This is a genomic window from Ruminococcoides bili, assembly GCF_040093295.1.
Taxonomy (GTDB): Bacteria; Bacillota; Clostridia; order Oscillospirales; family Acutalibacteraceae; genus Ruminococcoides; species Ruminococcoides intestinale_A.
This window is the reverse complement of record NZ_JBBNJY010000002.1, coordinates 57,672-115,342: the sequence shown is the minus strand read 5'-3', so window position 1 is coordinate 115,342 and position 57,671 is coordinate 57,672. Positions and strand designations below refer to the sequence as shown.

General features: G+C 38.1%; 55 protein-coding genes and 1 riboswitch (2 of these 56 cut by a window edge). Of the genes, 10 read left to right on the top strand and 45 right to left on the bottom strand.

Annotated features, from left to right (window positions below; translation table 11 throughout):
* Positions 1-656, top strand: the end of a protein-coding gene (locus AAAY30_RS01265; protein ID WP_303248633.1) for a sensor histidine kinase. The gene continues 1,129 nt to the left of window position 1, outside the view; 656 of the gene's 1,785 nt are visible here — the last part of the coding sequence; the start codon falls outside the window, past its left edge; it ends in the stop codon at positions 654-656.
* A 200-nt stretch (positions 657-856) separates the two neighbouring features.
* On the opposite strand, the gene AAAY30_RS01260 is transcribed toward AAAY30_RS01265, so the two are convergent.
* From AAAY30_RS01260 to AAAY30_RS01160, 21 genes are all read right to left on the bottom strand, one after another.
* Complete coding sequence (locus AAAY30_RS01260) at positions 857-2,974, bottom strand: heavy metal translocating P-type ATPase (protein WP_499215676.1); 2,118 nt, start codon at positions 2,972-2,974, stop codon at positions 857-859.
* Positions 2,974-3,228, bottom strand: coding sequence for a hypothetical protein (locus AAAY30_RS01255; RefSeq protein ID WP_022235274.1), 255 nt, complete (start codon positions 3,226-3,228; stop codon positions 2,974-2,976). The genes AAAY30_RS01260 and AAAY30_RS01255 overlap by 1 nt, the downstream gene beginning before the upstream one ends.
* 92 nt (positions 3,229-3,320) lie before the next feature.
* Positions 3,321-4,103 (bottom strand): ZIP family metal transporter, encoded by a 783-nt coding sequence (locus AAAY30_RS01250; RefSeq protein WP_252560139.1) that lies wholly within the window; start codon positions 4,101-4,103, stop codon positions 3,321-3,323.
* A gap of 72 nt (positions 4,104-4,175) precedes the next feature.
* Positions 4,176-5,915, bottom strand: a complete 1,740-nt coding sequence (locus AAAY30_RS01245) for an ABC transporter ATP-binding protein (protein ID WP_295053838.1) — start codon at positions 5,913-5,915, stop codon at positions 4,176-4,178.
* A complete protein-coding gene (locus AAAY30_RS01240; RefSeq protein ID WP_295053836.1) occupies positions 5,908-7,662 on the bottom strand; it encodes an ABC transporter ATP-binding protein in 1,755 nt (584 codons plus the stop codon). Before AAAY30_RS01240 ends, AAAY30_RS01245 begins: the two co-directional genes overlap by 8 nt.
* A 97-nt stretch (positions 7,663-7,759) precedes the next feature.
* On the bottom strand, positions 7,760-8,380 hold the full coding sequence (locus AAAY30_RS01235) for a TetR/AcrR family transcriptional regulator (RefSeq protein WP_295053833.1): 621 nt from the start codon (positions 8,378-8,380) through the stop codon (positions 7,760-7,762).
* Positions 8,381-8,543: 163 nt separating this feature from the next.
* Entirely contained in the window at positions 8,544-9,731 is a 1,188-nt protein-coding gene (locus AAAY30_RS01230) for an ABC transporter permease (RefSeq protein WP_302196826.1), read from the bottom strand.
* A gap of 1 nt (position 9,732) precedes the next feature.
* Entirely contained in the window at positions 9,733-10,401 is a 669-nt protein-coding gene (locus AAAY30_RS01225) for an ABC transporter ATP-binding protein (RefSeq protein ID WP_499215677.1), read from the bottom strand.
* Positions 10,402-10,419: 18 nt separating this feature from the next.
* On the bottom strand, positions 10,420-11,790 hold the full coding sequence (locus tag AAAY30_RS01220) for an ABC transporter permease (RefSeq protein WP_303248674.1): 1,371 nt from the start codon (positions 11,788-11,790) through the stop codon (positions 10,420-10,422).
* Positions 11,791-12,155: 365 nt separating this feature from the next.
* Complete coding sequence (locus AAAY30_RS01215) at positions 12,156-13,847, bottom strand: sulfate adenylyltransferase subunit 1 (RefSeq protein WP_499215678.1); 1,692 nt, start codon at positions 13,845-13,847, stop codon at positions 12,156-12,158.
* Positions 13,847-14,746: a sulfate adenylyltransferase subunit CysD gene (gene cysD / locus AAAY30_RS01210; protein WP_252560146.1), complete on the bottom strand. Its 900-nt coding sequence runs from the start codon at positions 14,744-14,746 to the stop codon at positions 13,847-13,849. The genes AAAY30_RS01215 and cysD overlap by 1 nt, the downstream gene beginning before the upstream one ends.
* Positions 14,747-14,758: 12 nt before the next feature.
* Entirely contained in the window at positions 14,759-15,073 is a 315-nt protein-coding gene (locus AAAY30_RS01205) for a 4Fe-4S dicluster domain-containing protein (RefSeq protein WP_022235260.1), read from the bottom strand.
* Entirely contained in the window at positions 15,057-16,739 is a 1,683-nt protein-coding gene (locus AAAY30_RS01200) for an adenylyl-sulfate reductase subunit alpha (RefSeq protein ID WP_302333473.1), read from the bottom strand. Before AAAY30_RS01200 ends, AAAY30_RS01205 begins: the two co-directional genes overlap by 17 nt.
* A 38-nt stretch (positions 16,740-16,777) precedes the next feature.
* On the bottom strand, positions 16,778-17,689 hold the full coding sequence (gene trxB, locus AAAY30_RS01195) for a thioredoxin-disulfide reductase (protein WP_337781565.1): 912 nt from the start codon (positions 17,687-17,689) through the stop codon (positions 16,778-16,780).
* Between the two features lie 15 nt (positions 17,690-17,704).
* Complete coding sequence (locus tag AAAY30_RS01190) at positions 17,705-18,115, bottom strand: M67 family metallopeptidase (RefSeq protein WP_178586222.1); 411 nt, start codon at positions 18,113-18,115, stop codon at positions 17,705-17,707.
* Positions 18,112-18,924: a thiazole biosynthesis adenylyltransferase ThiF gene (gene thiF, locus AAAY30_RS01185; protein ID WP_022235257.1), complete on the bottom strand. Its 813-nt coding sequence runs from the start codon at positions 18,922-18,924 to the stop codon at positions 18,112-18,114. The genes AAAY30_RS01190 and thiF overlap by 4 nt, the downstream gene beginning before the upstream one ends.
* Complete coding sequence (thiS, locus tag AAAY30_RS01180) at positions 18,924-19,130, bottom strand: sulfur carrier protein ThiS (protein ID WP_337781564.1); 207 nt, start codon at positions 19,128-19,130, stop codon at positions 18,924-18,926. Before thiS ends, thiF begins: the two co-directional genes overlap by 1 nt.
* 13 nt (positions 19,131-19,143) lie before the next feature.
* On the bottom strand, positions 19,144-19,461 hold the full coding sequence (gene trxA, locus AAAY30_RS01175) for a thioredoxin (RefSeq protein WP_117704918.1): 318 nt from the start codon (positions 19,459-19,461) through the stop codon (positions 19,144-19,146).
* Positions 19,462-19,707: a sulfurtransferase TusA family protein gene (locus AAAY30_RS01170; RefSeq protein WP_249376662.1), complete on the bottom strand. Its 246-nt coding sequence runs from the start codon at positions 19,705-19,707 to the stop codon at positions 19,462-19,464.
* The gene (locus AAAY30_RS01165) at positions 19,700-20,560 is read right to left on the bottom strand and encodes a ferredoxin-like domain-containing protein (protein ID WP_337781563.1); all 861 of its coding nucleotides are present in this window, start codon (positions 20,558-20,560) and stop codon (positions 19,700-19,702) included. Before AAAY30_RS01165 ends, AAAY30_RS01170 begins: the two co-directional genes overlap by 8 nt.
* A 16-nt stretch (positions 20,561-20,576) precedes the next feature.
* Positions 20,577-21,809, bottom strand: a complete 1,233-nt coding sequence (locus tag AAAY30_RS01160; protein WP_302191002.1) for an O-acetylhomoserine aminocarboxypropyltransferase/cysteine synthase family protein — start codon at positions 21,807-21,809, stop codon at positions 20,577-20,579.
* A gap of 305 nt (positions 21,810-22,114) precedes the next feature.
* Between AAAY30_RS01160 and AAAY30_RS01155 the strand changes: the two genes are divergently transcribed.
* Positions 22,115-22,558 carry an RrF2 family transcriptional regulator gene (locus tag AAAY30_RS01155; RefSeq protein WP_252560152.1) on the top strand — a complete coding sequence of 148 codons (444 nt, stop codon included), beginning with the start codon at positions 22,115-22,117 and terminating at the stop codon, positions 22,556-22,558.
* Positions 22,559-22,613: 55 nt separating this feature from the next.
* Here the strand turns inward: AAAY30_RS01155 and hemL are convergent, their stop codons facing one another.
* The 6 genes from hemL to hemA are packed head-to-tail and all read right to left on the bottom strand — an operon-like array spanning position 22,614 to position 28,947.
* Entirely contained in the window at positions 22,614-23,876 is a 1,263-nt protein-coding gene (hemL, locus tag AAAY30_RS01150; protein ID WP_499222338.1) for a glutamate-1-semialdehyde 2,1-aminomutase, read from the bottom strand.
* Between the two features lie 12 nt (positions 23,877-23,888).
* A complete protein-coding gene (gene hemB / locus AAAY30_RS01145; protein WP_337401802.1) occupies positions 23,889-24,860 on the bottom strand; it encodes a porphobilinogen synthase in 972 nt (323 codons plus the stop codon).
* Positions 24,860-26,344, bottom strand: a complete 1,485-nt coding sequence (gene cobA / locus AAAY30_RS01140; RefSeq protein WP_337781562.1) for a uroporphyrinogen-III C-methyltransferase — start codon at positions 26,342-26,344, stop codon at positions 24,860-24,862. Before cobA ends, hemB begins: the two co-directional genes overlap by 1 nt.
* On the bottom strand, positions 26,341-27,204 hold the full coding sequence (hemC, locus tag AAAY30_RS01135; RefSeq protein ID WP_337781561.1) for a hydroxymethylbilane synthase: 864 nt from the start codon (positions 27,202-27,204) through the stop codon (positions 26,341-26,343). The genes cobA and hemC overlap by 4 nt, the downstream gene beginning before the upstream one ends.
* A 1-nt stretch (position 27,205) precedes the next feature.
* Positions 27,206-27,811 carry a precorrin-2 dehydrogenase/sirohydrochlorin ferrochelatase family protein gene (locus AAAY30_RS01130; protein ID WP_295025941.1) on the bottom strand — a complete coding sequence of 202 codons (606 nt, stop codon included), beginning with the start codon at positions 27,809-27,811 and terminating at the stop codon, positions 27,206-27,208.
* Positions 27,811-28,947, bottom strand: coding sequence for a glutamyl-tRNA reductase (gene hemA, locus AAAY30_RS01125; RefSeq protein WP_295025940.1), 1,137 nt, complete (start codon positions 28,945-28,947; stop codon positions 27,811-27,813). Before hemA ends, AAAY30_RS01130 begins: the two co-directional genes overlap by 1 nt.
* 263 nt (positions 28,948-29,210) lie before the next feature.
* On the opposite strand from hemA, the gene AAAY30_RS01120 reads away from it, so the two are divergent.
* Positions 29,211-29,441: an RDAC family protein gene (locus AAAY30_RS01120; protein ID WP_337781560.1), complete on the top strand. Its 231-nt coding sequence runs from the start codon at positions 29,211-29,213 to the stop codon at positions 29,439-29,441.
* Complete coding sequence (locus AAAY30_RS01115) at positions 29,434-30,186, top strand: tRNA threonylcarbamoyladenosine dehydratase (RefSeq protein ID WP_337781559.1); 753 nt, start codon at positions 29,434-29,436, stop codon at positions 30,184-30,186. The genes AAAY30_RS01120 and AAAY30_RS01115 overlap by 8 nt, the downstream gene beginning before the upstream one ends.
* A gap of 58 nt (positions 30,187-30,244) precedes the next feature.
* On the opposite strand, the gene AAAY30_RS01110 is transcribed toward AAAY30_RS01115, so the two are convergent.
* The 6 genes from AAAY30_RS01110 to AAAY30_RS01085 all read right to left on the bottom strand — a co-directional run bounded on the left by AAAY30_RS01110 (position 30,245) and on the right by AAAY30_RS01085 (position 36,271).
* Positions 30,245-31,303 (bottom strand): sulfate/molybdate ABC transporter ATP-binding protein, encoded by a 1,059-nt coding sequence (locus AAAY30_RS01110; RefSeq protein WP_337781558.1) that lies wholly within the window; start codon positions 31,301-31,303, stop codon positions 30,245-30,247.
* On the bottom strand, positions 31,303-32,124 hold the full coding sequence (cysW, locus tag AAAY30_RS01105; RefSeq protein WP_022233926.1) for a sulfate ABC transporter permease subunit CysW: 822 nt from the start codon (positions 32,122-32,124) through the stop codon (positions 31,303-31,305). The genes AAAY30_RS01110 and cysW overlap by 1 nt, the downstream gene beginning before the upstream one ends.
* 1 nt (position 32,125) lies before the next feature.
* Positions 32,126-32,965, bottom strand: a complete 840-nt coding sequence (cysT, locus tag AAAY30_RS01100) for a sulfate ABC transporter permease subunit CysT (RefSeq protein ID WP_252560159.1) — start codon at positions 32,963-32,965, stop codon at positions 32,126-32,128.
* 76 nt (positions 32,966-33,041) lie between these two features.
* Complete coding sequence (locus tag AAAY30_RS01095; protein ID WP_337781557.1) at positions 33,042-34,088, bottom strand: sulfate ABC transporter substrate-binding protein; 1,047 nt, start codon at positions 34,086-34,088, stop codon at positions 33,042-33,044.
* 434 nt (positions 34,089-34,522) lie between these two features.
* Positions 34,523-35,659: a PP-loop family protein gene (locus AAAY30_RS01090; RefSeq protein ID WP_337613139.1), complete on the bottom strand. Its 1,137-nt coding sequence runs from the start codon at positions 35,657-35,659 to the stop codon at positions 34,523-34,525.
* Between the two features lie 240 nt (positions 35,660-35,899).
* On the bottom strand, positions 35,900-36,271 hold the full coding sequence (locus AAAY30_RS01085) for a helix-turn-helix domain-containing protein (protein WP_337613140.1): 372 nt from the start codon (positions 36,269-36,271) through the stop codon (positions 35,900-35,902).
* 169 nt (positions 36,272-36,440) lie between these two features.
* On the opposite strand from AAAY30_RS01085, the gene AAAY30_RS01080 reads away from it, so the two are divergent.
* Both AAAY30_RS01080 and AAAY30_RS01075 read left to right on the top strand, forming a co-directional pair.
* Positions 36,441-37,220 (top strand): sporulation initiation factor Spo0A C-terminal domain-containing protein, encoded by a 780-nt coding sequence (locus tag AAAY30_RS01080; RefSeq protein ID WP_499222337.1) that lies wholly within the window; start codon positions 36,441-36,443, stop codon positions 37,218-37,220.
* Positions 37,221-37,993: 773 nt separating this feature from the next.
* Positions 37,994-39,037, top strand: a complete 1,044-nt coding sequence (locus AAAY30_RS01075) for a hypothetical protein (protein WP_484309505.1) — start codon at positions 37,994-37,996, stop codon at positions 39,035-39,037.
* An 88-nt stretch (positions 39,038-39,125) separates the two neighbouring features.
* On the opposite strand, the gene mnmA is transcribed toward AAAY30_RS01075, so the two are convergent.
* Positions 39,126-40,199, bottom strand: coding sequence for a tRNA 2-thiouridine(34) synthase MnmA (gene mnmA, locus AAAY30_RS01070; RefSeq protein ID WP_022233919.1), 1,074 nt, complete (start codon positions 40,197-40,199; stop codon positions 39,126-39,128).
* A gap of 10 nt (positions 40,200-40,209) precedes the next feature.
* Positions 40,210-41,127 (bottom strand): quinolinate synthase NadA, encoded by a 918-nt coding sequence (gene nadA / locus AAAY30_RS01065; protein ID WP_499215680.1) that lies wholly within the window; start codon positions 41,125-41,127, stop codon positions 40,210-40,212.
* Between the two features lie 256 nt (positions 41,128-41,383).
* Between nadA and AAAY30_RS01060 the strand changes: the two genes are divergently transcribed.
* From AAAY30_RS01060 to AAAY30_RS01050, 3 genes are all read left to right on the top strand, one after another.
* On the top strand, positions 41,384-41,866 hold the full coding sequence (locus AAAY30_RS01060) for an LPXTG cell wall anchor domain-containing protein (RefSeq protein WP_022233917.1): 483 nt from the start codon (positions 41,384-41,386) through the stop codon (positions 41,864-41,866).
* Positions 41,867-41,989: 123 nt separating this feature from the next.
* On the top strand, positions 41,990-42,787 hold the full coding sequence (srtB, locus tag AAAY30_RS01055; protein WP_499215681.1) for a class B sortase: 798 nt from the start codon (positions 41,990-41,992) through the stop codon (positions 42,785-42,787).
* Entirely contained in the window at positions 42,771-44,231 is a 1,461-nt protein-coding gene (locus tag AAAY30_RS01050) for an LCP family protein (protein ID WP_499215682.1), read from the top strand. Before srtB ends, AAAY30_RS01050 begins: the two co-directional genes overlap by 17 nt.
* 322 nt (positions 44,232-44,553) lie before the next feature.
* Here the strand turns inward: AAAY30_RS01050 and groL are convergent, their stop codons facing one another.
* The 6 genes from groL to AAAY30_RS01020 all read right to left on the bottom strand — a co-directional run bounded on the left by groL (position 44,554) and on the right by AAAY30_RS01020 (position 51,374).
* Complete coding sequence (groL, locus tag AAAY30_RS01045) at positions 44,554-46,182, bottom strand: chaperonin GroEL (protein WP_186934638.1); 1,629 nt, start codon at positions 46,180-46,182, stop codon at positions 44,554-44,556.
* Between the two features lie 36 nt (positions 46,183-46,218).
* Entirely contained in the window at positions 46,219-46,503 is a 285-nt protein-coding gene (locus AAAY30_RS01040) for a co-chaperone GroES (protein WP_022235482.1), read from the bottom strand.
* A 190-nt stretch (positions 46,504-46,693) separates the two neighbouring features.
* Positions 46,694-47,848: an Mbeg1-like protein gene (locus AAAY30_RS01035; RefSeq protein WP_295053501.1), complete on the bottom strand. Its 1,155-nt coding sequence runs from the start codon at positions 47,846-47,848 to the stop codon at positions 46,694-46,696.
* A gap of 400 nt (positions 47,849-48,248) precedes the next feature.
* The gene (gene metK / locus AAAY30_RS01030) at positions 48,249-49,433 is read right to left on the bottom strand and encodes a methionine adenosyltransferase (RefSeq protein ID WP_252559888.1); all 1,185 of its coding nucleotides are present in this window, start codon (positions 49,431-49,433) and stop codon (positions 48,249-48,251) included.
* Positions 49,434-49,486: 53 nt separating this feature from the next.
* Positions 49,487-49,583: riboswitch (SAM riboswitch) on the bottom strand.
* 98 nt (positions 49,584-49,681) lie between these two features.
* On the bottom strand, positions 49,682-49,981 hold the full coding sequence (gene nrdD, locus AAAY30_RS01025; protein ID WP_022235485.1) for an anaerobic ribonucleoside-triphosphate reductase: 300 nt from the start codon (positions 49,979-49,981) through the stop codon (positions 49,682-49,684).
* A 334-nt stretch (positions 49,982-50,315) separates the two neighbouring features.
* On the bottom strand, positions 50,316-51,374 hold the full coding sequence (locus AAAY30_RS01020) for a glycoside hydrolase family 25 protein (RefSeq protein WP_412287499.1): 1,059 nt from the start codon (positions 51,372-51,374) through the stop codon (positions 50,316-50,318).
* A 182-nt stretch (positions 51,375-51,556) separates the two neighbouring features.
* On the opposite strand from AAAY30_RS01020, the gene AAAY30_RS01015 reads away from it, so the two are divergent.
* Entirely contained in the window at positions 51,557-52,087 is a 531-nt protein-coding gene (locus tag AAAY30_RS01015; protein WP_294655755.1) for a nitroreductase family protein, read from the top strand.
* An 87-nt stretch (positions 52,088-52,174) separates the two neighbouring features.
* Here the strand turns inward: AAAY30_RS01015 and AAAY30_RS01010 are convergent, their stop codons facing one another.
* The 4 genes from AAAY30_RS01010 to ybaK form a co-directional block, all read right to left on the bottom strand.
* A complete protein-coding gene (locus AAAY30_RS01010; protein ID WP_022235488.1) occupies positions 52,175-52,486 on the bottom strand; it encodes a YbjQ family protein in 312 nt (103 codons plus the stop codon).
* Between the two features lie 15 nt (positions 52,487-52,501).
* Complete coding sequence (locus AAAY30_RS01005) at positions 52,502-56,545, bottom strand: efflux RND transporter permease subunit (RefSeq protein ID WP_499215657.1); 4,044 nt, start codon at positions 56,543-56,545, stop codon at positions 52,502-52,504.
* Positions 56,546-56,618: 73 nt separating this feature from the next.
* Positions 56,619-57,230, bottom strand: a complete 612-nt coding sequence (locus AAAY30_RS01000) for a TetR/AcrR family transcriptional regulator (RefSeq protein ID WP_022235490.1) — start codon at positions 57,228-57,230, stop codon at positions 56,619-56,621.
* A 112-nt stretch (positions 57,231-57,342) separates the two neighbouring features.
* On the bottom strand, positions 57,343-57,671 hold the 3' portion of the coding sequence (gene ybaK / locus AAAY30_RS00995) for a Cys-tRNA(Pro) deacylase (RefSeq protein WP_022235491.1). 148 nt of this gene lie beyond the right edge of the window; 329 of the gene's 477 nt are visible here — the last part of the coding sequence; its start codon lies beyond the right edge, outside the window; it ends in the stop codon at positions 57,343-57,345.

Genomic DNA, 57,671 nt, shown 5'->3' with positions numbered 1-57,671 from the left:
ACTTTAAAAACAGGGCAATCCGAGAACAACACAGAATAGAAATGACAAACGCAGTTGCCCACAATCTTAAAACACCTCTATGCATAATAAACGGTTTTTCCGAAAATCTGCGAGAAGAAAGCGGCTATCTTACAAAGCAACATTACATAAATGTTATTCAGGAACAAGCAAATGAAATGGATATACTCGTACATAAAATGCTTGATTTCTCAAAACTTGAAACAGACTCTGCAAAACTTAATATAAAATCGTTCAATATTAAAACAGAACTTGAAAATATTGCGAAGAAATACAATGATATTTCAAGTAAAAATATTATCGTAACTGCAGATGACAAGGAAATTTTTGCAGACAAAGAACTTATGGAGCTTGTGTTTGAAAATCTGATTGAGAATGCTGTTAAATACTCAAAAGATAATTCCGATATTAAAATATCCTTTGCAAATAATAATTTTAATATTTCAAACGAATGTGATGAAATTTCTAAAAAAGATTTAAAAAAGATATGGAAACCGTATAACCGTTTGGAAAAAGACGAAGAGGTGCGTGGCACAGGTATAGGACTTTCCATAGTAAAGCATATTCTTAAACTGCATAGAATAAAGCCGTATACCGAATATTCGGGCGGCAGATTGATTATCGGATTTTATATTTAAGGTTATGTCTTGAATTTGCCGATAATCTTAATAAATTATGGTTTAACGCACAAGTTAAGCGGAATAATTAAAAAATTCAGTTTTAAAGGTTGACCAAACTTTTATAATTGATTGGCAAATCAATTTGCTAAACCATAATTACTCAATTTTCATATAAAAGCCGCTCTGCACATAAAATACAGAGCGGTTAATTTTATAAGTTAATTATTCTCTTTTGGTTTTCTTCTTTTATGCTTTTTCTCTGTGAGCGGAGTCATACTCTTGGCACAAATAAGCATAGTGGAAGAATTATGCAATAATGCAGACATAGACGGAGAAATAAGACCTAAAAATCCCGAAGCCATCAGTGCTGAATTAAAACCTACAATAAATCTGTAATTGCGGTTAATTCTATCCATTAATGTCTGACTTATTGTTCTTATTCTCGCTAGTTCGGTAAGGTCGGAGCTTTTGATTGTAATATCTGCGGTTTCTCTTGCAATATCAGACGCATCTCGCATAGCAACAGATACATTTGCAGCCGCAAGCGCCGGTGTATCGTTAATACCGTCACCAACCATAATTACGCCCTTGCTGCTCTTCTTGAGTTCTTCAACATATTTATGTTTATCCTCGGGAAGTACCTGACATTTATATTCGGTAATGCCAAGCATTTCTGCGGTCATTTGAGCCGCTTTCTGACTGTCGCCGGTAAGCATTACAACTCTTTCAATACCCTGATTTCTAAGCATTTGAATAGCTCTCGCAGCCTCTTCTCGTGGTGGGTCACTTATACATAACGCACCGACAAGCACACCGCCGATAGCAAGATAAAGCACAGAGCAAGCGCCTGATTTTTCATCAATAGTTTTCTGCTGTTCTTCGGTTACAGAAATCTGCTCGTCCTCCACTACAAAATGCTTACTGCCTATTACAGCCTTTTTGCCGTGCAGTGTGGTTGCAATTCCGTGTGCAACAATATACTGAACATCAGAGTGCTCCTCTATGTGAGATAATCCTCTTTCATTCGCTGCATTTACAACGGCATTCGCAACGCTGTGAGGGAAATGCTCCTCAAGACAAGCTGCAATTTTGAGTATTTCTTCCTCTGAATAATCACTGAAAGAAATTACTTTTTCAAGCTTCGGCTCGGCATTTGTCAGTGTACCTGTTTTATCAAATACAATGGTATCTGCGTGAGCATATGCCTCAAGATACTTACCGCCTTTAACGGTAATATCGTGGTCGGCCGCCTCCTTGATTGCGGAAATAACCGCAATCGGAGTAGAAAGTTTGATAGCACAGGAATAGTCAACCATAAGCAAAGAAACAGCTTTGGTAATATTCCTTGTAAGAACCAAAGTAGCCAAGAAACCTAAAAAGCTGAACGGTACAATTCTGTCTGCCAAGGTTTCGGCACGGCTTTGTACTCCTGCCTTAAGATTTTCCGAATTATCAATAAGGTCAATAATTTTACTTATTTTTGTGTTTGAAGAAAGAGCCTTTACATTAACTACAATGTTTCCCTCTTCCACAACAGTACCGGCAAATACGGTTATACCCTCACGCTTTGCAACAGGGAGCGGCTCACCTGTCATAGACGACTCGTTTACTGTTGCCTCACCCGATACAACAACACCGTCAACAGGAATAACATTGCCTGTCTGTACTCTGATGTTATCACCCTCTGTCAATTCAGACATAGGAATAAGTACTTCTGAATTATCATCGGTTACAAGCCATACCTTGTCCGCCTTAACAGCAAGGCTGTCCGTAAGCACAGCTTTTGTACGGGCATGAGTATAATCCTCGAGCATACCGGATACGGTAAGCAAGAACATTATTGTTCCTGCGGTTTTAAAGTTTCTCTGTAACAAGCAGGTTGCAATTGACGCACCGTCAAGCACATCAACATTAAGTTTGCAGTTCCAAAGTGCCTTTAAAGCCTTTTTTATGTATTTTATACTTGTGTAAATTGTAACTACCATTCTGATAGGTGCGGGCAAAAGCCATTTTTGCAAAAGTCTTTTTGCCACGCAAGAAATCAGATTATGTTTAAAATTATTATCAATATCTTGAACGCTGACAGTTTTCTTTGCCTCAACTTTTACAAGAGAACTGCGCTCTATTGACGCTATAACATCAATTACATTCTGACGATAACCTTTGTCATACATAACAAGGATACCGCCGTTTTCGGAATTCACTTCAACCTTTTTTACATAATTTTTCTCTATAAGAAAATTATAAATACAACCCTCATACGCCTTATCAAAAGCATATGTGCCGCAGCGGAATCTGATTCGCTGCGGCTTATCATATACAATAGAATATTTCATTATTCTTCAACTTCTGTTTCAGTTTCTGTTTCAATGCCGGCTTCTGCCTTTGCATCGTAGCAAAGATCTGCCGCATCGTCTTTCATGCTCTGGAATTTAGCCTTAGCATCTTTCTGAAGCTTCATACCTTTTGCAAGACCGGTTACTGCAACGCTGCGAGTCTTTGGTGAAGTAAATACTTTTTTACCTACAATAACTGCTGCTGCACCTGCAACAACGCACCATAATTTTTCATTTTTTAAAAAATTCTTCATAACTGTTCCTCCTAAGATTTATGATAATTATATTATACTCATTTGTCACAATTTGTCAATACTGTAAGAAAAGCCTAACCGAAATTTGTAGGTTATCCCAAACCAACATCTAAAATCATCATAATTACGAACCCAATTGCAACTCCGATTGTACCGATATTTGAGTGTTTTCCGCTCTGCGATTCGGGTATTAATTCTTCCGTTACAACATAAATCATAGCACCTGCCGCAAAAGACAACAGATACGGCAGAATTTGTGTTACTATTCCCGCAAAAATCAAAGTAATCATTGCACCTATCGGTTCAACCACACCCGAAATCACGCCGTAATAAAATGATTTTAACTTTGAACAGCCGCCGTCTTTGAGCGGCAGAGATATTATTGCTCCCTCCGGGAAATTCTGAATTGCAATTCCGACTGCAAGTGAAATCGCACCTGCCACGGTTATACCCGTATTTTCTGTAATTGCACCTGCCAAAGTTACGCCTACAGCCATACCTTCCGGAATATTATGCAATGTAACCGCAAGCACAAGCATAGTATTTTTTGAAAGTCTTGACTTTACACCCTCAGGTTTGTCACTGTTAAGATGCAAATGAGGGATTACACTGTCAAGCAAGAGCAAAAATCCTATTCCGAGCAAAAATCCCACCGCAGCAGGCAGCCATTCGATTACATTTTGTTTAGCGGACATTTCAACAGACGGAATTATCAGCGACCACACCGATGCGGCTATCATTACTCCCGAGGCAAAACCGAGTAAAAATTTCTGGAATTTTTCGTTGATTTTATTTTTTGTAAAGAAAACCATTGCAGAACCCAAAGAAGTTCCTAAAAACGGTATTAAAAGTATTGCTGTTTGTTGATAAAGCATCTTCCACCACCTTATATTATTGTTTTATAATATGCAAAGAAAGTCTGTAAAAAGCAGTCTTTCTTTACATGTTTATGCATTAATTTTCCAACCTGCCGCTTGCTGTCGGGCATTAACAAAGTTCTTGTAAATTCCGCCCTCCTGCATAAGCTGCGTATGTGTTCCGAGCTGTGCTATTTTGCCGTTTTCCACAACAACAATCTGATCTGCATTGCGCACCGTCTTTAATCTGTGCGCAATCATAATTATTGTTTTTTCCTTTGTAAGAGCGTCAATCGCTTCAACAAGCTCTTTTTCGTTTTCGGGGTCAACATTTGCGGTAGCTTCGTCCAAAATAATTATAGGTGCATTTTTCATAATTGCTCTTGCTATTGAAATTCTCTGTTTTTCACCGCCTGAAATACTTGCACCACCCTCACCTATCACTGTATCGTAACCATCGGGCAAACTCATAATAAAATCGTGGCAGCAAGCCTTTTTTGCGGCAGTTACAATTTCTTCTCTTGTAGCGTTTTCTCTGCCAAAAGCAATGTTATTTGCTATGGTATCCGCAAAAAGATAAACATTCTGGAACACAAAGCTAAAGTTTTTCATAAGGCTGTCCATACTGTATTCCCGTACATCAATACCGCCCAGTCGGATATTACCTCCGTCAACATCCCAAAACCTTGAAATAAGATTGCAAAGGGTTGATTTGCCTCCGCCTGACGGGCCGACAACTGCGGTTGTGGTCTTTTGCGGGATATGCAATGAAATGCCGTCAATAATTTTTCGTTTGTCATATGAAAATTCAATATTATTAACATCTATATCGTAGTTTTGCGGAATAATATCTTTTCCGTCAATATCCATTGTATCAAGGTCAAGAATTTTCTGCGCTTTGTCAATACAAATATCAATCGTACGCAAAAGTGCCGAGTAACTTCCTGCCTGTTCAAGACTTGAGTAAAGCATAAATGCGCAAATTGTCATACCAATGCAGATCATAAGGCTCATAGAACCGTTAAGATAAAGCAAAACCGAAACAAACATCATAACCGCACCCGTAAGTTTTGTTATAATATTCTGAATTGTCATATACGGAATAAATGCAAATTCCATTTCGGTGTTTACTTTTACATTGTTATCAATAGCTTTATTCAGTTTTTTAGTTTGCTTGCCGAAAAGGTTGTATGATTTAACTTCCGCTATGCCTTGCACATACTCCATTATTTCACTTACAAGTTTTTGGTCCGATTCAACTTTTTCGGCAGAAAGTTTATCGCCTGCTTTTTGTAGAAGAGAATTAACAACAAAAAACAAAATTACACCTGCGGCGGCAATAAGACCTATTCTGAAATCAAAACATAACAGCATTACAATTATAAGCGCTGTATTTAAAATCCCCTGTGTGCTCATCATTACAACTCGGGTTGCAACATCTCCGAGATTTTCCATTGTATTGGTTGCTACGGAGGTAATTGAACCAAGGCTGTTCTTATTAAAATAGCCCATTGGGAGATAACGCAAATGCTGTGCAATTTCAATTCTCTTGTTTGCCGCCGCATTATAACCTGCTTCTGTCTGCAGCATAGCTGATTTTTTCCTTACAAAGAAATCAACCGTAATTGAAACAAACATTATAGCAAGCGACAAAAATACAGTTTTTGAACTAAGTGTATTATCGGTTATATCCATAAGAACAATCATAATCGCAGGGATTTTCATAGCCTCGCAAACAGCCTGAATAACTCCGAGCACGATTGAAATTTGAAACTTCTTTTTATTTACACTTCCGCAAAAATCAAAAAACTTATTTAAAATTTTAAGCATTAATATCACCTCCGTTATCTTTAACAGAAATATGAGCCTGCCACATTTGCTTGTATAATCCGTTATCCTCAAGCAATTCCTTGTGAGTTCCCTGTTCGCAAACTCTGCCGTCGTCAATAACAAAAATTTTGTCTGCGTCTGTAATTGTAGAAAGTCTGTGTGCAATTACAATTAAAGTTTTGCCTGCCACAAGTTTTGCAACAGACGACTGTATTACCGCTTCATTTTCAGGGTCGGTATATGCAGTAGCCTCGTCAAGAATAACTATAGGAGCATTTTTAAGCATTGCTCTTGCAATTGATATACGCTGTCTTTCGCCTCCCGAAAGGTGTCCGCCCGCACCGCCTGCTACGGTGTCAAAGCCGTTTTCAAGCGACATTATAAAGTCATAACAGCCGCTGAGCCTTGCCGCCTGCTCAACCTCTTTGTCAGTCGCATTCAGATTGCCCTGTCTGATGTTTTCCCTTACTGTTTCGTTAAAAAGGTAATTGTCTTGTGCAACATAAGCTACGCTCTTATTGTATTCTTCAAGCGACAAATCTCTGATATTTACACCGCCGATTTCAATACTTCCGCTGTCTGTATCCCACAGAGAAGCTATGAGTTTTGCAATTGTTGATTTACCGCTGCCCGAAGGACCTACAATAGCGTTTACACTGCCCGAATCCATACACATATTTATGTTGTGCAGGACTTCTTCATCGTGATAACCAAAGCATATATCTTTAAGTCTTATAGAATAATCATAAGGCTTTTTCTTTGATTTTTCGGGTCTGTCAAGTTCCTTTTGGGTGAGAATACCTGCCACTTCGCCCACAACAGTGCCTATTTTGCCGAGGTCATCGGTGTAGCTCATAACGGTAATGAGCGGTCCTACAATGCTCAGTGCAAGAATAATGCACATTACAAAATTTGCAACAGAAAGACTGCCGTTTAAAATAAACATTGCGCCAAACGGCAAAACGGTGAGAAGTGTGTACGGGGTAAGAACAAGCGAAATGCTATGGTAAATACAGCATTTGCGCATCCAGCCGATATACGCCTCTGCTCCCTCTTTAGCGGCTTTTGTGAATTTTTCGTAAGAGGAGTCCGCCTTGCCGAATACCTTTATAACCTCAATGCCGTTTATGTATTCCACTGCCGCATTGTTAAGCGCCTTGGTTTTTTCGACCGCATTTTTAAAGTTTTCTTCATAGCCGATAAACATTCCAAAGGTTGAGCAAAAGCCGAGCACAACGGTTACAAGCGAAAGCAGTGCCATTCGCCAGTCAATTACAAACAAATATACAAGCACTGCAACGGGCGGAATCAGATTGGAAGTAAATTCGGGCAGAATATGCGCAAGCGTGGTTTCTATGCTGTCAATCCGCTCCACCATAATGTTTTTAAGAGTACCCGATGAGGTGTCTTTAACATATCCTAGCGGCACTCTTGAAAGTTTGTCGCAGGTTTCCTTGCGGATTTGTCCGAGCACGCTGAAAGTAGCCTTGTGCGAAAATGCCGTTGAAACTGAATGAAAAATCTCAGCTATAACAAACGAGCCTGCAATCATTGCAATTTCAATCAGATACACCGAAAAGCTTTTCTCTCCGTTTAACAGTTTGTTGATAACATCACCTATAATGAAAAACGGTATCAGCTTGAACAATACATTCAAAACCGCAAGCACTACGCTTACTGAGTAAAGAGATTTTTGCCTGCCTGCCCACTGCATAATCCATGCCGCAGAGGATTTTTCTTTTTTCATTATTCCACTCTCCTTTGATAAAATAGTTAGTTTATGCTAACTATTATTTAAAAATTTTCGTATCTGCCTATACAGATACGAAAAAATTATACTGATTTTAAAATGATATACCAAAAAGTTTTTCCCAGCCTCCGGTATAAAACATTTTCAGCTTTTTGACACGCTCAATCGCAACGCTCTTTTCCATATCATGAACCACAATTTCAAACATTGCCGAAAACATACCGCTCGACACCATATGAATAAAGTCCTTGTCAAGCTGCGGAATTTCCGTTCCGCTTTTTCGCATATCTTCAATAAATGTAAGGGTTGACTGCGTTTCTCTTTCAACAAGATTATGTATAAAAGAAGTAAACTCCGTGCCGTCAGCCTTACAAAGCAGCAATTTAAAATTATCGTAATGTTCGTAAATATAGTTGAGCATTTGCGTGATGGAATCCGTTGAAACTCCGGTCATGGCATTTTGCTGTTCACTGCTCGACAAAGTCTGAAAATTATGCAAAGTAACATCATAAATAGAATATATTTTATTTGCATACGGTTCAACCAGCGAAGCAAATAAATCTTCTTTAGTAGGAAAATATTTGTAAAACGCACCTGTGGTAAGTCCTGCATTTTTTACTATTTGTCTTAATGAGGCATTGGCAAAACCTTTTTCCATAAATTCATCAAGAGCCGCTTTTTCGATTTTTGCCTTTGTTTCTTCATTACCTGTCATTCAAATTACCTCACAAAAGATAACAGTGTTATATAACACTGTTATCTTATCATTAATTTATCTCTTTGTCAAGAGAGTTTTTAATTGTATAACATATTAATAAACCTGCATTATAAAAATCCCTCAACAGCAAATTATGAAATTTACCGTTGAGGGATTGTCTTTATCTTTCTCTAAGTAAGACGGTTAAGTCTGTTTTTTCAGACCGTTTTACCGCTGTTTTACAAACTATAAAGAGGAGCAATATAATCATCAGTATTACCGTTGAAATTTCACCAATCGTTATTTTTACGGTCATTTCCATAATTGTATTGCCAAGCAATGAATATATATAAGGATTTATAAGCAGATTTCCTAACAAGAAAGCGAAAATTATACCTATAAATATCGAAATCAAAGCGAGTATTATATGCTCTGTAAAAATTATATAAAATATATGCTTTGTTTTGTAGCCGAGAGCACGGTACAAAGCAAGCTCGTTTGTACGGTTGCTTATATTGTTTTTTAAAAAAATAAAAAATCCGACTATAATAAAAGCAATAAATAAAACCGCTGTCGCAATAGAAATATACATTGCTGTATTATAAGTCTGTACATTTATAACATCCGTTCTTTTATAAACATTACATATATCAGACAACTCCTGCAGCGCCGTTTCGGTATTTTCGGGTTTATCTACAACAATCATATAACTTTTATCGCCCGAATATTCACCCGATACCGCCGCATCGTATTTAAACAAATCATTCTTCGGCACAAGTATTTCTTTATTTTCAAATATAGGATCCGATGTACTGTAAGCGCCGATTATTTTTATTTTAAATACCGTATCCTCTCTTACATTTAATTCAAGAGTTTTTCCGATTAAATCTTCACCGTTTATCTCACTGAATTTGCGTTCGTTTTCATTGTAATCTTTTATTTTTTCGGGAACAAGCGCTACTCCGGTTTCGCTTTCGTCAAAAGTTCTGCCCGAAGTAATTAAAGGAGAGCTTTCGTTATGAACAAACGCCAATGTGTATTGTGACGACAAAGTTTTAGAACTATCGGAAAAAGTCAGTTTTGACGGAATTTTATAAACATCGGTTACATATTGATTTTCTTTCAGCTTTGTGATTTTACTTTCTATATAGTCGTCCGGTATATTATCCGTAAAATCAGTTTCAAGTTCTCGTCTTGAAATATGATTATTAATTTTATTTACCACATTGTCAGTCATAGGTAAAATCAAACCAATCGACAAAAGCATAAGAACTGTTGATAATATCACAAATATACAGAAAAATGCGGAAGACAGCTTTCTGGTTTTTACCGATGATTTTATCAGAATATTTAGTTTTGCAAGTTTCATTTTACTTTTCTCCCAATACTCCGTCTTTCATAGTATATATTTTATCCGCAAAATCAATAACGGCGTCATTATGACTTACAACAAGCACACCTTTGCCAAGATAACACAACTTTTTTAATTCTTCAAAAACCATAAGTTCGTTTTTACTGTCAAGATTTCCTGTCGGTTCGTCGGCGAGAATAAAATCGGGGTCATTGGCAAGCGCTCTTGCAATGGCAACTCTCTGCTGTTCACCGCCAGAAAGTTCGAAAGGATAATGTTCTTTGCGGTTAGTAAGACCTACCGAATCTATCAGCCGCATTGCCTGTTCTTTCATATCATTCATTGAGGTGAATTTATCGTTTATCAGCATAGGTACCATAACATTTTCGTAGAGTTTTAAATGTGAATTAAGATGAAAGGCTTGAAACACAAAGCCTAAATTTTCCATACGAACATCTGCAAGCGCATTTTTGTCAAGGGTCGATATATCATTGCCGTTAATAATTACCTGCCCCGATGTGCAAGTATCAAGTAAACCCGCAATTTGAAGCAAAGTGCTTTTTCCGCTGCCCGACTGTCCCATAACGGCAATAAATTCACCTTGATTTACCGTAAGCGAAACATTGTCCACGGCAATTACACTGTTGTTATATATTTTTGAAATTTCTTTTAATTCTATTGCGTTCATAACAGTACCTCGTTTAATTTAATTCATAGCGTCCTTTGGCTGTATTTTATTAATTTTGCAGAGTGAAATAAGCTGACATATAAGCGGAACAACAACTGCCAAAGCCAATGAAACGGCAAGGAAAATCAGGTAATCAGTCCAATTTACAACATACAAACGATTTATATATGTATCATGATTAAACATAAAATTCATAACCGCAATTACCAATGCTGAAATAACCGCACCTATAGCACAGCCCCTTATTGTAAGAATCAACTGTTCAAAATACATACATTTAAATATCTGACTGTTTTTATAACCTATAGCTTTCAGCAAACCGATTTCACCCTTTCTGTTAAACAGAGAAAGCACCGTCGATTGTATAAGAATAACAACACACAGTATAAGCGATGCCGAAATCATAAAAACACTTAATATTTTGAAAACTTTTGATAATTTAACCGTTTCCTCCTGTATTCCGAGTTCGGGGTCGGAAAATACAAAATACCCTGCCTCATTAAGTTCATTACACAACGGTACTATGTTATCGTAATCATCAACGACTATAAAGTGATCGTGCAAAGACGGGGTCTTGTACCAATGCACGGCATTTGACCTTTCATCATTCAAATCTATTATTGAAGCGTCAAAAGCGTCTTGAATTATCTGCACCCCCGTATCCTCCGAAACAAATATATGGTTATAATAGCCCTTAGTTGTAGGCTCTGAATAATACACACCCACAACTTTCAACTTATATTCAATTGCAGGCAAATACATAGTTTTATTTTCATACATTGCCAATTCAGGGTCGATATTATAAAAAACTTCAAGTCCGTCACCATTCGAAGGCGTTACTGTAATTGTTTTTCCGATAAGACTTTCGCCGTCTATATAATTAAGGTCAGAATCAGTGTTTTCATATTCAAAAGGATAAAAAAGACTTGGTATTATACAACTGTACACGGGACTTTCATCAAGACTTTTTCCTGCCATTACATCCATTTTTTCATCGCCTATCAACGGATATAAATTTAAACTGCAGTTTAAATCTTCGTTGCCTTTATAAAAATCTTTATATTCGCCGTTTTCGTCACTTACATCAACTACATCCATATACTGATTTATTATTCCCTTAAGTTCGTATATATCTTCCACATGGTCAAAAGACATTAACTTGCTCTTTAATTCGTCGGTAACTGCACCGTTGTCTATCGGACTGAAAGTAATCATTCTCGCACGAATATCATTTTTATAATCAGTTACGGCTCTGTTAATTGTTACGGCATAACTTGAAATCAATGTAAGGGAAATAACAAGTATAACCATAAAAGCTGTAATAAATATACTCTTTCGATTACCTTTGATATTTGCTTTTGCCAAGAAATTAATATTTTTTATCTTCATTACTTTTCACCCGTAAATAAATCTGTGTAATATTTGCATATAAAATATAAAGTTAATACAATTTTATAATATCATTAACGATTATTTTTGTCAATTAATTTTTAACATATATACATCCATTTTACAAAAAACGACAGTGTATGAAATAAAAATCACACACTGTCGTATATTTTTCTTTTTGATTTATTCTGCAATTGTTTTCACAAAGAATATAAAATAAATCAGGTGACAAAGCCATACTATCGCTAAAATTATGCACGGTACGATTATACATTTTATCATCATTACAAAGCCGAATGTCATCAGCACAGTAACGGACGCAAAACTCAAATTCGTTTTACATCTGTTTTTATGTATTGTGGTTATTATAGCTTTTGAATTACAATTTTTCTGTATGTATTAAACTTTACCCATTTCGCAAAGAATTTTGAATCGTTAATATCTTCAAGATTTTTGTATTCGTCAAGCATTGTTTTGATTTTCTCGTCACTGTCGGCAAGAATCTCAAAACCCCTGCCGTTGATAACAGGCACAGCGCTGTATTTGTAATCATCTGCAGGAGTAATTGCAGTAACCACCTTATTACGAACGCTTACCGCAACAAGATCACGAAGTACAATAATATCAAAGCTGTCAGGATATGAGTAGCTGTCGCCGCTTGTCGGAATTTCGTCACCGACAGTGTAAGTTTCTCTTACAGGCTGATATTTAAGTACATTAAGGCTTGTGGTATCATAGTAGAATTCTTCAAAAATATCTCCTCTTGCCTCAAGCTCGCCGTTTTTGAACGAAGCTTTTTCAGAACCCGATACGCCTTTCTGACTTACCTTTTCAACCACACCGCATGCCGAAGTCATATTCGTTACACGGTTTATAAGTATAAGTTCACCCAAAGTTTTGTGAGCAGAGAACAAGTCGGCAATAATTGGCTCGGTAAGTAAAAGATTACATACCGCAATACCGTTTTTATTTAAAGTATCTGCCTTGATATGCTCGCCTGTATTTACATCAACAGCATATTCAATACCTGTAATAATACCGCTGATGGTCTTTGTACCGAGTTTTACAAGATAATCTGTACCGACCGCAAGAGGTTCGTCGTCCATCCAAAGAATTGATACATTAAGTTTCTGATAAGACGCAAGTTTTGTGTCCTTTGCAATTACACAGCCTCTTGACACATCAACTTCTTTATCAAGTGTAATTGTAACAGGCTGACCCTTAAATGCGGTTTTTACATCTTTGCCTGCCGCAAGCAACTGCTTAACCTTAGCTTTTTCATTGCTTGGCAATGCAATGATTTCATCGCCTACATTTATACTGCCCGACTCAATCTGTCCCTGAAAACCTCTGAATGTGTGATCGGGACGGCAAACTCTTTGAACAGGCATATAAAAGCCCTCTTCCTCTTCCGAGGCAGATACATCAACCTTTTCGAGGTATTCAAGGAGCGGCACTCCGTTATACCAGGGAATATTCTTTGACTTTACAGTTACATTGTCGCCCTCTGTGGCAGAAAGCGGAATAATGTAGATATTTTCAAGAGAAAGCTCTTTTTTAAGCTCGTCAATCTGACTGACAATTTCGTTAAAACGCTCTTCACTGTAATTTACAAGGTCCATTTTGTTTACCGCAAAAACAAAATGTCTTATACCCATAAGTTTGCAGATCCTTGCGTGTCTTCTTGTCTGCACAAGTACACCCTGAGATGCGTCTATAAGAATTACGGCAAGGTCTGCAAAAGACGCTCCTACCGCCATATTTCTTGTATATTCCTCATGGCCGGGGGTATCGGCTACAATAAAACTTCTGTTATCGGTTGTAAAATAACGGTAAGCAACATCTATTGTGATGCCCTGTTCACGCTCTGCCATAAGACCGTCAAGCAAAAGCGAATAGTCAATGTCACCGTTACGGCTGCCTACCTTACTGTCAAGCTCAAGAGCTTTTTCCTGGTCGGCGTAAATTAACTTTGCATCATACAGAATATGACCTATAAGTGTAGATTTACCGTCATCCACACTTCCGCAGGTAATAAACTTCAATAAACCTTTCATTAGAAATAGCCCTCCCTTTTTCTGCGTTCCATACTGCCTGCCGCCTCGTTGTCAATAACTCTTGAGGTACGCTCGGAAGACACAGAGCTTAAAGTTTCGTCAATGATTTCGTCAAGGGTAGTTGCGGTTGATTCAATACCGCCTGTAAGAGGATAACAGCCGAGTGTTCTGAAACGAACCGACTTGTACTCCGGTACTTCACCCTCTTTGAGCGGGAATCTGTCATCGTCAACCATTATAATATTGCCGTCACGATATACAACAGGTCTTTTCGCCGCAAAATAAAGCGGAACAATATCTATATTTTCTCTCTTTATGTACTGCCAGATGTCTTTTTCTGTCCAGTTTGAAATCGGGAAAACTCTTATGCTTTCGCCCTTGTTGATTTTAGTGTTGTAAAGTTTCCACATCTCGGGGCGCTGATTTTTAGGGTCCCAAGCCTGCGCCTGATTTCTGAAAGAGAAAATTCTCTCTTTTGCTCTTGACTTTTCTTCATCTCGTCTGCCGCCGCCGAATGCCGCTGTAAAACCATACTTTGTAAGTGCCTGCTTTAAAGCCTGTGTTTTCATAATATCCGTATAAGCAGCACCGTGGTCAAACGGATTGATTCCCTGCTTTATTCCCTCTTCGTTGGAATAAACAATCATCTCAATGCCAAGTTTTTTTGCTGTATCGTCACGGAATTTAATCATATCTTTAAACTTCCATGTAGTGTCTATGTGCATAAACGGGAACGGCGGCTTTTCAGGGTAAAAAGCCTTCATTGCGAGGTGGAGCATAACAGAGCTGTCCTTGCCTATTGAATAGAGCATAACAGGCTTTTCGCACTCTGCGGCTACCTCTCGGATTATATATATAGCCTCTGCTTCAAGCTCATCTAAATGTGAAAGCTGACTCATTCTTATTCCTCCTCAGTACTTATTCGATTCCTTTTGGTTAATATCTATCTTAATGGTTTCACCCTCGGGCTTGTCAATTATCCAACTAAGTATATCGCCCTTTTTCTCGGTATGAACAAGACTGCCCATACCGCCGATATCTGCACCAAGATAAAAGCTGATTGCATATGCAGGACATTCCTTAATACATGAAGTACAGCCCCAGCAATCCTTCGGATACTTTATGTAAGCACGGTTGTCACTGTCAAGCTTTATAAGACTGCCGGGACATACATTTCGGCATCTTCCGCAGCCTATGCACTTCTGCTTGTCAATCGCAATGCTCATAGCTTTTACCTCCCTCTACCAAATCTCGGATAATTATTTTAATTTCGCCGTTTTCGAGGCGTGAATTTACATATTTATTAAAGTTTTTGTCATCCTTATTCGGATAATCAAGGTTTTCCGCAAAGCTGTGCCAACGGGTTTCCTTTCTTGCCTTTAAGTGAGCAATTACACTTCTGCAAACCGTAAGTCTTTCCCTAAGCTCGTAAATATACATAAGCTCCTGAAAATCTTCCGCATATAAACTGCCTGAAAGTTTAATAAGCTGTTTGATTTTGTAGTTTGCAATATCAAGCTGTTTTTCGTTAAAACGGTAGTTTGTTTTTATACCGCCTGCATAGCTGTCCATTACAGTCTGCATTGCCTCTTCAAGCTGTTCCGTTGTATAACGGGTATCTTTTTTTGTTAAAAATTCTTCAACTTCGGCAATGTGCTTATCGGTTATTTCATCTTCAAGCTGCGGTGCTTGCGTGTGACTGTTCACATACTCAACAGCCGACATACCTGCGATTTCACCCTCTGCAAGTGCACCTGTTACATACTTCTGAGGGCAACCGCCTGCAACATCACCGCCTGCAAACAATCCGTCAATTGTTGTGGCTCTTTTGGTATCAACCCAATAGCCGCTCGCTGTGTGACCGCCGACAATATACGGTTCCGTTCCCTCAATCTCAACATTTTGCTGCGACGGGTTCTTGCCGCTTTCTATCCACTTAATTGTCTGTGACGGTGCCATATTAAGATAAGCCTTTAACAGCGATTCGTCCTGCTCGGCTGTTATACCCTCTGTACGAAGATAGCACGGACCTCTGCCCTCTTGGTTTTCGTTTACTGTGCCGTAAACTCGCTGTGAAGTTGTAAGTCCGTAGTTGGTTTCATATACCTCGCCGAGCGAATTTACCTGTTTTGCGCCGACGCCCTGTGCAAGTGTACCTGTCGGAGCAATTGTATCTTTACAACGAAGTGCGATAAAGCGCATTTCAAATGTTGTCATCTCCGCACCCGCATTAATGCCCATTGCATAGCCTGCGCCTGTATTAAACGGCGGATACCACATTTTGTGTCTTGAAAAGCCCGGATTATTCGGCTTGTAAAGGCCTGCCGCACCGCCTGTGGCAACGATAACCGCCTTTGCCTTGATTATGTAGAAAGTATCGTTTTCAATGCCTATACCGTAAGCACCGTTGATTTTATTGTTTTTTACGGCAAAATCTATAATGTTTACTCTGTTGAGGATTTCAACATTCTTTGTTTTTTCAACAGCCGAGGCAAGAATAGGTTTAATGTTTTCACCGTTTATTTTAAGGTTTCTATTACCCCTTGTAACATACTTACCGTTTTCATCCTTTAAAATAACAAGGCCTAACTTTTCAAGCCTATCCGTTACCTCATTCAGCTTTTCGGACATTGTAAGGAGTAAATCTTCTCTTACAATTCCGTCTGCATCTTTTTTTGCGTAATCAACATAATCCTGCGGCTTTCTTCCCTCAACGATGTATGCGTTAAGAGCGTTTACTCCTGCCGCAAGACATCCGCTGCGCTTGATGTGTGCCTTTTCGCAAATTAAAACTTTTTTATCTGAATTTTCTGAAATAGTGAGTGCGGCATAACAGCCTGCTGTACCTCCGCCTATTATCAGAATATCTGTACTTAATTTTTCAATTTTCATAGGCTGCCTCTCCCTTTTACACTCACCTTATTTTCATATCATTTTATTTTTTCAAGATAATCTTCCGCAGATAATACGCAATTAGCACCGTCCGATACAGCTGTTACAACCTGTCTTAACTTTTTGGTACGAACATCACCTGCAACAAATATTCCGTTTGCCGAAGTTACTCCGTCCTCATTTGCAACAATATAGCCGTTATTGTCAACTTCAACCAAATCCTTGAGAATTGCCGAATTAGGCACACTGCCGACTGCAACAAAAACGCCGTCAACTTTGATTTCGGTTTCTGCACCGTTTTTATCAACTGTGATCGACTCAACCTTATTACTGCCGTTAATCTTTTTTATCTGCGAATTAAGCAATATTTCTACATTAGAAATATTTTCAACTTTTTGCTGTAAGGTTTTATTGGCTCTGAATTTATCTCTGCGATGAATAAGATAAACTTTTTTCGCAAACTTTGAAAGCAAAGCCGCATCACCAAGTGCGGTATCTCCGCCGCCTGCAACAGCTGTGATTTTATCTTTATAAAATGCAGCGTCACAAACTGCGCAATACGATACTCCTCTGCCCGAAAACTCTTTTTCACCCTCAACCTGAAGTTTTCTGCGTTCCGTACCGACCGCATAAATTACAGTGTGAGTTTCTAATGAATTTCCGTTGTCAAGTTCAATGCTGTAATCAGTTGCGTTTTTGCTGATTTTAACAGCCTCTCCCTCTATAAATTCAGTACCGAGGCTTTCTGCGTGTGATCTGAACTTTTCGCCCAAATCAAAGCCGTTTTCGCCGTATAATCCCGGGTAATTATCTACACGCTCGCTTTCTGCAATCTGACCTGTGCCAAGGTAGTTTTTCTCAACCACAACTGCCTTAAGTCCTGCTCGTTGAGCATAAATTGCCGAAGAAAGTCCTGCCGGACCGCTTCCGATAATAACTATGTCGTACATAATTTCCCTCCTTGTTTAGTAAATAACCAATTCTTCCTTTTCTGAAGCTGTGCCGTTGATTTTAAATGAATTTAGCACGGGATTTTCTCTGTCCATAAGTGACAAAATCATATAGCTTGCCTTGCTGTCATATGCAAGTCGCTTGTCCTCATCCGACGGTCTTGACGGAGATTCGGGATGTGAATGCCAGTTACCGAGCGGTACAAAACCGTTCTGTCGCATATCCTTTACCGCCGCAAGCTGTTCCTTTGGGTCAAGCGAAAAATGCTCGTTTGAATGGTCGATGTTTGAAAGAAGATAAACTTTTTTAATCTCCTTGTTTTCGCCGTCAACCGTACCCGCAATCAATCCGCAAGCCTCGTTCGGCAGCTCACTTTCTGCGTGAGCCACAATTTTATTATAGTCAGCTTTTGATAATTTAATCATAAATGAACACCGTCACATTCTGCCTGTTCGTAATCTATAAGCTCGGTAATTGTAGGATGATCACCGCAAACCGCACAATTATGTGTGTTTGACGGAAGTTTTATCTTACGAAATTCCATTTTGAGTGCATCGTATGTAAGTAAATATCCTGTGAGCAAATCACCCTTGCCGAGAATATACTTAATAGCCTCCATTGCCTGCAAACTGCCGATAACACCGCCCATTGCTCCGATTACACCCGCTTGCTTACAAGTAGGAACTGCGTCCTTTGGCGGTGGGTTTTTAAATACACAACGGTAGCAAGGACCTTCACCGGGCACATATGTCATAAGCTGTCCCTGAAATCTGATAATACCTGCGTGTGAAAAAGGTTTTTTAGCCATTACGCAAGCGTCATTGATAAGAAACTTTGCCGGGAAATTATCGGTACCGTCAATGATGAAATCGTAATCTTTGATAAGGTCCATAATATTTTCACTTGTAACAAAGGTATGGTAAGTTTTTACCGTAACATCGGGATTCATAGCCTCCATAGTTTCCTTTGCCGATTCTACCTTTGGCTTGCCTACATCTTTTGTAGCGTGAATAATCTGGCGCTGAAGATTTGAAAGGTCAACCTCGTCAGCATCGGCAATACCGATTGTACCGATACCGGCAGCGGCAAGATACATTGCTACAGGTGCACCGAGTCCGCCTGCACCGATTATAAGCACTTTTGCGTTAAGCAACTTTTTCTGTCCCTTTGCACCAACCTCTTTGAGAATGATGTGACGGGAATAACGCTCAAGCTGTTCGTTAGTAAATGCCATTACTGACCGCCTCCCATGAAATAAAGAAATTCAACTACATCGCCGTCCTTGAGTACGGTTTCTTCAAAAGTACCGCTTGCAAGAAATTCGTTGTTTACACTTACTGTTACATACTCCGGTGTTTCTACATCTTCGTCAATAATAAGCTGTGCTACTGTAAGTCCTTCTGCTACTTCTTTTTTATTACCTGCAACTGTGATTGTCATAATAATAACCCCTTTAAACTGATTTTTCAATAACTTCTTTAATTTCTGCTTGTTTTACTGCGCCTCGCAGTCTTGAAACCTCTTCGCCGTTTTTAAAAAACACCAAAGTCGGCGCTGCCTGTACCTCGTATTTTTCGGCAAGCTCGGAATCAAAATTTATATTGATTTTAACAATTTTGAGCTTTTCGGCATATTCTTCTTCAAGTGCGAAAAGTACCGGTGAAAGTCTTTTACAAGGCACACAACTGTCTGAATAAAAATCAGCGAGTACAGTTTTATCTGCCTGTAAAACTTCTTTTTCAAAATTGTCTTTACTGATTCTTGTCGGCATTTAATCACCAACCTTTTTAACTATAAGATTATAAGTGCCGTCCTCGTTATCAATAAGTTTTAAAATTTTGTGACCCTCTTCCTTGATACTTCTCGGAACATTCTGTACAGGTTCACCGTCATTCATTTTAACACTTAAAATCTGACCGTCGTCAAGCTCCTCAAGAGCGACCTTTGCCTTAACAAATGTTGTCGGGCAGACAACATCGGTAATATCTACTGTATCGTCAATAATAAAATCAGCCATTGTATGCCTCCAATATCTTCTCTTCAAATTTTTCTCTGCCTACTCTGTCGATTGTGAACTTAAAGCGTTCGCTCGGCTTTGCATTTTCTTCAAAGAAATTAACAGCCGCATCACAGATTTTCAAAAGTTTTTCTTTATCTTCAACAAAAGGAATGATTGTTTCACCTTTGTTAATTGAGTTGCCGAAAAGTCCGCCGAATGAAACTATGTAACCGTGAACGGTATCCCAAGCGTCGGTCGGGCAAGCCTTATAGCATCTTCCGCAGAAATTACATTTTGACTTGTCAACGGAAATTTTTCCGTCCTCAAGAGTGATAGCACCCTGTCGGCAAGCCTTTACGCAAACGCCGCAACCTATACAGTCACTTTCTCTCCAGTCAACCTTTATTCCGCCCTTAATTCCCAGGTCGTTTTCCTCTGACTTAAGGCAGTTGTTCTGACATCCTGTAATACCGAATTTAAATTTATGCGGAAGTTCTTTTGCAAAATATCTGTCGTCAAGTTCTTTTGCAAGTGAATATGTATCAATACAACCGCTCGGGCAAATTGCCTGTCCCTGACAAGCTGTAATTGTTCTTACTCTCGGACCGCATACACCGGGTTCAACATCGCCCTCGGCAAGTGCCGCCTTTACATTTTCAACATCGTCAAGTTTAATAAACGGAATTTCAACACTTTGTCTTGAGGTAAGATGCACATAGCCGTCACCGAAATTTTCTGCTACTTCTGCAATCTTGGCAAGTTGTTTTGCCGTAAGATTTCCGCCTACCACTCTTAAACGAAGGGAAAAATTATCTTTTTGTTTTTGGCGCATAAATCCGCCTTTTTTTAATGTTGAATAATCAACTGCCATTGTGAATCCCCCAAAACTAATTGTTTATTTTACTTATTGCATTTCCGAAGTCCTCAATCAGATCTGCAATGTCCTCTATACCGACGCTGATTCGGATTGTATCGTCAAACACACCTGCGTTCTCTTTCTGCTGTTCTGTACTGTGTGCGTAAATTGTGCTTGACGGATGAATTACCAATGTTCGTGTGTCACCGATATTTGTAGCGTTGGTTGCAAACTTCAAATTATTTATAAGTTCAAAGGCTTTTTCTTTACTGCCGGCTCTTATTGTAAGAATCGCACCGCCTTTGCCTTTTAAAAGTTTTTGTGTAAGTGCGTAATACTCTGAACTTTCAAGTGCCGGGTAATTAACCTCAATATCTTTACAGGTTTCAAAAAATTGTGCAAGTTTCAATGCGTTGCTGCAAAGACACTCCATTCTCAGTCCCAATGTTTCAAGACCGACAGAATTTAAAAATGCATTAAACGGAGCAAGACAACAACCGAAGTTTCGCCATATACCGTTTCGCAGTTTTGCAAGATACGAAAGTTTACCGTATTTTTTGTATTCTTTCATACCTTTGAATTTCTCTGTATCCCATTCAAATTTACCGCTGTCAATTATTATACCGCTGATTGCGTTTCCGCCGCCGTTAATATACTTTGAAGTTGAATGAACAACAATGTCAGCACCGAAATCAATCGGGTGAACAAGATACGGTGTTGCCGTGGTGCTGTCTATAATAAGAGGTATATTGTATCTGTGTGCAAGATTTGATACTGCCTCAATATCCACAATATCGAGTTTCGGATTGCCGATAAGTTCCGCAAACACTGCTCTTGTGCGCTCGTTGATAAGCGGTTCAACATTCTGCGGTGTAACCTCGTCTGCAAAGTGAGCGGTTATGCCGAATGCCTCCAAATCCTTTAACAAATCAATAGTTCCGCCAAAAAGACCTGCGCCTACTATTATTTCGTCACCGGACTCCAATATATTAAGAAGTGCCATTGTAACTGCTGCCATACCTGACGAACACGCAACAGCACCTGAACCGTTTTCAAGGGCGGCAATTCTTGCCTCAAAAGAAGCCACCGTAGGATTGCCTATTCTTGAATAAGCATATCCGGGCGCTTTGTTGTTGAACACTTTTTCAAGCTGTTCGGCAGAGCTGTGCGAAAAAGCACTTACCTGATAAATAGGAGTCATAGTAGAGCCCGACGCCTTATCACCGCTAAAATTTTTGTGCAATAACGCTGTATTAAACTCCATAAGCTTCCCATCCCTTTTAAATCATATTTGCTTAGTCAATGCTTATCCTGCAAAAGCTTATCTGCAAGATGATACTGTAGATTATAACGCATTTAACTTAGTATTTCAATAGGTTTTGTAGGATTTTCCCTATTTTACAAATTTTATTCCATATTATTCTAAAATCTGTCATTATATACAATACATATTTATTTGGTAAGTATTGATTTTTTCCTTAAAAAATGTTAATCTATATTTAATACGCTTAGTCAGGCATATTCTGCTCCAAAACAGGCTTTTCTTCTGTATAAGGGGCTGATTATTAATTGAAAATATCAACAAAAGTTGAATTTGGCATTATGGCGATAATCGACATAGCGGTTTATTCTCAAAACGGCTGTTCGGTCACCGCTCCCGATATTGCCAAAAGGCACAATATATCTAAAAAATATCTTGAACAAATACTGCCGTCCCTCACCTCCGCAAATCTGATTCGTGGGCAAAAGGGACTTAACGGCGGTTATGTAGTTGCAAGAGATTTGAGTAAAATTACTTTTAAAGACATATTAAACGCTCTTGACACAAGGGTGCTTAATGATGTTTATTTTGACAGCAGAGATAAAAACGATATGATGACGGAACTTATAAACGACAGATTGTGGAGCGCAATGTCATCATACCTGCAAAACTATGCCGAAAGTATAACTCTGGCAGAAATTACGGAACATTACAAACAAAACGAAATTATTGCACAGGCTAAGGCTGTGTAATAAAGAAAAAAAGTGCAGCAAGATTATAGAATTGCTGCACTTTTTCTTTTCGTTATTATTCTAAACTTTTGATTGCATTGATTGTTTTATCTATATCCTCATCGGTATGTGCAAACGAAACAAACATTGCCTCAAACTGTGACGGAGCTGTATATATTCCGTTGTCCTGCATATGTCTGAAATATTCGGCAAATCGGGCAGTATCGGCAGTTTTGGCTGTATCATAATCTTTTACCTTTTCATTGGTAAAGAAAACCGTCATAATTGAACCTACACGATTCACATTCATTCCCGATTCTTGCATGGCATTTTCAAGCTGCAATGAAATTTTCTCAAGCCTTGTATAAATTTCAGCTTCGTTTTCCTCAAGGATTTTTAAGGTTTCAATTCCCGCACTTACGGCAGCGGGATTACCTGAAAGTGTGCCTGCCTGATACACCGAACCGAGCGGAGCAACGCACTGCATAACTTCTTTTTTACCGCCGTACACAGCCAAAGGCATACCTCCGCCTACAATTTTGCCAAGTGTGGTAAGGTCTGGTTTAACATTGTAATATTTTTGAGCACCGCCAATGCTAAGTCGAAAACCCGTAATAACTTCGTCAAAAATAAGCAGAGAATTATATTTTAGCGTAATATCTCTCAAAAACCGTAAAAAGCCCTCCTGCGGCGGTACAACACCCATATTGGCGGCACAAGGCTCTACAATAACGCAGGCAATATCATCACCGTGCTCCTCAAAAAGTTTTTCTACCGACTCTTTATTATTGTATTTTGCAAGCAGGGTATTATCCGTATATCCTTTAGGAACACCTGCACTGTCGGGGATAGAATTGGTAAGAAGTCCTGAACCCGATTTTACAAGCAGACCGTCCGAATGACCGTGATAGCAACCCTCAAACTTAACTATTTTATCTCTCTTTGTATAACCCCTTGCGGCACGGATTGCACTCATAACCGCCTCTGTACCCGAATTTACAAGTCTTAACATTTCCATTGACGGAAAATGCTTTTTTATAAGTTCGGCAAGTTCGATTTCTCCGCTGTGACAAGCACCGAATGTAAGTCCTCTTTTACAGGTTTCGGTTACTGCATTTATAACTCTTTCGTTAGCGTGTCCGAGAATATTCGGACCCCATGAGCAAATATAATCGATGTATTCGTTGCCGTCGACATCATAGATTTTTGAACCCTTTGCGTGGTCGATAAACAACGGCGCTCTGCCAACCGCACGGCACGCACGAACAGGGCTGTTTACTCCTCCGGGCATAAAATTTTGAGCTTGGGCATAAAACTTTTCCGAATTTTGAATATTCATTTTTGCCACCTCTTACTTGTAAAATTCGTCAATCCACTTTGCGGCGTCAAGTGCGTGATATGTAATTATAATATCCGCACCCGCCCTTTTCATAGCGATTAAATTTTCGGAAACAATTTTCTTTTCGTCTATCCAACCTTTTTCTGCCGCTGCCTTAACCATTGCGTACTCACCGCTTACATTGTACGCAACAAGCGGCAAATCAAAGCGCTCTCTTGCGGCTTTTACAACATCAAGATACGCAAGCGCAGGCTTTACCATAACCATATCTGCGCCCTCTTCTATATCGTCTTCAATCTCTCGCAGTGCCTCTTTGCCGTTTGCATAGTCCATCTGATAGCTTTTTCTGTCGCCGAATTCAGGTGCGGACTCGGCGGCATCTCTGAACGGTGAATAATATGCAGATGCAAACTTTGCACTGTAAGAAAGTATAGGAGCATCTGCAAAGCCGTTTTCATCAAGAGCATTTCTGATTGCAGACACTCTGCCGTCCATCATATCTGACGGAGCAATAATGTCCGCACCTGCCTTTGCAAGGCTTACCGCCATTCTTGAAAGCAGCGGCAGGGTTTCGTCATTCAATATTTTATGACCGCATACAACACCGCAATGTCCGTGACTTGTATATTCGCAAAGACACACATCGGCAATTATAAGCATTGACGGATATTTAACTTTTATATATCGGATAGCCTGCTGGGTAATTCCGTTTTCGTCATAAGCGCCGCTTGCAAGCTCGTCCTTGTGTTTCGGAATACCGAAAATTAATATTCCCGCAATCGAACTCTCGCTTATTTCCGCTAAAATTTCATCTAATCTGTCAAGTGAATACTGATAAACATTTGGCATAGATTCCACGGGCTTTTTTATATTTTCGCCCTCGGCAACAAAAATCGGGTAAATAAGGTCTTTCTTATCTACTCTTGTTTCACGCACAAGACTGCGTATACTTTCATTTGATCTAAGTCGTCTGAATCTTCTCATTAAAAATCACTCTCTTTTTTAACATCTGAAATAATTGTATTGATAATTCCGACTACATCTTTTGTTTTTGCAATTTTGTAATCGGCTATATTGTACTTATGCAAAGCCTTTGCGGTTATCTCGCCAATACAAACAATTTTTGTGTTTTCGCTAACAACATATCCGCTTTCAAAAAAAGCGTTTACGCCCGAAGAACTTGCAAAGGTTATGTAATCGGAGGTAATAATTCCGCCCTCCGACTTACTTTCCGACTGAATGTCATAGGTCTTTACATCGTCATAAATTATATTATTGCGACTTAAAATTTCAGTAAGTTCTTTTGAGCCGTTTTCCGCACGCAAAATCAACACACGCTCATTTTTGTTTACCGTATCTGCCAAAAGATTTCCCAAATTCGCAGAAGTATAAACATTTGGAATAATATCGGCAAAAATGCCGTATTTTTCAAGAATACCCGCTGTTCCGCTGCCGATAACGGCAAATTTTACATTACACAGTTTGCGAACATCGACCTTTAACGCTCTCAATTTTTTAATAAAAATTTCAGCTCCGTTCATACTTGTAAGCACTATGTAATTATAATTATTAATGTTTGAAAGCGCTTTGTCAAGCTGCTCGTTTTGTCTGTATTCCTTTACACTAAGATAATCAATACGGTTGATTCTCGCACCGAGCGACATAAGTTTTCTGCCTAGTTTCGCAGACAATTTATGCGTACCTGTAACCGCAACGGTTTTATTTTTGAGCGGCTTTTCTATTGTAGCGGAAAAGTCAAACCCCACTGCTTCTCCCACTACGATTATTGCAGGCGGTTCAACTTTGCTTTGCTCTGCAAGACTGCAAATATTTTTTAAAGTACCTCTTACCGTACTTTCCTTTGCATATGCACCGTTTGACACAATTGCGACAGGTGTATTTTCGCTTTTGCCGTTTTCTGTAAGACCTTTTACAATTTCGGGTAATTTTCTAAGTCCCATTAAAAATACAAGTGTACCGTCAAGTTTTGCGTATTCCCGTATATTTTTCGGTAAGGTATCCTGCGCCGTATGACCTGTGATTATGTGTACACTGCGGCTTAAATTTCTGTGAGTAACAGGAATACCCGCAATTTCGGGAACTGCTATTGCCGAGGAAATACCGGGGATAACTTCATAAGGAATATTGTAACTTTGAAGTGCCTGTACTTCCTCTCCTCCCCTGCCGAAAACAAACGGATCTCCGCCTTTGAGTCGCACAACAGTCTTGCCTTCGTTTGCTTTTGCAATGAGAATTTCGTTTATATTCTCCTGCTTTTCACTATGCTTTCCTGCTCGTTTTCCGACACAAATTTTTTCTGCATTATCCGCATACTCAAGCAACAGCTTGTCGGTAAGGCTGTCATATACAACGACATCGCATTTTTTCAGACAATTCTGCCCACGCAGAGTTATTAAGTCATAATCGCCGCACCCTGCTCCCACAAGATAAACTTTTCCGTTGTTCACAACTTGCTCACCAACCTTTTTGCAAGATTAAACCTGTCCTTAATATCGGCACTGCCCGATATTGTTTTTTTACAATCTGTAGAAATTATAAGCTCTATTTTGCCGTTTGTTACCTTTGAAAAAGCGCCGACAGGCATACCGCAATCTGCGTTTAGCAACTTTGGAATCTGTCTTTCTGTTTCAAATTCAAGCATAGTTTCTGTATGACTTATTTCTTTTAACCTTTCTGAAATCGCACTGCCTGTTTTACTCTCCGCAACTACGATTGCCTGACAAGGCGCAGGGAGAAAATCATAATATTCAAAAGGTGTTACATCGTATTTTTCACTGTTATAAAGCGACAATCTTACAAGTCCTGCCGCCGCAAGAATAATTGCGTCATATTCTTTATTAATAAGTTTATTAATTCTTGTGTCAACATTTCCTCTTATATCTTTAATCTGTACAAGCGGATACTGTTTTTTTATAAAGCCACGGCGTCTAAGACTGCCTGTGCCGACAATAAATTTTTCTTCGTTTTTTATCGGCTCATTTTTTCTTGTAACAAGCACATCACGATAATTGCCACGATTTAAAGCAGAGGATATTTCAAGTCCGTCTGCAAGTTCAAGAGGCAGATCTTTTGCGCTGTGCACTGCCATATCTGCCGCTCCGCTTAATAAAGCATTCTCAAGTTCAGAGATAAAAACTCCCTTTCCGCCTATCATTGCAAGCGGTTTATCAAGAATTTTATCTCCTTTTGTTGAAATGCAAACTATTTCTGTATCTATATCGTCAAATCTCTTTTTCAAAGCATTTGCAAACATCTCTGTCTGTGCAAGGGCAAGTTTGCTTTTTCTTGTACCTATTCTTACTTTCATATCAGCTGTTTTCCTTTATAATTTTATTAACAACATCGGTATCAATACTTTCTCCGCAAAGGCACATACCCATAAGTGCCGAAAAAACTTTCTTTCTTAACTCTTCGTCCGCTGTGTTTTCCTTTATGTATTCTCTGTACTGCCACAATGTTTCTGCGGTATCGGAATTTGTATTTTCAAGCATATTTAAAAACTGCTCTTTTAAATACTTTGCATATATCGGACTTTTGCCCGATGTGGTAATACCGACAGTAACGGAATTTTTTTGTACAAGCGCAGGAAAAATAAATCCGCATTTTTCTTTGTCATCAACAGTATTTACAAGAATATTTTTCTCCTTGCATAATTCAAATATATGCGAGTTCACCTGTTCGTTATCGGTAGCGCTGATAACACAAAAAGCACCGTTTAAATCGTTGTCATAAAACTCACGCTCAACGGCTTTCACATTAAACTTTAAAATCTCCTCGCAGATTTTCCGGGATACCACGGTAATACTCGGCTTAAAAGGCGACAGCTTTTCTATCTTTCTTAAAGCTACCGTTCCGCCGCCCACTACAAGAATATTTTTATTTTCTATATCAATATAAAAAGGAAAATATGCCATTATATCTTTTCTCCACAACTTTTAAATGCATCAAGTATCTTTATAAATTCTTCTGACGGTAACTCGGCTTTGAATTTATACAATATTTCTTCTAACGAATTTTCACTGAGTTTATTTTTTACACTCTCCATATGCGGTAAAAAAAAGTGAAAAGCTATGTCTTTTTTAAGTACATCGCTTTCTTCTTTTATAATCTCTTTTGCGCTTTCCACACTGTCAAGTTTAAGCTCATTGTTGTTCTTTGCGAGTTTTTCAAAATAATCTATTCCGATCAGCTTTAAACCTTTTATCTCTGCAACCGAGCCGTCAATGTCAGGAGGTACGGCAAGATCTATAAAAAGTCTTGGCTTATCGGTTTTTATATTCTTCTTTAAATCATAATATGTAACAGTGTAATGCGGACTTGCGGTAGCGCTGACTACGCAATCGGCAGAATCCATATAACTGTACCTATCGGCATAATTAGCAATTGTAATGTTTGCTTTGGTCTGTACCGACTCCGCACTGTGTTTTCTTGATGTTGCAATAACGCTTACATTTTTATGCGACAAAAGATTTTTTACAAGTACAGTGCCTATCTTCCCCGTTGCACCTATAACGAGAACATTTACTTTATCCTTAAAATGTGCGATTTCATTTCCCGCAAGGGTTGCGGTTGAAACAGAAGTTTTTGAAAGTGCGGTTTGAGTTTTTATTTTTTTTGCGCAAGCCATTGCGGATTGAAAAGTCATATTTAACTCGTAACCCGTCATACCCAAGTCTTTTGCCATAGTGTAAGCAAGTTTTATTTGTCCGAGAATTTCGTCCTCACCTATAACCATAGATTCAATACCGCTTACCACTCTGAAAAGATGCATTACCGCTTTATCGGAATAGAACAAATACAAATGCTTTTTAAGCAAATCATATTCTATTCCCGAATAGTTTGAAAGCAGATTTTGCACTGTATTTAGGCTGTCTTCATTTCCGCAAAAATAAAGTTCTGTTCTGTTACAGGTGCAAAGAATAACGCACTCGCTTACGGTTTTGCCGTTTATAAGTTCAGTTAGAAATTCTTTTTGTACATTTTCGGAAAAAGCAAGTTTTTTTCTGATATTCACATCTGAATTTTTATAATTTACACTTATGCAATACATCTTTATCCACCCAATTTAATTCTACCCTGTTATTTTAATACTAAGGTATAGCGTTGTCAATTTTATGCATTATTTTTAAGTTAAGATTTATAATAAAAATAAACAAACGGGCTATATCATATTAAACCTACTGAATTAATATGTTTTATTATACTATTACCGATAAGTAAAGTCAATAATTTTTTAATTTTGCTATTGACAAAACAAATGATTGAAATATAATACTTATTGTATAGATAGGAATTATAAATTAAGGAGCAGCTATGACAGTTAAATTTGATACGGTAAAAATTTTGAAAGCCGAACTTATGGATAACTTTAATACTTATCTGCATTTTCACGATGCCTGCGGCAGACAATATTTTTCGTTTGACGAAGTACCGAGTGATGAAGTATTAAAACACGCAGAAAACTTTTTTCGTAATATGAATTACAAGATACAAATTTCGGACGATAAACTAAGTTTTTATATTAAGGAGAAAATCAATGCTTAATCAATTTTCAAGAACACAGCTTTTGCTCGGAGCAGAGGCAATGGAAAAACTTGCAAATGCAAAGGTTGCAATATTCGGAATAGGCGGTGTAGGCGGATACACTGCCGAGGCGCTCGCACGCACAGGAATAGGCCAACTTGACCTTATAGACGATGACAAAGTATGCCTTACAAATATTAATCGTCAGATATTTGCCACAAGAAAAACAGTAGGCAAATACAAAGTAGATGTTGCCGAAGAAAGGCTGAAAGAAATCAATCCGAATATAATCATAAACAAGCATCAGAAATTCTACACTCCTGAAACCTCCGCCGAATTTGATTTTACACAGTATGATTACATAGTAGACGCTATTGACACGGTAACAGGCAAAATAGAACTTGTTATGCAGGCAAAAAAAGCGAACACCCCTATAATCTGTTCAATGGGTGCGGGAAATAAACTTGATGCAAGTGCTTTTGAAGTTGCCGATCTTTACAAAACTTCCGTATGCCCTCTTGCAAGAGTAATGCGTAATGAACTTAAAAAGCGCGGCATTAAAAAACTTAAAGTTGTATATTCAAAGGAAAAGCCTATCACCCCTATTGAAGATATGGCAATAAGCTGCAAAACAAACTGCATCTGCCCTCCCGAAACTGCAAGAAAATGCACACAAAGGCGACAAGTGCCCGGCAGTATAGCATTTGTACCGTCAGTAGTCGGTCTTATAATTGCAGGCGAAGTGGTTAAAGATTTAATAAAATAATCTATAGAGCAACACACCGATTGAAAAGCCAATCGGTGTGTTTTAGTTTGTCTGTAAATTAAATTACTACGGATTCCTCTGTGAGAGATTTGTTTTCAAGAATAAATGCGTTATCTCCCTTTGTAACAAACAGTCTGTATAAGAATACATTTACCTTTTCGCCGTGATAAACTGCAGGTTCTTCAAGTCCTCGTACTCCGTTAATTACGCCGCCGTCACATTTTACCGTAACTTCAATGTTGTTGCCTCTGAAAGCTGTTTTCACTACCTCGCCGACCGATACGGACGCTTTTTGTCTGAACGGTTCGTTCAACTTGGTAATCTTTATAAATTCAGGTCTTACAATAGCTTTGTCCGCACCATCCACAACATCAAAGGTTTTAAATTTTGTATAATCGTCAAGCACGGTTGTCTGACCGAAGAAAGATGCGGAAAAGGCTGTCTGCGGTTTCTGATATATTTCCATCGGTGTGCCTATCTGCTCGATTCTGCCTTTGTTTGTAATAATGATTTCATCGGCAACCTCAATAGCCTCATCTTGGTCGTGAGTTACAAATATACTTGTAACTCCGAGCTTTTCAATCATTTCTTTAAGCCACGAGCGAAGTTCCTGTCTTACCTTTGCGTCAATAGCCGCAAAGGGCTCGTCAAGCAGCAAAAGCGTCGGGTTAGGTGCAAGTGCTCTTGCAAACGCTACTCTCTGTTTCTGACCGCCCGAAAGCTGACTCGGATAACGCTTTTCAAGTCCCTTTAATCCGATAAGTTCAACAAGTTCGCTTACTCTTTCTTTTATATATTTTTTGTCCTTTTTCTGAATTTTAAGACCAAACGCAATGTTGTCGAATACAGTCATATATCTGAAAAGTGCGTAATTCTGAAATACAAAACCTATTCCTCGTTTGCTTGCCTGAATATCATTTACGACCTTGCCGTCAATAATAATTTTGCCGCTGTCGGGAGTTTCAAGTCCGGCAATCATTCTTAGAATTGTGGTTTTTCCGCTGCCCGACGAACCTAAAAGTCCTATAAGTTTTCCCTGCTCAATTGTGAAATTCACATTATCAGACGCCTTGTAATTGCCAAAGGTTTTATTTATATTTTTAAGTTCTACATACATTACGATTCCTTCTTTCCTTTGTATTCAATTACACTTCTGATAATCAGAATTATTACCGCCATAATTACAAGAATTGCCGATACCGCAAAAGCAGGTACGGTTTTAAATTCGTTAAATAAAATTTCTATATGGAGTGGCAATGTATTGGTTTTTCCACGCAGATGTCCCGAAAGTACAGACACTGCGCCGAACTCGCCCATTGCTCTTGCCGCACACAAAACTATGCCGTACAGAAACGCCCATTTAATATGCGGAAATGTTATCTTTCTGAAAATTGTAAGTCCCTTTGCTCCCATTAATGCGGCAGCCTCTTCCTCATCTGTTCCTTCCGATTCAAGAACGGGAATAAGCTCTCGTGAGATAAACGGAAATGTAACAAATATTGTTGCAAGAATAATACCCGGAACCGCAAAAATTACTTTTATATCAAGTTCCTGTAAAAGAGGATACAAAACACTTTGTCTGCCAAAGGTAAGTACAAATATCAGACCTGCAATTACAGGCGATACGGTAACGGGTAAGTCGATGAGTGTGGTAAGAATTTTTTTACCTTTAAAGTGAAACTTTGTTACAGACCACGCAGCGAACAATCCGAATATTGTATTGAAAACAACTGCGCACGCTGTTGCCTCAAGTGTAAGCAAAACAGCTTTTAAAGTATATTCGTCGCTTACTGCGTCCCAAAATACCTGCCAGCCGCTCTTTAACGCCTCTGTCAGCACGGTTGCAAGAGGAAGTACAAGCATAATGAATAAAAACAAAACGCTGATACCTATTAATATCCACTTTACGACCTTTGAACCTTTTGTTTCTTCGTGCATATTATCTTCCTCCCTTTAATATTTTTGAATTTCTTGCCTGAATAAGATTTACAACAAACAAGATTAAGAATGATGCCGCAAGCATTACAAGTGCAATTGCTGTAGCGCTCTTATAATCAAACTCCTGCAGCTTTGACATAATAATGAGCGGTGTAATTTCAGTTTCAAAAGGCTTGTTGCCTGCTATAAAAATTACCGAGCCGTACTCACCGAGACATCTGCCGAACGCAAGTCCGAAACCTGTAAGAATTGACGGGAGAATTTCAGGAAAAATAATCTTCCAAAAAATCTTTATTCTGCTCGCACCCATTACACCTGCAGCCTCTTCATAAACAGGGTCAAGTTTTTCGAGTACAGGCTGAACCGCTCTTACAACAAACGGAATACCTATAAATACAAGTGCAAAAGTAATACCTACCCTTGTGTACGCAATGCTTATGCCAAACTGTGCAAAAAAACTGCCTATGTAACCTGTATCGGCTGTTAAAGAAGTAAGCGCAATACCCGCAACCGCTGTCGGCAGTGCAAAAGGAAGTTCAATCATTCCGTCAAGTATTCTTTTACCCGGAAATTTATAACGAACCAGCACCCACGCAAGTATAACACCCATAACCGCATTTATTGCAGAGGCTATGAATGCGGTTATAAGGCTTACCTGATAACTTGCCATTACTCTTTCGCTTGTAACGGTATCTATAAAATCCGACCAGCTCATCTGTGCAGTGTAAATCACAAGAGAAGCAAGCGGAATCAATACGATTATGCTAAGTATTGATACAGTAACTCCCATAGATAAGCCAAAGCCGGGGATAACTCGTTTTGCTTTTTTAGTTTTATTCATTCTTACACCCGCTTTTCTTGTAAATACAAAGCATAGTGTTCAGCCGCAAAACAGCCGAACACATACGCATAGTTAATTATTTTTCGTAAATTTTATCAAATATTCCGCCGTCTGCGAAATGTGTTTTTTGTGCCTCGTCCCAACCGCCGAAGTCACTAATTGTAACAAGGTTAATATTTAAATCAAATACATCTGAATACTCTTTCAAAATATCCTGATTGTATGGACGGTAATAATTATCGCCTGCAATCCTCTGTGCCTCATCGCTGTATAAGTAGCTAAGATATTCGGTAGCAACCTCTCTTGTTCCTCTGCTGTCAACTACTTCATCAACAACGGCAACCGACGGTTGTGCAAGAATACTTACGCTCGGAGTTATAATTTCATATTCGTCCGGATGGTCTTTAATAGAAAGATAAGCCTCGTTTTCCCAAGCTAAAAGCACATCGCCCTGTCCGTTTTCCACAAAAGTGGTTGTTGCTCCTCTTGCACCCGAATCAAGTACAAGTACATTTTGATAAAGCTTTTTTACAAAGTCTTCAATTCTGCTTTCATCACCGTTATAAAGCTTATCGGCATATGCCCATGCGGCAAGGTAGTTCCATCTTGCGCCGCCCGAGGTCTTAGGGTTTGGAGTAATAACGCCGACGCCGTTCTTTATAAGATCGTTCCAATCCTTAATATTTTTCGGATTGCCTTTTCTTACAAGGAATACAATTGTAGATGTATACGGTGAAGAATCGTTTTCAAAATTATTTATCCAACCGTCATTTATAAGACCTGCATCTCTTACGGCATTAACATCGTACTCAAGCGCAAGTGTGACTATATCCGCCTCAAGTCCGTTTGCAACCTCAAGAGCCTGCTTGCCCGAACCGCCGTGCGATTGAGTAACCTCTACTTCCTGACCTGTTTTCGCTTTCCAATGGTCGGCAAAAATTTTATTATAGCTTTCGTAAAGTTCTCGTGTAGGGTCATATGAAACATTGGTTATATGTACCTTAGCATCATTAGAAGTATCTTTAGAAGCTTTTCCGCAGCCGAAAAGAGCAAAGGCAGAAGTACCGATAAGGGCTGTTGTAAGAATTGCGGATATAAGTCTTTTAGTAAACACTTTTTTCATTTTAATCAAACCTTTCTTTTAGCTTTATCATAAATTAATAAGTAAACCGATAAAATGTTTTAACACATCGACTTACCGCCAAAAGAACCGCACATTCGTTTATTTATTCGGTTAAAATGATTTTTCATACAAACCACCCTTGCCTTTCATAATGGCAAACATACTTATTTTTGAATAACCTATAATACCTATCATTTTAGTATGTTTGCTTGATAGAGATATTTTATATCCATATCGCCAAAAAGTCAAGTGTTTTTTCAAACTTGTACATTATTTGGCAGATAAATACAATTACTCGGTTAATAATTGTATAAAAATAGTGATAAAATTATGATTTGGCAATTTTTAAGACAAGCAGCCGCTTTTTATAAACTCCGATTATTAAAAAGCCAAAGAAAAAACTCAGCCACAAAATGACTGAGTTTCATTAAAAATTATTTATCGTAATCATCAAGAAAACTGTGCTGATAATCATCTTTCTTATACGAGATAATCGTGTTAAGATTTACATTTTCAACACTGCGGAAAATGTTGCTCTCTATCTGAGGATTTATTTTTTTAAGCTGCGCAATAAGCTGTTTTATTTCCTGTCTTTTTGAGCCTGTATTGCTCGGGTTGCACGATGTGCAGGTATCCGTAAATCTGCACGCACACTGTATAAAATTAAGTTTATTGTAATCTCTCCAATGCTTTATTTCCGCCTCTCTTATAAGGTAAAGCGGTCTTATAAGCTCCATTCCCTCATAATTTGTACTATGCAGTTTCGGCATCATAGTCTGCACCTGTCCGCCGTAAAGCATACCCATTAATATGGTTTCTATAACATCGTCATAATGATGTCCGAGTGCAATTTTATTACAGCCAAGTTCCTTAGCCTTTTTGTAGAGGTATCCTCTTCTCATTCTTGCACAGAGATAACACGGATACTTTTCCACATTATATACCGACTCAAAAATCTGTGTTTCAAAAACCGTAATCGGAATATTCAGCTTTCTTGCGTTGTTCTCAATAACATCTCTGTTTTCAACGCTGTATCCCGGGTCCATTACAAGATATACAAGCTCAAACGGAAATTTATTATGCCTTTTAAGTTCCTGAAAAAGTTTTGCCATAAGCATAGAATCTTTGCCGCCCGAAATACATACGGCTATTTTATCGTTCGGCTTTACAAGTTCATACTCAATTACAGCTTTTGTAAATCTGCCCCATATGGTCTTGCTGAATTTTTTTCTTATACTTTTTTCAACATCTGCCGCATAATCGTCATCGGTAAATTTATCCTTTAGCCAGCCGTAATATCCGTTCACAAGATTTACCGCATCGTAGCCGTCTTCTCGCAACTCTTCTGCAAGAGTATCGCTTATTTGACCGCTTTTGCAGCAAATAATCAATCTCTTATCTTTCGGCAAAATGCTTTTATCATTTTTAATTTTCTCAAGTGGAATATTTACCGAGTTTGGAATATTTCCGTAGTTATAAGAAATCTCATCTCTTATATCAATCACCGTACAAGTGTTTTTATCAGCTCTCTTTAATTCTTCAATAGAAATTTCATATTCTTCTCTGTTCATACTTACCTCTGCTGTTCGTAATATGCTACTATTATACTCCCAAATCCGTCTGCCAGCAATACAATTAACGCAAATAATAAAAAGCTGCACCGATTTTCTGTAAAAACAGGAAACGGTACAGCTTAAATAGTGAATAAAAGGAGAATTTTTAATCACTAATAGCGGCATAAATATCTACTGATAATATTATACAGCTATAAATGACAAAAGTCAACTATAACAGTTTTACATAACGAAATATTATTGATATTTTTCATTCATTGCATTAAAAAATCTGACCCACTCCGATTCGGGAATTTTATTTTTCAATGAAAATCGCAGTGTTTTATGTATAAAATCATTTTGGTTTATGTAATCGGCAAGATCATAAGCAACCGCCCTTGAATTTTTGCTTTCGGCTGCAAGGTCAAGCATTTCACCGAATTCATCATCATTAAGTTTTAGCGCATCTCTCAATTTCATTAAAACATCATATGACGGCGCAGGTCTTTTGCCTGCTTCAATACTTGACTGATACACATTAGAAATACCGATTGTTTCTGCCACATATTTAAGAGAATAGTCACACCTTATTCTTTTTTCCTTAATGAAATCGCCAAAATTATCGCTCATAACCCTCACCTTTATAATACTACAAATTATTCATTGATTTCATAATATAATCTTAGTATAATTATAAAACTCAAACATAATAAATAATATTACTTTTTATTACACAAAATATTATAAAATGTTGGTTTTCGTTAGTTTTTGTAGTATAATATAATAATGAGGTGATATTGTGAACAAAGTTAACTTACTTATTGTAGAAGATGATAATAATACTGTAGAAGAGTATAAATCTGATATTAAAGGTTTTGAAAATTTTTATATTGTCGGCACTACAAACAACTCCTCAAAAGCCGTAGAAATGGTAAAAGAATACTGTCCTCATGCTGTTATTCTCGACTTGGAACTACATCAGGGCAGTGGCAACGGTCTTTTATTTTTAAAAGGGTTGTCTGAACTTGCATTGCCAAACAAGCCTTTTATACTGGTAGTTACCAATAATATCAGTAATGTTACTCATTCCATAGCAAGAAATTTAGGTGCAGACTTTGTAATAACTAAAAATCAAAATGATTTCAGCTGTAAAATGGTACTTGAGTTTCTCAACTCAATTGTACAAACAACGCTGACTTCAAATTTCAGTTCACCGAGCGCCGCAAAAGCCGCTGAACGCATAAGCAACAGCGAAATTATAAGAGATAAAATCTCTGTTGAACTTGATTTAATAGGAATCAGCCCAAAACTTAAGGGCAGAAATTACCTTGCAGACGCTATTGAAATCACTTGCAATCAGGGAGTAACCAATCTTTGCAGTATTGTGGCACAAAAATATAAAAAAACCGATGCAAGTGTTGAGCGTGCAATGCAAACTGCCATAAACCACGCTTGGCGAAACACCGATATTGAAAGTCTTGAACGCTACTATACCACATACATAAATCCGCAGAAAGGCGTTCCCACAGTTATGGAATTTATCTATTATTATTCTTCCAAAATCAAAAAAAGCCTGTAAATTTATCCCGATGTTTATTAGCATCGGGATTTTTTTTGCAACAAAAATTTATAAATTCATCATAAAATAACAATTTCTAATTATTATTTTTACATTATGTGATATTTATTCACTATATTAAAAATAAAGCAATTACAGCAACAAATCAGAATTTTCCCGCAAAAAAGGTACACTTTACTTGTAAAACAAAAGTAAAGGAGGTACTGAAGTATGTGGGATGATATTTATGAATTTTTAAAGTATATTTTAGGGAAATAATATAGTGACATTATTTAGCTTGTATGATATAATATTATCATTATAGTAATACGGAGTTAAATATTATGTCAACAAACATTACAGAGCTTTTATATAATTTTGCTATGAATTTTTTTATTAAAGCTCCGACTTTATTTTCATCAGCCTATATTTTTATTAAAACAACAAACATTAAATGCAGCAAATCAAAGTTAGCTTTGCTTTTGACTGCATTTTTTGTCGTCAATATAATTTCGTCTGTTGTACTTTTATTTGACAACAGTTTGGGATTCTTGGCAAGTTGTATATTGTTTATTGTAACTATCACACTGTTTACTAAAAACAATATAAAAAATACCATTTCCATCTCCATTGTTTCAATGGGACTTTCCTATTGCGTACGATTTATCATTGCCTTGATTTTTGCAATTGCATCACACTATATATCATTAGTTACATATGATTTCTTGAATCCGAAAAGTATTTTTACGGTAATTTTTATAGGCATAATACAATTCTTATCAACATTATATATAATGAAAATTAAGAGATTAAAAAACGGTCTTGCCTTTTTCAATAAGTCCGATAACTTTGGCATAGGTCTGTTAATATCAGGTTTTATTTTCTTAATCATAGCTCTGCTTGCACAAGACGGCGATGACTACAAATCTATATTTGTATATATGTTTATAGGATTGATAATTTGTTGTATAGGTGCTGTAATTTGGATAAGAACAAACATAACACGGTACTATAAAAGTCGGCTGCAGCAAAAAGCAGACGAACATTTCAATTCGGTTATTGAGGAAAAAAACAGTAATATTGAGGAACTTACAAAATCCAATGCCTTTCTTTCAAAAATAGTACACCGTGACAACCACCTTATGAGCTCTTTACAATATTCTTTAGAAGAACTTTGCAATTGTAACGATAAACAAAAGGAAAGTAAAATAATCACTGAACTTCTTACTCTTGCAAAAGAAAGAAACGAACTCGTGCAAAAAGAACAGGCAGAAAATAAAGTGCTTGCATCTACGGGAAATTCTGTTATTGACGGCGCTCTGCTTAATATGTATATAAAAGCCTCTGCTCACGAAATTAATTTTGATTTGATAGCAAATACAGATATTAACTACCTTATCAATCATTTTCTTTCGCAAACCGAACTTGAAACCCTGCTTTGCGACCATATAAAAGACGCTGTCATAGCCGTTGAAAGCACAGGCAAAAGGAACGGAAATATTCTGACATCTGTTTCTTCGGTTGACGGAATATATGAAATTTCCGTAAGCGACAACGGAATTGAATTTGAAACCGATACTTTACAAAAACTCGGTACCGAAAGAGTTACCACTCACAAAGAAAGCGGCGGCAACGGCATAGGTTTTATGACAACTTTTGATACTCTGAAAAATTCAAAGGCAAGTCTTATTATTACCGAATACGAACCCGATAAGCCGTTTACCAAAACCGTTACTTTCAGGTTTGACGGTCAAGGAAACTTTATTATAAGATCTTACAGATGCGAAATTCTCAAAGAAAAAATCATCCGTGAAGATATTTTAATTACTTATAATTAATATTTCGTTTATATGAAGTAATTAAGGCACAGCATTTTCGCTGTGCCTTTTGCATAAAATCGGCTCACCTAAAGCAAGCAGATTAAAATTATTCTATTGTTCCGCCGCCTACTACTACATCTTCGTCATACAGAACCACTGCCTGACCTTTTGAAATAGCTCTTTGCGGCTTATCAAATACAATGTGCAGTTTGTTATCTGAAAGCTGTTCTACCGTTGCATCCTGTTCAGGCTGATTGTATCTTACCCTTGCTTTTATATGCAAAGGTTTGTCAAGCTTTTCGTAAGCAATAAGATTAATATCTTTTGCGTAAAGCTCTTTTGAAAACAGTCTGTCATTATCGCAAAGTATAACCTTGTTGTTTGCAATATCCTTTTCCTTGACATACATCGGGTGAGGCAAAGCAAGACCAAGTCCCTTTCTCTGCCCTATCGTATATCTTATAATGCCCTTATGTGTACCGAGAACATTGCCGTTTTCATCAACAAAGTCACCAAAATCATACTTTCTGCCCGTGTACTGCTCAATGAACTTTGCGTAATCTCCGTCAGGTACAAAACAAATATCCTGACTGTCGTGTTTTTGAGCATTAATAAGGTTATATTTTTCCGCTATTTTTCTTACTTCGTGCTTTGTAAGTTTTCCAAGCGGAAGCAAGGTTCTTGAAAGCTGTCTTTGAGTAAGCGAGTAAAGTACATAACTTTGGTCTTTTGTTACATCGGGGGACTTTCTCAATAAATATCTTTGCAATCCCTCATCATACTCAATGACAGAGTAATGACCTGTAACTACATAATCAAAGTCAAGCTCATCGGCTCTCTGCATAAGCTTTTCAAATTTAATATATCTGTTGCAGTCAATGCAAGGATTAGGCGTACAGCCGTTTTCGTATGCAGAAATAAAACGGTCAATTACATTTTCTTTAAAGCTGTCTTTAAAATTGTAAACATAATAAGGTATTCCGATTTTTCTGCAAACATTTCTCGCATCGTCAATATCATCAAGCGAACAGCAGGTTTTCTCCTTCTTTTCGCCAATATCCTCGTTATCAAAAAGCTTAAGAGTAATGCCCGTAGCGTCATAGCCCTGCTCCTTTATCAAGCAAGCCGCTACCGAACTGTCAACTCCTCCGCTCATTGCTATTAATGCCCTTTCGGTCATATTATTCTCCTTAACCGCCAAGTCTTATCATCTCGTCAATACATTTCTTTGCGTCTGTAATAGTCTGCTCATCAAGGATAATTTCCTCGCCGCCCTCGCCTTTAAGGCAATTGAACACATCCATAAGAGTGGTAGCTTTCATATTAGGACAAATGAGCTTTTGTGTAAGAATATGGAATTTCTTATCGGGACAATCATACTGCAAATGCTCTGCAATACTGATTTCGGTACCGATGATAAATTCCTTTTTATCACTGTTCTTTGCGTAGTTCATAATGCCCGATGTCGAGCCTACATAATCCGCAAGATCAACAACAGCAGGCTGGCACTCCGGATGAACAAGAAGTTCGGCATTTGGGAACTGTGCCTTTGCCTTTTTAACATCTTCCGCTGTAACGCAAGCGTGAATCGGACAACCGCCGTGCAAAAGTTTAAAATTCTTATCCGGAAGCTGACGGCTTACATAATCGCCAAGGTTGCAGTCAGGGATAAAAAGAATATTCTTTTCAGACATATTGCTTACAATCTTAACGGCAGATGAACTTGTTACACAAACATCACAAATAGTTTTTAAATCTGCTGTGGTATTTATGTATGCAACTACCGCATAATCGGGATACATTTCTTTTACGGAAGAAATCATTTCTTTATCCATCTGGTCAGCCATCTGACAGCCGGCACTCGGCTGAGCAAGATAAACCGTTTTATCGGGTGAAAGAATTTTGCAGGTTTCTGCCATAAAACGAACACCGCACATAAGAATGTTTTTATTTGTAACTTTGCTTGCATCTACACTCAATTTATAGCTGTCGCCTGTAAAATCGGCAATTTCGCAAATCTCTCTTGCCTGATAGCTGTGGGCAAGAATACAAACATCTTTTTCTTTTTTTAACTCAAGAATTTTATTTTGAATTTCAGAAATATTCATACATACATTTCCCTTCATTTTTCCTTTTAAATTTATTATACATTTTTTTGCCTACTATTGCAATAGGTCTTTTTATTTTAAAAATATTGTTTATGTTTAATGGTTAAAAGAATTATAAATTATCACAATTGCTGAAAATTATTTGAATTTTTGTCTTTACTTTATACTTTAATTGTGATATAATACTTAATATATACAAGTAGAGGTTATTCTGCTTAATATTTTAATTGGATAATATAAACAGGAGGTTAGTACAATGAAAAAAGTTGTTTCCCTCGCATTGGCTCTTGTGCTGATGCTTGCAGCGTCTATTCCGGTATTTGCCGCACCAAGTCCTACAGGTACATACACTTATGTAGTAGTTGTTATTCCTACCACAGGCGGCAGCGGTGACTATGAGTTCACTACAGGCATTGATGAGGACGGTAACCAGAATGTTCACCTTACTCCAAAGCCAAAGTCCGGTTATTCTTTTGACCATTGGGTAATTGACGGTCCTTACAGAACCGATCAGCCGCTTACAGATGGAAATCTTGATATTATAATCACAGGTGATATTAAGGTAACTCCTTATTACACAATCAACGGTGAGTCACCTACACAGGCTGTAACAACAGATACTTCTGATAAATCGCCGCAGACCGGTCCTTCAAGCGCAATGCCGTATGTAATAATCGGCTTATCACTTATAGCTGTTGCTGTCAGCGTAACTATTGTTAAGTCAAAGAAATCAAACTAATTTTGCTAATAAAAACAGCTTTCGGTTTTCGAAAGCTGTTTTTTAATGCTTATTATAGTTAAAATTTACAGAAATATTGACACGGTTGTCAATATTTGTTATAATTATTTGATGTGATTTATTATGAAAAAAAATCGAAATAAAATTCTTATTACAATTCTTGTTATTACAATTATTCTGTTAATTCTGTGCGTAATTTATGTTATGTATCAAATGAATACTCAACACAAAGAGCAGGACGATTACAGCAAACTTGCAAGTTCTGTGGCTCCGAGCATAGCCGAAGAAGTTACTTCCCCGTCAATTGACGAAACTCTTGCCGAAAATCCTATTATAGATAATCCTATAGATTTTGAGTCGCTGCAAGCTCAAAATGACGAAATCTATTCTTGGATATATATTCCCGATACCAACATAAATTACCCTGTTTGCAGGAGTAACACAAACGATAATTTTTACCTGGATCATGATATTTACGGAAATTACAGCTTTTCAGGCTCTATTTATTCACAGTATTGTAATTCTATATATATGCATGACAGGGTAACCGTACTCTACGGCCACAATATGGCAGACGGAAGTATGTTTGCCGATTTATATAAATTTACAAATACGGATTTTTTCAATGACCATGAGTATTTTTACATCTACAGACCTCAGCACAAACTTACCTACCGTATAGTGTCGGTTTATTCATATGACGACCGACATATAATGAATTCGTTTGATTTTGATGACGACAAGGTTTTTCAGGAATACCTTGATTATATTCAAAATCCCAGATCATTCACAAAAGTTGTAAGAGATAATTCGGAGCTGACAATCAATGACAAAATTGTCACGCTAAGCACCTGCCTTAATTCAGGTGACGGACGACTTCTTTTACAGGGGGTGTTAATAAAAGATGAACTCACAAAATAATAACGAAAACAACAATAATACGGATACTGCTGATAAAGAAACCAAACATTACGATAATATTTACAGCAATTCAAATAAGCAGCCTTCTCAAACAGGCGAAAGCGCGGCAAGTGATGATGAAAAAGGAAATGTGCAATACGCCGACCGTAGTATAAGAGATGATATTAACGACTATAAGTTTGTTAAATCGTATAAAAGCCACGGTCATCATAAACACCATCACCATCATCATTCAAGCAAAGAAAATGCCGATGATGTATTATTGGTACAAACAAAAGGCAGTTCAAATAAAATAAAGAAAAAAAGTTTGAGTACAGGCAACGAAAAATATTTGCTGGAATACGACGAACTTGTAAAAAGCAATCACCCTGCGATGGGTTCTAAGGAACAGAAAAAAGCAATTAGAGAAAATCAAAAAATCAAGAAAAGGCGTTTTAAAAAATGGCAGAGAGTAATACTCACAATTATCAGTACAATTCTTGCGCTTGTTCTTGTTGTAAGCGGGCTTTTGGTATGTTTTATTTACAACGGCTCTAAAGAATTGCTTGACAATACAAATATAATTTCGGCTCCGTCAAATGTAGTTGTTCAAAACGGCGGTCAATATGTTGTGTATAACGGACAAACATATGAATTTAACAAGAATATGACAAGTATTCTTTGTATGGGCATCGATAAAAGTTCTTTTGACGGTGCAAGCGATATAAAGGGCGAAAACGGTCAAGCCGATGTTCTTATACTTGTTGCTATGGACACCTCGACAGGCGAAACTAAGCTTATTAATATATCAAGAGATACAATGACCGATGTTGCGGTATATTCGGCAAGCGGTTATTATGTGGAAACTGTAAAAGAACAGATTTGTCTTTCATATGCTTACGGCGACGGCAAGGAGTCAAGTTGTGCAAATACGGTTACCGCCGTTGAAAGACTTTTCTACAACATTCCGATTAATTCATACTTTGCGCTTGACCTTGACGGTATATCAGCTCTTAATGATGCCGTAGGCGGAGTTGATGTTGTTTCTCCCGAAACCATAGGCGATTTTAAAGAGGGCGAAAGCTACCATCTTGAAGGTCAGAATGCAGAAGCTTTTGTTCGTTCAAGAGATATGGAAAGCGTAGACGCAAACAGCAAGCGTATGCAACGACAGCAGGTATATCTTGATTCATTTATGAATACGGTTCTTGCGCAGACTAAAAATGACATTACAACACCTGTAAGCCTGTTTAATGCCTCTGCCCCATACTCATGCACAAACCTGAACCCGTCGAAAATTTGCTATTTATCACAGAATATGCTTAGCCACAACGGTATGAATATGACAATGGTTTCCGTACCGGGTGAGCTGAAAAAAGGTGAAGTTTATACCGAGTTTTATGTAAACGAAGACGAGTTTTATAAACTGATTCTTGATACTTATTACAAACCGTATAACGGATAAAGCGAAAGCTGAAGTCGATATAAAAAACGACTTCAGCTTTTTATTTTGAATTGCGTTCTATCATTCCAACAAAACCCGTAAAACAAATCCCTCATCACGGAAAAATGTGGGAAAATAGTTGTGGGCTTTGCCCACACCCACATTCTTATAAAAGTTCGACCAAACTTTTATAATTGCTTGGCTTATGTGTTTCGCTATACCATATTTATTCCAACTTTTATAAAGAACCGTTTAAGTATGTTTAATTATAAACATAAAAATCTGCCATACCAAATCTGGTATGGCAGATGAATTTTTAAGGGATTTTATAAGGAGTTTTAAATTAGTACATACCGCCCATATCAGGAGCAGCAGGTGCAGCAGGAGCTGCAGGCTCTTTAATATCTGCAACGAGTGACTCTGTTGTGAGTACCATTGCAGCAACAGAAGATGCGTTCTGGAGAGCAGAACGAGTAACCTTTGTCGGGTCAACGATACCTGCCTCAATCATATCTGTGTATTCCTCTGTAAGAGCGTTAAAGCCATAGCCAACCTTGTTAGCCTTCTTAATGTTCTCGCAGATTACGCTGCCCTCAAGACCTGCATTTGCGGCAATCTGACGGAGCGGCTCTTCAAGAGCTTTAAGAACAATCTTAGCGCCTGTCTTAGCATCACCCTCAAGTGTATCAACAAAAGCGGAAACAGCAGGAATAGCGTTCATACAAGCGATACCGCCGCCTGCTACGATACCCTCTTCAACAGCAGCCTTAGTAGCGGCAAGAGCATCTTCGATTCTGAGTTTCTTTTCTTTCATTTCAACTTCGGTAGCAGCGCCGACTTTGATTACTGCAACGCCGCCTGCGAGTTTAGCAAGACGCTCCTGAAGTTTTTCACGGTCAAAATCAGATGTTGTTGTTTCAATCTGCTGACGAATCTGTGCAACTCTGCCCTTAATAGCGTCCTTGTCGCCTGCACCGTCAACAATGATTGTGTTCTCTTTCTCAACCTTTACCTGACGAGCAGTACCAAGCTGATCCATTGTTGTATCTTTAAGCTCAAGACCTAAGTCTGATGTAATTACTGTACCGCCTGTAAGTGTTGCGATATCCTGTAACATTTCTTTTCTTCTGTCGCCAAAGCCCGGTGCCTTAACAGCAACACAAGTAAATGTACCTCTTAACTTGTTGAGTACGAGAGTTGTAAGAGCTTCGCCCTCTACATCTTCGGCAATGATAAGGAGTTTTCTGCCTGACTGAACAATCTGCTCAAGAATAGGGAGAATTTCCTGTGTATTTGAAATCTTCTTATCTGTAATAAGAATGTATGGGTTGTCAAGTTCTGCAACCATCTTGTCTGTATCTGTTACCATATAAGGTGCAATGTAACCACGGTCAAACATCATACCTTCTACAACTTCGCTGTAAGTTTCGGCTGTCTTTGACTCTTCAACTGTGATAACACCGTCTGTTGTAACCTTTTCCATAGCCTCGGCAATGAGCTTACCGATGAACTCATCCTGTGAAGAAACTGTAGCAACTCTTGCAATATCGTCAGAACCCGAAACCTGCTTGCTGTTGTCAGAAACAGCCTTTACCGCAACATTGATAGCGTCTGCAATACCTTTCTTAAGAACCATTGGGTTTGCGCCTGCTGTTACATTCTTCATACCCTCTCTGATAAGAGCCTGAGCAAGAAGTGTAGCTGTTGTTGTACCGTCACCTGCAACATCGTTTGTTTTGATTGAAACTTCCTTAACAAGCTGTGCGCCCATATTCTCGAATGGGTCGTCAAGCTCAATTTCCTTAGCAATTGTTACACCGTCGTTTGTGATGAGCGGAGCGCCGTACTTTTTGTCAAGTACAACATTTCTGCCCTTAGGGCCGAGTGTGATTTTAACTGTATCAGCAAGCTGGTCAATACCTCTCATAAGAGATTTTCTTGCTTCTTCACCATAAGCAATTTGTTTAGCCATAATTAATTACCTCCAAAATATATCAAATAAAAATAATTATTCTACTGTTGCAAGAATATCTGACTGACGAACGATTGTGTACTCTTCACCGTCAATCTTAACTTCTGTGCCTGCATACTTGCTTGCGATTACTTTGTCGCCGACATTTACATACATCTTAACTTCGTTGCCGTCTACAACACCGCCGGGGCCTACTGCAACTACTCTTGCAAACTGTGGCTTTTCCTGTGCGGCAGATGAAAGAATGATACCGCTCTTTGTTTTTTCTTCGGCTTCTTCAACCTGTAATACTACTCTGTCAAGTAATGGTTTAATACTCATAATATAAATCCTCCTAAAAAGTTTATGTGTTATTTCGGTTAGCACTCTGTATCCTTGAGTGCTAATTATATTTTATACCATTTTTTAGAAATGTCAAGAGAAATTTGACTAAATTTGACCTTTAATTTATAAACAATTAAATTTATTTGTACAGCACTGTATTATAATTCGTATATAGAACTAAAATAACTTAAACAAGCCCTTTTTTCTTTAGTTTACCTTTAGGTTCGGGTTTATTTATTTCATAGCCGTTTTTAATGGAAAGTTTTGCAAGCAATGCAATTCCGTCCGTAAGAGCCTTTTTAGATTCATTGTCTATCTTATTAAATGCTTTAATCATAGTCGGTATATTTTTTATGCCTGCCTTTCGTATGTCGTCAAAGGTGATTTTACCGCCTTCTGCCATAATTTGAAATACAGAGTCTATGATTTGTTTTTTCTGTTCGGTTGTAAGTCCGTCAATAAGCTCTTTCATATTTTTTTCGGCAAATTTAATACTCTTGGTATCTTCATCAAGGTGTACAAAGTGTGTGCCTACTACATTCCAACTGAAAGCATCGTGCTGCCAGAAAGAATGACTTGCGCTTTTTACTATTATATAATCTTCATCATGCTCAAGTAACATACCCACAAATGATGACTGCGGAACAAAGGTAGTGATTCTGTCGGCAATTTCTTTGTGCTGCTCACTTTCTATGAATTCCTTTGAAAAACCCGGACCGTCGTTGTTATATACAGCTATTATTCTGTCTTTGATTTCAGGAAAAGTATTTACAGCGGAATAGATTGCGAGATTTCCGCCTTTGGAGTGACCTCCGAGGTATATTTCGCTGTTTGGATATTTGTTTGCAACCATACTCAGATATGCCGCTGCGTTAAGCTGTGAGGGAATATTGTCGGTTATGGCAATCATACAATCTTCTTTCCAACCGTTGAGCGTATTGTCTGTGCCACGGTAAGCGATAAATAATTTATCTGTATCAAAATGAAAAGTGCAAGCGCCGAATTGCATTGGATTATCTTCGCAGTCATATGCCGCAAAATCCGATACATATATATTTTTTAACCTGTTGCTTTTAGCTGATTCGGATAATAACTTGGTTATTTCCTTGCCGACTGTGTTGTAAAAATCTTTAATTACATAGTAATCTTTAAAAACAACATCACGCTTTTCTTTAAAATAAAGTTTATTTATGTCGGAAAGCGGAAGCTGTGATTTTTCTGTATATCCCGAAAAATCAAGATAAACAAGCTCTGAAAATATAAGAGCGTCAACTTCGTTTAAAGGTGAAATATCAAAACCTAAATCGCCACGCCATTTTAAATAGTTTATAAGATTATTCATAACCCACCTCGCAATATATTAATAATTAAATTTTATAAAATTTGCACTTAAAAAGCAATATAATTCACATAAAATTCAGAAAGCCCACTGCAAAATATGCAATGGGCAATTTTAAGTTTATTTTTGCTGTGCTTGTCTTAAAATGTCAGGTAAAGAATTGAATATTACCTGTATATTTAATATTACTTTATCTTCAACGAATTTTTTTGTTTTTAAAACCGTAACGGATATATTGTTTTGAATTTTGCAATTGTTTACAACTTTCTTTTATAATCTAAATAATTATAAAAGTTTGGTCAACCTTTTATAATTTTTTGACTTAAGGATAGAACCGACAAATTATAAAAACCGCTCTCCCAAGAATTTTTTAGAAGAGCGGTTTGTGTATTTGTTTTAATAATTATTCGTTAATAGCTTTAACGAGAGCCTGTGCTTTGTCTGTCTTTTCCCAAGCAACGCCGAGTTCTTCTCTGCCCATATGACCGTAAGCGGCAAGCGGACGATACTTTGTTTCTTTAAGCTTTAACTGCTCAATAATAGAATTCGGACGGCAGTCAAATACCTTTTCCACAGCGTCTGAAAGCTGTTCGTTTGTGTAGCTTGATGAACCGAAAGCATCTACCATTATTGATACAGGTTTAGCAACACCGATTGCATATGCAAGCTGAACCTCGCACTTATCGGCAAGACCTGCGGCAACAATATTCTTTGCGATGTATCTTGCGTAGTAAGCGGCACTTCTGTCAACCTTTGTCGGGTCTTTACCGCTGAATGCACCGCCGCCGTGACGAGAAAATCCGCCGTAGGTATCAACTATAATCTTTCTGCCTGTAAGACCTGAATCGCCTACAGGGCCGCCGATTACAAATCTGCCTGTCGGGTTGATGAAATATTTTGTGTTTTCGTCTAAAAGCTCGGCAGGAATAATTGGCTTTACTACATATTCAACCATATCTTTTCTGATCTGCTCCAGTGTAACCTTTTCATCGTGCTGTGTAGACACAACAACGGTGTCTACCCTTACAGGTGTGTCACCCTCATACTCAACGGTTACCTGTGTTTTACCGTCAGGACGAAGGTAGGAGAGAGTACCGTCTTTTCTTACCGCTGTAAGCTGTTTTGCAAGCTTGTGAGCAAGTGAGATAGCAAGCGGCATAAGCTCTTTGGTTTCGTTGCAAGCGTAACCGAACATCATACCCTGGTCGCCGGCACCAATCTGATTGTTGGCGTCATTTTCGCCGTCTTTAAGCTCGTAGCTTTCGTTTACGCCCATTGCAATATCAGGGCTCTGCTGGTCAATAGAAGTGAGTACAGCGCAAGTATTGCCGTTAAAACCGCACGCCTGGTTGTCATAGCCGATGTCATTTACAACTTTTCTTGCGATACCTGCAATGTCAACATAGCAGTCTGTAGAAATTTCGCCCATAACATGAACTACACCTGTTGTAGCGGTTACCTCGCAGGCAACATGAGCGTTTTTATCCTGTTCGAGAATAGCGTCAAGAACAGCGTCGGAAATCTGGTCGCAAACTTTGTCAGGATGTCCCTCTGTTACTGACTCAGAAGTGAAAAAATGTTTTGCCATTATAATTCTCCTTTGCAAAAAATAAGCACCTTTCAGCCGAAAGGTGCTATTAAGACTCATCTTTCGGTAAATACCGCAGGATTTGGCACCTTGCAAATGCAGGTTGCCGGACTTCACAGGGCCTGTTCCCTCAGTCGCTCTTGATAAGATAAATATTAACTTATTGTTTTAATTATATACCGTTATATCGACAAAAGTCAACAAGAAATAACAGGTATATTGTAAAATCGGATAATCAAACAAAAAAATTATGCGATTTCATCAACGGAACAACATTCTGTACAAGGTACGCTGTGTTTTACTCTGTCCTCAACCTCGGCACGCTTTGCATTGTTAAAGCGGTCTACCGTACCTACAAGATAGCCTGTGATTCTGCGGATTCTTTCAAACGGAACAGAATCGTAATCGTATTTAACATCAACATAGTCGCCGTCAACTGTGAGTTCAACATTCTTGATATATTTATCCGGATTTGCCTCTCTAAGCTGTGTTGTGTATGCCTCAATTTCCTTTTTGCTAAGCTTTCCGCCCTTTACATTTACTGTCATAAATATCCTTCCCTTTCGTAATTTCATAATCCTCTTTAATATATAATGTAACTTTTAATTCTTTAAAAGCATATATCTTGTAGAGTAAATCTATTATAGCACAACATCTTGTTGTATGCAATATTAAAATAGGAATTATTCGCACAAATAAAAGTAAGTATTTTTGTTTATTTTTACAGTTGACAAATATATAAAAGCAAAGAGGACAAAAGTTTTGCCCTCAAATAACAATTTTTATTAGTTTAATTTCCCGATTTGTAATTGTATATGAATATTTTAGCACAAAATTTTTTATTTCAAGCAAATAAGGCGATGCTTCCACCGCCTTATATATTTATTCGAGCACCAATAAAACTCTGTCTATGTTGTTACCGAAAAGTCCTGCGTAGCCGTCCTGACCGTTTGAAGTTTGGTCATCGTGCTGCCAGTCAAAATATTCTTTGCTTATTGCCGAAACTTTATATTTTGCAACAAGATATTTGTTAAGACTTTCAGCAATATTCTGCGGTGTGGTGTAATACACTCTGATTGCGTCAATTTTACTGCCGTTGCCCGCATAACCGTTTTCTAAATCGTCAATGTCATATCCGCTGACTTTCGGCAGCCACCCGCTTTTAGTGTGAACCTGATACCACACCTTGCCTTCACTTACTTTTATTGCAATATCCGTAATTGCTTTGCCTTTTAAACCTGCGTAATCTTCAAGATTTTTTACTTCGGGCAGCCAAACACCGTCACAGCGCACTCTGTAGAAAATATCCGGTTTGGTTATTTTTCCTTTGTCTTTATCGTCCTCTTTTTTGCTGTTGAAAACGCTTTCGTTAAATATGATGTTCGTATCAATATTTTTGCCGTAACCGCTTACTCTGCCTGTTGAACTGTTCTGCCATATATCACAGTTTAATTCATTTACGGAGTTATATTGTGCAAGCCAGATACTGTACTTTTTCTTTAATTTATCGTAATCGAGATAATTATTAAACCAATTCAGATTAGCATATACACCTGCTCTGTAGTTACTTTTCTTGATCGTTTCGCAAAAGCGTTCCGCAATTTCTGTAAGTTTTGCTTTGCCGAGTTTAGTTTGTGAATTATCTTCCAAATCATAATAAATCGGCATATCAAGAGATTTGTTATTAATGCATTCAAGGCAAGCCTTTGCCTCTTTTTCTGCATCGCCGACGCTGTCTGCGTAACTGTACCAGTACACACCAATCATCATATTTTCGCTTTTTGCGTTTTTGTAATGACTTTCAAACATACTGTCTTTCTGACTTGATTCTCTGCCGTAGCCTGCTCTTATAATGACAGCTTTTATACCGTCGTTTTTCATTTTGTTAAAATTAATGCCTTGCTGAAATTCTGAAATATCAACACAGCTTATTTTTGCCATAAAATCATCCTTTCAAATTGATAAAGTTTACTTTAGTATAATATTAAAAATAATACCAAAAGTTAAACTTTTCATTTACAGTGCTTAAAGTGCAAAAATTGCAGAAATTAGGCTAATTTTATTGTAAAAAATTTTATTTTGTGCTAATATTACCTTATAAAATGAAATCGGAGGTATTATGGATGGAATTATCAAAAGTAACGGAAACTCGAAGAAGCGTAAGAGAATACATAAATAAACCTGTCGAAACAGAAAAGTTAAGAGAGATGATTGCGGCGGCTCAACTTGCACCGTCATGGAAAAACTCGCAGGTATCACGCTACTATGTGGTAACAGGCGAAAAACTTGCAGATGTTAAGAATGCATTGTCGCCTTACAATCAGAAAAATGTTGCAGACGCTCCCGCACTTATTGTTACCGCAATTGTGCTTAATCGTTCCGGATACGAAAAGGACGGTACACCGACAAATGAACTCGGCAACGGTTGGGGATTTTACGACTGCGGTTTGCAGAGTATGAATCTTTTGCTTAAGGCAACAGAACTTGGACTTTCAACTCTTGTAATGGGTATAAGAGATAACGAAAAAATCAAGGAAGTTTTGAATATTCCCGAAACCGAGGCGGTAGTAAGCGTAATCGGAGTAGGCTACAGCAATGCAGAGCCTGCAATGCCAAAGCGTAAGGCTATTGAGGATATTGCAAAGTTCTTTTAATTTAATATAGCAAAGCGTAAAGTAAAAACCTGTACAGCAGTTGCCGTACAGGTTTTTTTGTTATGGTTTTACAGTTGTTTTACAGTTTTAAATAAATTTAACTGCTGTGCCGTAAGCAAGCACTTCAGCAGCCTGCTGCATAACAGAAGCTGATGTGTAACGAACGCATACAATAGCGTCCGCACCCATTCTTGCAGCCATATCAATCATACGCTGAGTGGCAATATCTCTTGCCTTGTTCATCATTTCAGTGTATGATTTAAGCTCGCCGCCAACCATAGTCTTAAAGCTCTGTCCCATATCGCTGAACATATGCTTCGACTGAATTGTGTTGCCTTGCACAAGACCGAGTGTGGCAAGGTTTCTGCCTGAAATTGTTTCTGTAGTAGTAAGTATCATAATTTTTCTCCTCAATTAAATATCTATTTCCTCAAGGTCGCTTTCGCTAACTTTGCGAAGTTCTTTTTTGCTTAAAATATCGTAAATTACAGGAACAATATAAAGAGTCATAATTGTTGCGTACAGCAAACCGCCGATACATACAATAGCGATAGGCTGCATAATCTCTGAACCTGTGCCTATACCGAGTGCCATTGTTGAAAGTCCGAGAACGGTTGTGATTGCCGTAATAAGGATAGGCCTCATTCTTGTTTTGCCTGCCTCTACAATTGCCTCTCGTCTTTCTTTGCCCTCAAGTCTTAGGTTGTTGATGTAGTCAACAAGTACGATACCGTTGTTTACGATAATACCGCAGAGCATTACAAAACCGAGCAATGCCACAACGCTGACATCAAAACCTGTAATAAGCAATCCGAGAAATCCTCCCGTAAATGCAAGAGGAATTGTAAACATTATGATAAACGGTGACTTAAGGCTCTGGAATTGAGCAACCATAATAAGGTAAATAAGAATTACGCCTAAAAGCATCATAAGCAGCATTTGATTTACAGCTTCCATTGTGCTCTCGTTTGAACCCGAGTATTCAATACTGCAGCCGTCAGGAAGTTTATAATCATCAAATAAAGCTTTTGCCTTGTTTGAAACATCGGTGTTTGTATAACCGTCTTTTAAAGTACCGCTGACTTTAATATAACGCTTTTGGTCACTTCTTGTGATTGAATTCATTGATTCGGAATCTGAAATCTCGGCAACTTCGGAGAGTTTTGTGGTCTTTTCGTTGCCTTCTTTGTCTGTATAAGTGAGTTTAATATCCTTGATATTGTTCTTTGTAACATCACTGTTTTCGTCTTTGATTACAACCACATCAAGGTCTTTGCCGCTGTTTGTAAGGGTAGAAGATGTGGTTTCCGAGGTGATTGCGGCGGCAATCTGCTGATATACCTGTGCAACCGTAAGTGACTTTTTGGCAGCCTTTGTTTTATCGACAGTTACCTTGATTTCGCCCGAAGTAGCGCCGATGCCGTTATCGGTTTCGTCAATACCGTCAACCGCAGCAAGTTTTTCCGCCATATCTTTTGCGGTATTCTGCAAAGTTTTGAGGTCGTCACCGTAAAGCTTGATTGACACACCGTCATTACCGAGCATAGCTGACATTGAGCTTGAAGAAGAACTGCCGCTTACAACCACATCTCCGTCAATACTTTGAAGTTCTGCTTCAATTTCTTTGCTGATACTTTCGCTGTTCTTTACTTTGTCGTCTTTGAATACTGCATATGCCATAACAGAACCTTTGTCTGCATCGGAAGAAGATACAGAGCCTGTAAGTCCCATAAGGCTTGTTGTTGAACCTGTCATAACACCAACAGTTTCAAATTCGTCATACTCAGAAAGAGTGTCGAGTAGGTTTTGTGCGGCGTCAATGGTATCATCCATAGTAGCCGAGTCGTCAAGGCTGACTGTTACGGAAAGCTCCGTGCTTGCCATATTCGGCATAAAACTGAAGCCTCTTGCCACAGCACCGAACATACTGCCAAAGAGAAGTACAACTGCAACGATAAGTGCGATTGCTCTGTGCTTTAATACAAAACGAATAGATTTTTCGTAGCCGCCGAGCATTTTATCAAACATTCCGTGCTTAACAGGTTTAACCTTTCTTAGCATACGCTGACCCATAGCAGGCACAAGCGTAAGGGCAACAATAAGGCTTGCAAGCAGGGAATAGGTGATAGTAAGCGCCATATCCATAAATATCTGACGGGTAAGACCCTCTATGAATACGATAGGGAAGAATACGCAAATTGTTGTAAGTGTAGACGATGCAATTGCGCCCGCAACCTGTTTAGCACCGTTTAAAGCGGCTTTTACAGGCGGCACACCCAAATTGCGCAGTCGGTATATATTTTCAATTACTACAACCGAGTTGTCAACAAGCATACCTACGCCGATTGCAAGTCCCGACAGCGAAATCATATTGAGAGTAACACCGCTGAAATACATCAGCACAAGTGCAAAAATAACGCTGATAGGAATTGAAAGTGCAACAATGAGGGTTGGTTTAATATCTCTTAAGAAAAGGTACAGAATTATAATTGCAAGTACAGCACCCATAAGAAGATTCTGTAAAACGCTGTTTATAATAATATCTATGTAGTCGCCCTGGTCCATAAGAGTTGTAAAGTGCAGACCTTCGTTTTCCTGTGTAAGAGAGTTGAGCTTTTTGGCTATATTTTCGGAAACAGTAGCGGTTGCGGCATCACTCTGCTTTGAAAAGCTGAATACAACGCCGGAGTTTCCGTTAATCTTTGTGAATACCTCGTCCGAATCGTCAGCTATAAATACATCTGCAACATCGCTTAGTTTTACAACGCCGATACCGTCAATTCCCGTGTCAAAAAGAGCAAGCGACTGCATTTCTTTGTCACCGTCTATTTTGTCGCCGACACGCACAAGATATTTAATATTTTCGTCATCACTTACATATCCTGCAGGCATTGAGAAATTTTGTGCCGTAAGAATATTTGAAACATTGCTTATTGTAACAGTGTTTGTCATATCGGCGGCTTTTTTGGCTTTATCTTTTTGGTCGGAGAGTTCATCACTTGCGGATTTTAATTCTTCTTGAGCAGAATTAAGCTGGGTTAATGCACTGTTTACTTCACTTTGTTTTGTGTTTAGCGCAGAAAGTCCGCCCGAAAGCTGATATGCCGCAAGAGATTGCTGTTTTTCTATCTCTGAAAGTGCCTGATTTACAGATACGGTATTGTTGTCAAGACCTTTTACAGCGGCTGCAATTTGTGTAATACCGCCGTCTACTTGAGATATTTTATCCGCAATTTCCGCTATTGTATCATCAAGTTTTTCCTCTGTGGTGTCAAGTCCTTTTAATGCCTCAACTGTTTGAGTTATTGCTTTATCTACATTTGTAAGAGCATTTTTTGCATTATTAAGTCTTTCTTCAAGCTCTTCTTTCGGAAAACCGTATTTATCAAGTTCTTCATCTATTTTAGCAAGGATTGCTCTTACCTGTGCAAGCTGCTCGTCTGTAAGATCGGGGTTTGCAAGTTTGCTAAGCGCATCTTTGTAGTCGTTGTATATTTTTTCAAAAGCTTCTATCTGTTGTGTAAGCTGTGCTTTTTCGTCCTGCAAACTGTCAAGTTTTTCTTTTATCTGTGTTAATGTTTGGTAGGCGATTGTCAAAGTTTGCTTGGTTGCAGTAAGCGACTGCTGTTGGTCAAGCAACTGCATTTTTGCATTCAAAATTTCAGTGTAACCGCTTTGTGCCTTACCTTGGGCGTCAGCAAGCTGTTTTGCAACTTCTTCCTGTCGAGAATTTAAGTCGTTTATTGACTGCTCAATGGTATCACTGCCTTGCTCCGCTTTAGAAATATTGTCCTGCAATTCTTTCTTTGCATCGGAAATTTTCTTTTCCGCATCGCCAAATTTGTCATTGAGAGCGTCATTGATTTTTGCGTTGAGAGCGTCAATCTTGGTTTGCGAAATAATAACATTTTCCTTTTGAGTTACAATACCTTTTGTAGATACAGAGGCTACACCGTCAATTCCCTCAAGCTGATTTTTCAGTTCGTTGTTTACATAGTCGGAAATTTGCACTGTATCGTAACCGTCGTAATCAACCGCAACCATAGCTACAGGCATCATATTAGGGTTAATTTTCATAAGGTACGGACTGCCTACACCGTCAGGCCATGCATCTTTGATAGTGTCAAGATTGCCTCTCATATCAACGGTAGCGGTGTCCATATTTGTACCGTCCTCAAACTCAAGTGTCAATATTGAATAGTTGTCAGATGAGGTGGAGGTGATGGTTTTTACGCCGTCAATGGTTGAGAGTGACTGTTCAAGAGGTTTTGTTACCACCGATTCAACTGTTTCCGGAGTTTGTCCCGGATAGGTTGTAAGGATTATTGCATACGGAAAATCCATATTAGGCAGTAAGTCAGGCGTCATTTTAAATACCGACACTATACCCAATACAATTACCACAATAACCGCCACAAAAATTGTCATCGGCTTTTTTACACTTAGTTTTGGCAGCATATCATTCCTCTTTCATTGATTATTTCGATTATTACATAAAATTACTGTTTAATAAATTATTTATTACCTAATATCACTTGACTGCGCCTTGTTTGATTATGTCGATTTTTTTGATAAGGCGTTCACGCACTTCTTCACGGTCACTGCCTGCGACAAAAACATCGAAAATTGCATTTTTAAGCACTTGTGTAAGAATTTCTATGAGGCATTTAACGCTTTCGTTATCCTGAAATTTCAGATTTTGTCTGTCCACCATAGTGTAAATCTCGTTGTTGGTGAGTGCCATATTAAAGCGATTTTTCAGATATTCGCTCACAAGGTCATCGTTTGCCTTAAAGCTGTCAACAATATTTCTCATAATTTTCATTGTTTGCTTTTGACTGCTGTAATCGCCGAAATAATCAAACATTTTAATGTACATAACAAAAAGGTCGCCGCATGAAAGTTTTAAAATTTCTTTGGCTTTGTTGCTTGATTCTTCAAACATAGTTTTAGTGATAATTTCTATCAAATCTACCTTGTCGTCAAAATACTGATAAAAACTGCCTCGGGAAATTTCAGCGGTCTTTATAATTCTGTTTATAGAAACCTTTTCGTTAGGTCGTTCCATAAATTCTTTTATGACAGCGTCGGTAATACGCTTTCTTTTTTCGTATGGAAGATTGTAAAATGTTTTTTTAATCATACCTATTACCTCCTGATATGACAGGTTATCATATTTGCTATAATTTTAGCATTATATAAATCCTTAGTCAATAAAGGTAACACAAATGTTATGTGAAGTTTTTGTGTACAAACTACTTAATAATGTCAGCACATTTTCCTTTTGTGAATTCAATTAAAGTTTGAGGGTCAAGGTCAATCTGATAACCGATTTTTCCCGCACTTACAATAATGTTCGGATTGTTAAGGCAGCTTTCGTGGAAAACGGTAGGGTATTGCTTTTTCATTCCGATAGGTGAGCAGCCTCCTCGAATGTAGCCTGTTACTTTTAAAATATCTTTTACATGAATCATCTCAACGGATTTTTCGCCAACTGATTTTGCGGCTTTTTTAAGGTCGAGTTCCGCCGCAACGGGAACAACAAATACAAAGTAGCTGCCGCTTACGCCTTTTGTGACAAGCG

Coding starts and splice junctions, on each gene's coding strand:
- AAAY30_RS01260 (WP_499215676.1), bottom strand. CDS start 2,974: ATGAAATATTCTATTGTATATGATAAGCCGCAGCGAATCAGATTCCGC.
- AAAY30_RS01255 (WP_022235274.1), bottom strand. CDS start 3,228: ATGAAGAATTTTTTAAAAAATGAAAAATTATGGTGCGTTGTTGCAGGT.
- AAAY30_RS01250 (WP_252560139.1), bottom strand. CDS start 4,103: ATGCTTTATCAACAAACAGCAATACTTTTAATACCGTTTTTAGGAACT.
- AAAY30_RS01245 (WP_295053838.1), bottom strand. CDS start 5,915: ATGCTTAAAATTTTAAATAAGTTTTTTGATTTTTGCGGAAGTGTAAAT.
- AAAY30_RS01240 (WP_295053836.1), bottom strand. CDS start 7,662: ATGAAAAAAGAAAAATCCTCTGCGGCATGGATTATGCAGTGGGCAGGC.
- AAAY30_RS01235 (WP_295053833.1), bottom strand. CDS start 8,380: ATGACAGGTAATGAAGAAACAAAGGCAAAAATCGAAAAAGCGGCTCTT.
- AAAY30_RS01230 (WP_302196826.1), bottom strand. CDS start 9,731: ATGAAACTTGCAAAACTAAATATTCTGATAAAATCATCGGTAAAAACC.
- AAAY30_RS01225 (WP_499215677.1), bottom strand. CDS start 10,401: ATGAACGCAATAGAATTAAAAGAAATTTCAAAAATATATAACAACAGT.
- AAAY30_RS01220 (WP_303248674.1), bottom strand. CDS start 11,790: ATGAAGATAAAAAATATTAATTTCTTGGCAAAAGCAAATATCAAAGGT.
- AAAY30_RS01215 (WP_499215678.1), bottom strand. CDS start 13,847: ATGAAAGGTTTATTGAAGTTTATTACCTGCGGAAGTGTGGATGACGGT.
- cysD (WP_252560146.1), bottom strand. CDS start 14,746: ATGAGTCAGCTTTCACATTTAGATGAGCTTGAAGCAGAGGCTATATAT.
- AAAY30_RS01205 (WP_022235260.1), bottom strand. CDS start 15,073: ATGAGCATTGCGATTGACAAGCAGAAGTGCATAGGCTGCGGAAGATGC.
- AAAY30_RS01200 (WP_302333473.1), bottom strand. CDS start 16,739: ATGAAAATTGAAAAATTAAGTACAGATATTCTGATAATAGGCGGAGGT.
- trxB (WP_337781565.1), bottom strand. CDS start 17,689: ATGTACGACATAGTTATTATCGGAAGCGGTCCGGCAGGACTTTCTTCG.
- AAAY30_RS01190 (WP_178586222.1), bottom strand. CDS start 18,115: ATGATTAAATTATCAAAAGCTGACTATAATAAAATTGTGGCTCACGCA.
- thiF (WP_022235257.1), bottom strand. CDS start 18,924: ATGGCATTTACTAACGAACAGCTTGAGCGTTATTCCCGTCACATCATT.
- thiS (WP_337781564.1), bottom strand. CDS start 19,130: ATGACAATCACAGTTGCAGGTAATAAAAAAGAAGTAGCAGAAGGACTT.
- trxA (WP_117704918.1), bottom strand. CDS start 19,461: ATGCCGACAAGAATCAGTAAAGACAATTTTGAAAAAGAAGTTTTACAG.
- AAAY30_RS01170 (WP_249376662.1), bottom strand. CDS start 19,707: ATGGCTGATTTTATTATTGACGATACAGTAGATATTACCGATGTTGTC.
- AAAY30_RS01165 (WP_337781563.1), bottom strand. CDS start 20,560: ATGGCAGTTGATTATTCAACATTAAAAAAAGGCGGATTTATGCGCCAA.
- AAAY30_RS01160 (WP_302191002.1), bottom strand. CDS start 21,809: ATGGAGTTTAATACAGCGTTATTGCACAAAAATTTTAGCGGTGATAAG.
- hemL (WP_499222338.1), bottom strand. CDS start 23,876: ATGAATATTCAAAATTCGGAAAAGTTTTATGCCCAAGCTCAAAATTTT.
- hemB (WP_337401802.1), bottom strand. CDS start 24,860: ATGAGAAGATTCAGACGACTTAGATCAAATGAAAGTATACGCAGTCTT.
- hemC (WP_337781561.1), bottom strand. CDS start 27,204: ATGAAAGTAAGAATAGGTACAAGAAAAAGCAAACTTGCCCTTGCACAG.
- AAAY30_RS01130 (WP_295025941.1), bottom strand. CDS start 27,811: ATGGCATATTTTCCTTTTTATATTGATATAGAAAATAAAAATATTCTT.
- hemA (WP_295025940.1), bottom strand. CDS start 28,947: ATGTATTGCATAAGTGTAAATTATAAAAATTCAGATGTGAATATCAGA.
- AAAY30_RS01120 (WP_337781560.1), top strand. CDS start 29,211: ATGACAGTTAAATTTGATACGGTAAAAATTTTGAAAGCCGAACTTATG.
- AAAY30_RS01115 (WP_337781559.1), top strand. CDS start 29,434: ATGCTTAATCAATTTTCAAGAACACAGCTTTTGCTCGGAGCAGAGGCA.
- AAAY30_RS01110 (WP_337781558.1), bottom strand. CDS start 31,303: ATGTATGTAGAACTTAAAAATATAAATAAAACCTTTGGCAATTACAAG.
- cysW (WP_022233926.1), bottom strand. CDS start 32,124: ATGCACGAAGAAACAAAAGGTTCAAAGGTCGTAAAGTGGATATTAATA.
- cysT (WP_252560159.1), bottom strand. CDS start 32,965: ATGAATAAAACTAAAAAAGCAAAACGAGTTATCCCCGGCTTTGGCTTA.
- AAAY30_RS01095 (WP_337781557.1), bottom strand. CDS start 34,088: ATGAAAAAAGTGTTTACTAAAAGACTTATATCCGCAATTCTTACAACA.
- AAAY30_RS01090 (WP_337613139.1), bottom strand. CDS start 35,659: ATGAACAGAGAAGAATATGAAATTTCTATTGAAGAATTAAAGAGAGCT.
- AAAY30_RS01085 (WP_337613140.1), bottom strand. CDS start 36,271: ATGAGCGATAATTTTGGCGATTTCATTAAGGAAAAAAGAATAAGGTGT.
- AAAY30_RS01075 (WP_484309505.1), top strand. CDS start 37,994: ATGAAAATTAAGAGATTAAAAAACGGTCTTGCCTTTTTCAATAAGTCC.
- mnmA (WP_022233919.1), bottom strand. CDS start 40,199: ATGACCGAAAGGGCATTAATAGCAATGAGCGGAGGAGTTGACAGTTCG.
- nadA (WP_499215680.1), bottom strand. CDS start 41,127: ATGAATATTTCTGAAATTCAAAATAAAATTCTTGAGTTAAAAAAAGAA.
- AAAY30_RS01060 (WP_022233917.1), top strand. CDS start 41,384: ATGAAAAAAGTTGTTTCCCTCGCATTGGCTCTTGTGCTGATGCTTGCA.
- srtB (WP_499215681.1), top strand. CDS start 41,990: ATGAAAAAAAATCGAAATAAAATTCTTATTACAATTCTTGTTATTACA.
- AAAY30_RS01050 (WP_499215682.1), top strand. CDS start 42,771: ATGAACTCACAAAATAATAACGAAAACAACAATAATACGGATACTGCT.
- groL (WP_186934638.1), bottom strand. CDS start 46,182: ATGGCTAAACAAATTGCTTATGGTGAAGAAGCAAGAAAATCTCTTATG.
- AAAY30_RS01040 (WP_022235482.1), bottom strand. CDS start 46,503: ATGAGTATTAAACCATTACTTGACAGAGTAGTATTACAGGTTGAAGAA.
- AAAY30_RS01035 (WP_295053501.1), bottom strand. CDS start 47,848: ATGAATAATCTTATAAACTATTTAAAATGGCGTGGCGATTTAGGTTTT.
- metK (WP_252559888.1), bottom strand. CDS start 49,433: ATGGCAAAACATTTTTTCACTTCTGAGTCAGTAACAGAGGGACATCCT.
- nrdD (WP_022235485.1), bottom strand. CDS start 49,981: ATGACAGTAAATGTAAAGGGCGGAAAGCTTAGCAAAAAGGAAATTGAG.
- AAAY30_RS01020 (WP_412287499.1), bottom strand. CDS start 51,374: ATGGCAAAAATAAGCTGTGTTGATATTTCAGAATTTCAGCAAGGCATT.
- AAAY30_RS01015 (WP_294655755.1), top strand. CDS start 51,557: ATGGAATTATCAAAAGTAACGGAAACTCGAAGAAGCGTAAGAGAATAC.
- AAAY30_RS01010 (WP_022235488.1), bottom strand. CDS start 52,486: ATGATACTTACTACTACAGAAACAATTTCAGGCAGAAACCTTGCCACA.
- AAAY30_RS01005 (WP_499215657.1), bottom strand. CDS start 56,545: ATGCTGCCAAAACTAAGTGTAAAAAAGCCGATGACAATTTTTGTGGCG.
- AAAY30_RS01000 (WP_022235490.1), bottom strand. CDS start 57,230: ATGATTAAAAAAACATTTTACAATCTTCCATACGAAAAAAGAAAGCGT.